We start from the raw sequence: 57,671 nt of genomic DNA, 5'->3' as shown, positions 1-57,671 counted from the left end.
TTTCTCTTTCATATCTCTGAAGTACTCTTTCACGAGTGATGTGGAGCGTTCGGTGAAGTTCTCTTTGAAGTTTTCCAGTGAAGAACCCTGTGCATGGAAAAATAGCAGTACCAACAATTTGCGATGCTTTTGTATCAATGTCATGTACTCTTCTATCACATATCTTAGGTATTCTGTGGAATACATTTCCATGATATCTGCTCCATAACGACCGTGATGTTCGTGCAGCATTCTTTCGAATGCACTGATTACAGGCCGTACCACCGTACAGAAAATATCATCCTTACTTTTGAAATAGTTATAGATATTGCTCAACCCTACCTGTGCTTCTTGCGCAATTTCGCGCATGGAAGCCTTCGGAAAGCCGTTTTCAAGGAATACCTTTTCGGCAGCTTTCAAAATTTCTTTTTGTATGTCATCTTTAGGGTATTGCATAAGTTTTATTTCTCGACTGCAAAGTAGGGAAGAATCCCCGTTTCCTGAAATACCCATTAATGATGGTTTTTTGTTAGATTTTTATAAAAATCACAATTATTGGGTATTGCTAAGGTCACTGAAAGCATGCAACTTTGCGCGTATTATCTAACTATAAACTACTATATGGTGAAACTGACGAATTATAAAAAGGCAATTGACAGACCTTTAAGTTGTAAGAGATGGGGAATAATAGCTATTATTATTCTTTTTGCAGGTAGCTTATCTTTTTTACTGTACTCTTACTTTTCGCATGATGCTGATAATCCTCAGTGTAACTGTTTGCTATGCATGCTTAATCATGTTCCTGAAGAAGGAGAATACATTTATAACCGCTATTTGATATTTATTAGTTTTATCTGGATTGCTGTGATCTTTGCAGCTGTCTTTTTAGTGAATTACTGCTTTGTAAAAAAGAACAAAAAGAAATAATGTTCATTTAAGTACCTATTTGTTCTTATTTTTAATAACACAATACTCATATTTGGGTATTGCCCGCCTTTTCAACTTCCTCTACCTTTGCGCCAATAAAATTTAAGATAAAAGATGAGAAAATTAACTTGCTTATTCGCCTTAGGTTTCTTGCTTTTTAACAATACTTTACGGGCTAATGAACCTGAAAAAGTAACCTCAACAGAAGAGGTATCTGAAACTGCGGCAAAGAAAGAGAGAATAAAACAGGTAACAAAAGATGACGACTACGAAAAGTTCCGTTTTGGTGGATACGGAGAAATGGTAGCAAAGTTTATGAACTACGGAACGAATCGTTTCTATGGTGGGGTCGATAACAGTGATCATCGCAATACCATTGCAATTCCTCGTTTTGTGTTGGCTTTTGACTACAAGTTTAATTCCAAGTGGATACTGGGTGCTGAAATAGAGTTTGAAGCAGGAGGTGTAGGTATTGAAACAGAACTTGAGAATTCAGAAAACGGTGAGTATGAAACAGAAATGGAAAAGGGGGGAGAAGTTGCTCTTGAGCAGTTTCACATTACCCGTCTGATACATTCGGCTTTCAATGTTCGTGCCGGTCATTTGATTGTACCTATGGGATTGACCAATGCGCACCATGAGCCTATCAACTTCTTTGGAACATCTCGTCCTGAGGGTGAAACCACAATTATTCCTTCTACCTGGCATGAGACAGGATTGGAATTCTTCGGCTCTTTGGGTAAAGGATATGCGCGCTTTGATTATCAGGCAATGATTGTTGCCGGCTTGAATGCTGATGGCTTCGGTCGCGATAATTGGGTTGCCGGTGGTAAGCAGGGACTCTTTGAACAAGATAACTTTACTTCGCCTGCTTATGTAGTACGTCTGGACTATAAAGGGGTACCGGGACTGCGTGTAGGTGCTGCTTTTTACTATTGTAATGACGTGACGGCCAATGCAGATAAGAATTATAAGTATAGTAGCGTAGGCCGCTCATCAGTGAAAATCTACTCTGCCGATGCACAGTATAAAAATAAATATGTTACCGCTCGTGGTAATATCATTTATGGTGATTTAGAGAATTCTTCCAAGATCAGCAAGGTTACTCTTTCCAATAACTCCAATTATTATCATGGTGCTATGCGTAATGTAGCTAAGAATGCCCTGTGCTATGGCTTGGAGGCTGGTCTCAACCTGAGTGCTTTCTTCTCGCAGAAGAAATGTCCGGTTATTTATCCTTATGCCCGTTATGAATACTACAACCCGCAGGAAAAGGCAGAAGGCTCAGCTACAATGGAGAAACGCTGTCAGGTAAGCAAATGGACGGCAGGAGTTAACTGGTTTGCATTGCCGAATCTGGTTGTGAAGGCCGATTATACTACCCGTCATATTGGTACGAACAAGGTATTTGGATCGACTAAATATAACAATGAAAATGAATTTGCTATCGGTATAGCTTATGTCGGTTGGTTTACCAAGAGATAGTTCAAATAGGTATTTATAATTAATTTAATGTTTAAGTAATATGAAAAAGTTTTTTTATTTGTCGGCTCTTTCATTGGGCATGATGTGTTCCATTACGGCTTGTAGTGATGATGACACTACGACTATAGACGCTAAAAATCTTGACTATACGGCAGAGAATGCAAGTAGTTGGGGAAATTACATGCGAGTAGTTGCACAATTGTTGGTGAATGATGCTACTGCTCTTTATGATGACTGGGCGGTTAAATACAATGAAGGTGGAAGCTATGCAGATTTCTTTAAGAATCAAGATGCTTTGACGAGTGTTGAGCAGTTGATTGACGGCTGTGTAGACATTGCCAATGAAGTAGGTACTGCCAAAATTGGTGACCCTTACGATCTTTTCATACATAATAATGAAGAAAAGGCTTTGTATGCTGTAGAGTCATGGTATAGCTGGCATTCTCGTGAAGACTATCGTAACAATATCTATTCTATTCGCAATGCTTATTACGGAACACGTACAGGGGCTATTAGCGAGTCATCCCTCTCAAAAGCAGTAGCTGCAGTAAATGCTAATCTTGATACTGAAGTGAAAAAGGCGATTGATGATGCTGCAGCAGCAATTTGGGCTATCCCGAGTCCTTTCCGCAACAATATCAATAGTCCGGAAGCAGTAAGTGCTATGGAAGCATGTGCCACTTTAGAGGGAGTACTCAAGGGAAGTTTGAAGAATTGTATCGAAAGTATTGATAAAACAGTGTTGGCTGAAGTCGTAAAAAATTATGTGGATGTAGTTGTATTACCTACTTACTCTGATTTGAAAGCGGGAAATCAGGCTCTTTTCGATGCTGTTGAGACATTCCGTACTTCTCCCAGCAATGCTAACTTCAAGGCTTGCGCCACAGCATGGCTTGCTGCTCGTACACCGTGGGAAACCAGTGAGGCATTCCTTTTTGGTCCGGTTGCCGACAAAGGTCTTGACCCCAATATGGATAGCTGGCCACTCGATCAGGATGGTATCGTACAGATCCTGACTTCCGGTAACTATTCAGACTTGAACTGGGATGGTGACTATGATGAAGAAGATGATAAAATTGCCGGTGCACAAGCTTTGCGTGGTTACCACACTTTGGAATATTTGATCTTCAAAGATGGCGAAGCCCGTACCATTCAGTAAGATTTTTACTTGTTAGAAATCAGATTTTGCGGAAACAGCGGGATAATGAATATTCTGTTGTTTCCGCAACATCTGCGTTAAAAAGATAAATGTTAGTTACGTATTTTGCAATAATAATTCAATAACGAATGAATGGTTTATTAAAATACTCATTTCCAATCTGTTTTTCGCTTCTGGCATTGTTTGCTTGCGAAAATGATGGAATTGATGTGGATAATATAGAAGTACCTGCCGGCTTTGCCCTCTCTGCCGGTACTGCTACCAACTTCCTGACTTCTTCTTATGCTTATGACAGGTCTGCTGACTGGATAACAGGGGCATACGATAAACGTTTCACCCGTGGTGACAAATTGTATGATGATATCCGCACCAGTAGTAATGGAATAGGTGGAGGACTGGGACCGGTTTATGCCGGTTATTCTTGTGGTAGCTGTCACCGAAATGCCGGACGTACGCAACCTACTTTGTGGAGCGAAGGTGGTTCCGGTAGCTCCGGCTTTTCGTCTATGTTGGTTTATATTAGTCGTAAGAATGGAGCTTTCTTTCAGGATTATGGACGTGTGCTTCATGATCAGGCTATTTATGGTGTGAAGCCCGAGGGAAAACTGAAAGTGGAATATACCTATGAGACTTTCCAGTTCCCTGATGGTGAGACGTATGAACTCTGCAAACCCAATTATTCTATTTATGAATGGTATGCGGACAGCATCAAACCCGAAGACCTGTTCTGTACGGTGCGTATTCCTCTGCGCCACGTAGGTATGGGACAAATGATGGCGCTCGATCCCACTGAAATTGAAGCTTTGGCTGCTAAAAGCAATTATCCGGAATATGGTATCAGTGGCCGTTGCAACTATATCTCTGAGAGAGGAGTGAGAAGTTTAGGCTTGTCCGGTAATAAAGCACAGCATGCCGACCTGACAGTGGAACTTGGTTTCTCCAGCGATATGGGAGTTACGAACAGCCGCTATCCCGAAGAAATCTGTGAAGGACAGGCACAAGTAAATCAAGGCAGTATGATGGGACTTTCTTATGCCCAGTTGGATGTATCTACGGAAGAAATGGAGAATGTAGATCTCTACATGCAGAGCCTTAGTGTTCCGGCACGTCGCAATGTGAATAATGAACAAGTGATCAAGGGTGAGCAGAATTTTTATAAGGCGAAGTGCCATCTCTGCCATGTAACCACCTTGCACACAAAACCACGTGGCTCTGTACTATTGAACGGAACCCGCCTTCCCTGGCTGGGTAGTCAGACAATTCATCCATATTCGGACTTCCTGCTTCATGACATGGGCTCTGAAATTATGGGCGTAGGACTGAATGATAACTATGTAAGCGGTTTGGCCCGCGGTAACGAATGGCGTACGACTCCGCTTTGGGGTATCGGATTGCAGGAAACTGTGAATGGCCATACTTACTTCCTGCACGATGGACGCGCCCGCAACTATGTTGAGGCTATCATGTGGCACGGTGGTGAAGGTGAAGCATCGAAGAATCTCTTCAAAAAGATGAGTAAAGAAGATCGTGATGCTTTGGTCGCATTCCTGAAATCATTATAAGACAAATAACGAACAATAAAACCAATAAGTATTATACAGGCAATTATGAAGAAATTAATTTTAATGGTTGTAATGGCTGCCCTTTCGTTGGCTGCTATGGCACAGCATGAAGAAGATACAGAAAACGGTGTAGTGTCACTTGCCGGAAGAGAGGGATTTACGATAGAAACCAAGAAGGGAGACTTTGTATTCAAGCCCTATCTGTTGGTACAGACTTGTGCAAATTTCAATTGGTATGATGATGAAGGCCTGGATAAGGCATACAATCAGGATAATGTAGCTAATTCCGGTTTCTCAATTCCCTATGCTGTATTGGGCTTCACTGGTAAAGCTTTTGGTAAAGTAGCCTTTAATCTTTCTATCAATGCGGCTGCCAGTGGGGGAGCATTGCTTCAACAAGCATGGTTCGATGTACAACTTAAAAAACAGTTTGCCGTGCGTGTCGGTAAATTCAAAACACCTTTCTCACATGCTTATCTGACGACGTTGGGCGAAACATTGTTGCCGCAGTTGCCAGTATCATTGACTTCCGCCGTCATTCTGCCTTATTCCTTGAATGCGGTAACGCCTAACATCGGTACCGGTTTTGACCTCGGTGTTGAAATTCACGGATTGTTAGCTGATAAATTTGGCTATGAAGTAGGTTTATTCAATGGTACCGGTTCTTCTGTAAATACAGCTACAAAAACTCTGAGTGATGATTGGCATATCCCTTCTTTACTGTATGCGGGGCGCTTTACTTATATGCCTAAAGGTGTGATGCCGTCCACTCAAGGTAATCCTAACCGTTTGAATGAAGATAAGATCATGTTCGGTGTATCGGCTTCAATCAATGTGGAAAGTGAGAATGAAAGTACCAATGATACCCGTGTGGGAGTGGAATTTGCCATGTTAAAGAATAAACTGTATCTGGGCGCCGAAGCATACTATATGAATGTGGGCTTCACCGATCGTCAGAAAATAAATGAGACATACAATTACCTGGGTGGTTATGTACAGGGCGGTTACTTTGTCGCTCCCCGTTTGCAGGCTGCCTTGCGTTATGACTTCTTTAACCGTAATGGTACCGGTGATGACGGATTTCTGAATATGCCGGCTGTGGGTGTGAATTATTTCTTTAAGGGTTGTAACCTAAAACTTCAGGCTATGTACCAGTATATTGCCCGTACGGGTCACGATACACAGCTCGACCGAGATAATGATAATTTAGGTCTGGCCACTCATTCTGCAACAGTAATGCTGCAATATACTTTCTAAAAAACAAAGAGAGTAGTTATGAAGAAATGTATATTATTCTTTGCTGCTATCTGGATGACACTCTGCTTCTGTTCATGTGATGATGGAAGAATCTATGAGAAGGAGATAGAGGTGCAGCGTGGCGGCCGCGTCCTAAAGTTGACAGGTCGTTTCAGTGGTATCAGCAATTGGACGGATGATTATAGTGTCGTTGTGGCAGGCTTCAATGATAAAAGTGAATACGCCGTTATAACGAAATCACTGCCAGTCAATGTAACCGACGGAACAGATATCGTTATGACACTGGGAGGTATCAGTGATGATGTGAAATCACTCAAATTGTGTGTGATCAGTCGTTTGCGCGAATGCATTGTCGAATTTAAGACGATGGAAGATGAAGAACTCGCAGCTATTACAGATACTATATTAATGGATGTGGGAACACTGGACGTGGGTATGTTCAGTTCCATCCAGTCACAGGTTTTCGATAAAAGATGTGTAGCGTGCCATGGGCAGACCGGTTCTGCATCGGGTAATTTATTTCTGACGGAGGGTAAGAGCTATCATGCGTTGGTCAACCAGCCGGCGCATAAGAATAGTGATATACTATTGGTGAAGCCCGGCAGTGCAGAAGAGAGTTTTCTACATTTGGTCTTGAACAGGGCTGGTGATACGAGTATGAACCATACCGATATGCTGTCAGAAGATGAGCAACCCTTATTGAAACTGATAGATAATTGGATAAACGAAGGTGTTTTTTTGAATAACGAGTAAACGATATTGGTAATGAACAACAAAAAACAACAAACCAACCAATCAGAGAATACATTAACCGAGATTTTTAAATATGAAGTAAAAGAAGGCGTTTCAGAGTTTCATGTAATGATTCACTCTACCCGGCCGGAAGATACTTATGAGGAACAGTTAAATGCGGTAGCCAATGCCTACAACGATTTGCTTGCAGGTGAATTGAAAGGTGCCATGGCTGTGTTTAAACGTTATTTCCTGAGTGATACCGCCAATCAGGCTGACCTCCTGCTGGCTATCACTACCGAAAGTTCCGACTGTGCTCTTTCCGTGGTAGAGCAGCCCCCTTTGGATGGGACGAAAATAGCTTTGTGGGCTTATTTACAGACCAATGTGCAGACACAAGTGCTGCACAACGGACTGTTTGAAGTAAAACACAATGCGTACCGCCATCTGTGGGGAGGCAGTGTTTTCAATCGTGCTGCAAATTCTGAATACCAGACCCGTTTGTTACTGAATGACTACGTGATGCAGCTTATGGAACAAGGATGTAAATTGGCGGATAACTGTATCCGTACCTGGTTCTTCGTACAGAATGTAGATGTGAATTATGCCGGTGTGGTAAAGGCACGTAATGAGGTGTTTGTTACTCAGAATCTGACGGAAAAGACACACTATATTGCCAGTACGGGTATCGGCGGACGTCATGCTGATCCTAAAGTATTGGTGCAAATGGATACCTATGCTGTGGTAGGCTTAAAGCCGGAACAGATACATTTTCTTTATGCTCCTACGCATCTGAATCCTACTTATGAGTATGGTGTCAGCTTTGAACGCGGAACGTATGTCGATTACGGTGACCGGCGTCAAGTGTTTATTTCGGGTACGGCAAGTATCAACAATAAAGGGGAAGTGGTATACCCCGGCGACATTCGCAGGCAGACGGAACGGATGTGGGAAAATGTAGAGGCCTTGCTGAAAGAGGCTGGGTGTACATTTGATGATTTGGGCCATATGATTGTTTATCTGCGTGATATTGCAGACTATGCAGTTGTGAAGAGTATGTATGACAAGCGTTTCCCGGATACTCCTAAAGTATTTGTACATGCGCCTGTATGCCGTCCCGGATGGTTGATCGAAATGGAATGTATGGGAGTTAAGGCTTTGAAGAATAAGGAATATGCACCTTTTTAATTTGAAGAAAAGTCTCGTCTTCTTATATATCTGTCTGGTGGCTTTGCTCGCTGTGGCGACCTTTGTGGAGCATGTACGCGGAACAGAGTTTGTAGAAAAGTATGTTTATCATACAGTTTGGTTTTGTTGTTTGTGGGGAGTACTTGCCGCATTGGCAGTTGTCGTGTTGATTGAGCGGCAGTTGTGGCGGCATCTCCCGGCATTGTTGTTGCATGGCTCCTTCCTCGTTATCTTGGTGGGAGCCATGATTACATTTTCATGCAGCAAAAAAGGATATATGCATCTCACTGTAGGCACTGAGGTGGGAACTTTCATAGACCAAGACAGTAAGCGGGTGATCGAATTACCGTTCACCCTATGTTTAGACAGTTTTCGGGTGGAGTATTATCCGGGGACGGAAGCTCCGGCAGATTATGTCAGCTATATCCGTGGTGCGGAACCTGTTTCCATGAATCGTATCCTCTCTCGTCAGGGGTATCGTTTTTACCAGTCTTCTTTTGATGATGATAAGGAGGGGAGCTGGTTGTCGGTGAATTATGATCCGTGGGGAATAGGAATTACGTATGCAGGATATATTTTGCTGGGTATTTCCATGTTGTGGATGCTTGTCAGTCATAGTGGGGAATTCCGTAGATTGCTCAGGCATCCGTTGCTTCGAAAAGGGGGAATGTTTGTGTGGTTGCTCATGGCTACGGGAATGGTGGTGCAAGCAGAAAACAGAAGTCTTCCGGCACTTGCACTCAGACAGGCGGATAGTCTGGCTTCCAAACAAGTGATTTATCATGATCGCGTAGTACCTTTTAATACACTTGCACGGGACTTTGTATTGAAACTGACCGGGAAACCTTCTTATGGTGGCATGACACCCGAACAGGTTGTCGGAGGTTGGTTACTCCGTCCGGAGGTTTGGCAGAATGAACCGATGATTTATATAAAGAGTGCGGAACTTCGTCATTTACTCCGATTACCTTCTTCCTATGCCCGTCTTACTGATTTGTTTGATGGACAAAACTATCGCTTGCAGGAGTTTTGGAAGGTCGGACAAAAGCCACACATGAAAATGACTTCGTTGGAAAAGGCTATTATGGAAACGGATGAAAAGGTAGGATTGATACTGATGCTACGGAGTGGAATGCTTATCCGTACTTTACCGGAAGATGGGAGTATAAAACCACTGTCTGACGTAAAGGTACAGGCTGAAATATTGTACAATCGCATTCCATTCAGCAAACTGTTGTTCATGTTCAATCTAACTGTAGGGATGCTGGCATTTTTTTATTTACTTTATTGCAGCATGCATCGTTCGGCAGGTAAGGCATGGAGAGTTTTTACAGTTGCACTTTATGCAGCATTTCTTTTTCAACTTTTTGGTTACTGTTTGCGGTGGTATATTGGCGGGCGTATTCCGCTGAGCAATGGATATGAAACCATGCAGTTTATGGCACTGTGTACACTTCTGCTTGCGTGCATATTCCGGCATCGCTTCTCTTTTACTTTACCTTTTGGGTTGATTATTTCGGGTTTTGCCTTGTTGGTAGCTTATCTTGGGCAGAACAATCCTCAGATCACTCCTCTGATGCCTGTGTTGCTGTCTCCTTGGTTAAGTATCCATGTTTCTCTGATTATGGTATCTTATGCATTGTTTGCCTTTATGATGCTAAATGGATTACTGGCATTCTGCATAGGAGGCTGGCGAAAAAAGGTAATCGATTCGGAGATTCAGGAACAGTGTAAGGTTCGTGTAGAGCAATTGATGCTTTTCAGTCGGTTGATGCTCTATCCGGCAGTATTTTGTCTGGGGGCGGGAATTTTTATTGGTGCTGTGTGGGCAAATGTTTCATGGGGGCGCTATTGGGCCTGGGACCCGAAAGAAGTCTGGGCTTTAATCACCTTTTTAATCTATGATGCGGCATTCCATGGGCAATCTCTTGCCGTCTTCCGGCAACCCCGGTTTTTCCATGCTTATATGGTGTTGGCTTTCCTTACGGTGCTGATGACTTACTTCGGAGTAAATTATCTACTGGGCGGTATGCATAGCTATGCCTGATTATCTTTCTATTTTCGGATGATATAATAAAAATGCCTACGGAATCCGCAGGCATTTTTTACAAAAACAACTAACTAAACACATGCAAAATTAATCAAGCGCATCGGACTTTTCTTTCACAGTACCGTTCGCATTGCGCACATATATCATAATCTAACATTGCCCCGAGTATAAAATCTTCTCTTTCAATTCTACCGGGTTAATGTCAGATATTGTCATAAGGCTATGGAATAAGAGAAAATTATGCCAAGTGATTTTTTATGTCGTTCACCCAAGCGTCGATACGTTCTTCCGTCTTATCACTTTCGTTGATGTCATCAAGAGCAAGTCCGACAAACATACCGTCGATAACAGCAATAGAGGAGGAGAAAGAATAATCTTCTGCAGATACTTTACCGATGATGGTGCAGCCGGAATCCTTGATGTCTTCGTATATGATACCCATGCCATCGCAGAATGTATCGCAATAAGATTCGGAATCACCACAACCGAACAGAGCAATTGTTTTTTCTTTCAAGTCTGATTCCTTCAACACTTTAACGCCATTATACCAGTCATCCTGCAGTTCACCGTCACCCCAGGTAGAAGTTCCTAAGAGAAGAGCTTCATATTCCTTTACTATGTCGGCATTCATTTTGCTGACATCGATTACATCGGATGCGGGGACACCTAGTTTAGAAGCAATTGTTTCGGCAATGCCTTGTGTAGTTCCGGTTGAGGAACCATAAAATATTCCTATTTTCTTCATGCTATAAAATGGTTTAATTTGTACGGTTGCAAAGTAACGGCATCAGAGGGGGTTATGAAATACCCACAAATAATGAAATGTTTCTTTGTGCCTAGCCACTTATAGGTATGATGGGTGGGAAGTTACTGAATGATTACCGGTTCTCCCAGAAACTTCGGATTTTTGCCGGTCCACAAGTCCAGAAAGAGCTTAACTCTGGCAAACTTCTCCCGGAGTTGTGTTTTGAAACCACTGTAGGCATTCACGTCTTCGGCATTGTATCCTACGACCTGTAATCCTTTGGCATGCGCAATGTAAATGGCACGCTGGTTATGAAATTTCTGCGATATGATTGTGAAGCTTTTCTGTCCGAAAATCTTTTCCATGCGAACTACGGAATCCAAAGTGCGGAATCCTGCATAATCCAGATAAATCTTATCTTCAGGAATACCGCGTAACATCAGCTCCGACTTCATATCTTCCGGTTCATTATAACCTTTTCGACTATTGTCACCACTGATTACAACCACTTCTATTTTACCGGCTTTATATAAGTCTACCGTTGCCTGTATTCTATTCTGGAAGTATTGGTTGGGAAGTCCGGAACGTAATAGTTTTGAGGTTCCAAGCAGAAGACCTGCTTTATTCTGGGGAATAGAATCGATATTCTGATATATAAACGCTTTTGCTGTATGGCGTACTGCGTAATTAGCGCAAACTATTACTGCAAAGATGAGGATTGTGCCGGTCAGGATAGACCATTTGATCCGTCTTGCCCATTTGGATGATTTTATAAGTTTCTTCATACTAATCAGGTATTTGCTTACGGTTTTTCTTCAGATCAGGCAAAAACCAGGTAACCAATCCGAGTAACGGCATATAAGCGCAGACATTATAAACAGCTTCGATGCCGAACTTATCCGCCATATTTCCCAATACAGCCGAAGCAATACCTGCCACTCCGAAAGCAAATCCGAAAAATAATCCGGAAATCAGTCCCAGTTTACTGGGTAATAGCTCCTGCGCATATAACAGGATGGCGGGGAAAGCAGATGAAAGAACCAGGCCGACACAGAAACTCATAATAATTGTGGCAAGCAAGCCAACATGAGGCATCAGCATACTGAAAGGTGCGGCACCGAGGATGGAACCCCAGATGACATACTTTCTTCCGATACGATCTCCGATAGGACCACCCATTAGTGTACCGATGGCTGTAGCCACAAGAAACACAAAGAGGTAAAGTTGGGAGTCCTGTACACTTACTCCGAATTTATCAATCAGATAGAAAGTGTAATAGCTGCTTAAGCTTGCCATATAAATATATTTGGAGAAGATAAGTATCAGCAGGATAGAAATGGAAAGAACCGTTTTTTCCATAGGCAAAGGCATCTGCATATGAGGTTGTAGGGCAATATGGTCACGTTTCATCCGGGTAATGTATCTTTTGTACCATTTGCCGACAGGTATCATTACCATGATTGCTATCACTGATAAAATTGCGAATAATGCGATGTTGTGTCTGCCATAAGGCGCTACAATTAAAGCTACCAGTAACGGACCCAATGATCCTCCCAGGTTGCCACCCACCTGAAACAGGGATTGTGCCAGGCCTCTTCTGCCTCCGGAGGCGAGCGAAGTGATGCGCGATGCTTCCGGGTGAAGTACGGAAGAACCTATATCTATGATGAACACTGAGAACAATACCCAATAAAGATTTGTGGAAAAGGCCAGATTCAACAATCCGGTCATAGTGAACAACATCCCCATCGGTAGTGTCCAGGCAAACGGGCGCTTATCAAAAAATAATCCGAATACGGGTTGGAACACCGATGCGGACATCTGATAAACCAGCGTAATCAATCCGATTTGTGCAAAACTCAACGTTAAGTCCTCTTTGAAAAGCGGATATGTGGCGGTTATGACGGATTGCAATAAGTCGTTCAGACAATGAGAAATACTTAATGCGATCAATATCGGATAAGCTATCGAACTTACCGGTCGTTGTGTATTCTGTTGCATGATGGTTGCGTCTCTAATATAAATCGGGCGCAAAGGTACAAAATAAAATGATTAATACGGATGAGTAAACCAAAAGCATGAACCTTCTCCTTCAGTTGATTCCACTCCGATTTTTCCTCCCATCTGAGATACTAAACTTTTGCAGATGGAAAGTCCAAGACCGGTGCCCTGTACAAAAGTATTGAGTTTCACAAACCGTTCGAATATGCTATCAATTTTCTCTTTGGGAATCCCGACACCTGTATCACGTACATAGAATTTTATTTCGTGGGGTGCCGTCTGTTCATATCCCAAAGCTATAGTGCCTTGCTTCGTAAACTTCAATGCATTGTTTATGAAATTGGTTATGACTTGCATGAATCGGTTTTTGTCTGTATAAATATGACAATCGGGCATATACTTCTCAAAGACCAGGTCTACAGTTTCCGGTACTTTCATCTCCAGCGACTTGATGATTTTCATGCAGCTTTCGTTTACATCCAGATCGGAGCGTACGAAATCGAATGTTCCGGACTCTATCTTCGAAAGATCGAGAATATCAGAAACCAGTTGCAGAAGCAATTCATTGTTTGTTTCTACTATTTTGATATATTCCTGGCGTTCTTCCCTGTCGTCTGTTTCTGCCAGCAGACTGGAAAAACCAACGATAGAGTTGAGCGGAGTACGTATTTCATGACTCATATTAGCAAGGAAAGCAGATTTCAAACGATCCAGTTCTTCGGCTTTGTCACGGGCAATGATCAGCTTCTGTTCTGTCTCTTTCAAGGGAGTGATATCATAGTTGATACACAGCATTTCAATAACTCCATCCTGAGGACGATAATCCCTAACCATTACGTTTATACTGGTCCACGAATATTTTCCGTTACCTCTGTTAACGCGTACTTCTTTACTTAAACTTGTGGCTTTCCCTTCTTTAACCTGATCTACAAATAGTTTCAGGACAGCGCAATCTTCCGGGTGCACATGTGAATATACTCCGATAACCTGGGGCATGGGAGTGTTTTCTTTTTCACCTAAATTCCGATACCATGTATCCTGGGCATACCCGTCTCTCGTCATTACATTAAAATGGGCAAAACCTACTTTGGCATAGTCACCTATTAAGAGGAACAGATGTTCAAACTCTTGTATTTTGGTGTATGCACTGGTGGTTTCTGTTGTATCTATATTGATAAACAGGTAATTGCTGAATTGATTTTGTGAATCGTAAAGCAGAGCCACCTTGGTTTGAAGATTGATAATATCTTTTCTTCGACTTGTGACGTATCGGTCGATCTTTGAGAAATCATAATTGATCGAGAAGTCCACATTTTCTCTGGCACGCAATTTTTCTTTCACGTCTTCGGGGATATTGGGATTCTCAAACAGTGATACCCCCAGTGCTTCCTTCATATCCGCCAAGCCGAATATTTCAAGTTCTTTATCATTCATATCTACCAGATACCCGTCTTTGTCGTAAAGCTCGATACCTACTGGCAGATTCTTATAAATATTGCGAAGAATTTTTTCACTGTGATCCAATGCGCGGCGATCCTCTTTAGCCTGAAGTTCCGCTTTACGTAATTGGAGGCAAATGCTGATGATGTTTCCTAAAGACGAAAACCATTGATGGTCGATGTTACTCCAGCTGCGGTGCGTTCTGACCATATCGATGCCCATATACCCCCATACCTTATCTTTCGATAGGAGAGGAACCACCATTACTGATTTAATATCTTGCACCTCCAAGGTATCACGGTAAACTTTTGCCTCAGGTGGCATATCGTCCAATGTATTCAGAATGATTGATTTCTTTTCTGAGATTTGGCGATCCCACCAGAGAGAATCATCCCAAGGTACATTCTGTAAGAAATCCAGTTCCTGGGATATTCCTTCGGCTGTTGCTTCATAAAGGCAACTTTGCACTTTATGTTCTCTGTTTATCTCAAATATATAGGTGCGGTCTCCTTTGGTCTGTTTGAGGAGATCTGCCAATATTTTATTGATAATCTGTGTAATATCATCCGATTGTAGAAAAGCGAGCAATGAATAGGAAATACTGTTTTGTTGATAAAGTAAACTATTTACCTGAAGGAAATCAATGTTCTCATTCATCTCTCCAGTACGGTTATCTATGCATTGCAGATATCCTATCATATTTCTATAACCTTCTTCATCCGGTTGTTTGAAACTTATTTTAGAATATACCCATATATCTCCATCTTTTGCCTGGATGGGGAACATTTGCTCATAGGTTTCTATGTTTGTGAGCGAAAAGTATTCATTTCTGAGCCGTTCCCGATGGTCTTCCCGTATTCTTCCGTGGAAATCTTCGAAACTGATCCGGTTGCTTTCAAGTCCGAGTAAGTCAATGATAAAGTCTGAACAAATATATTGGCGATTTTTCAGGTCCGATTCCCACCAACCCATTTTAGCCATTTGCGCAATCTGGCGATATTTCTCACAGTCAATATTTGGCTTCTCTTTCATATATCTTTTTGCTCCTGTTTTCTATTCCTCATTAAAATCTCAGTGGGCAAATATAGAGATAACTTTTATATTTTGAGTAATTTGTTGTCAAAAGAATGCTTATTGCTGCTTGAACCGGTAAGTTATGCCATTTATTTTTCTCTATATAGTGAATGAGGAATACTTTCATTAGTTTAACCCCTAAACCTTGATAGAATCAAACAATTTCTCTTTAAGCTTGTTCTTTACTCCTCGTAAAGTTATCTTTGCGGGGAATTTTTATGTCATGGAAGTGGCGGAATATGTAATAAAAGCACTATGTATACAAATAAAGTAAAGAAAATAGCAGCGGTTCATGACCTTTCAGGTATGGGACGCGTATCCCTTACAGTGGTAATTCCTATTTTGTCTTCGATGGGCTTTCAGGTTTGTCCTTTACCTACGGCTGTACTTTCCAGTCATACACAATATCCGGAGTTTTCCATTCTCGACTTGACGGATGAAATGCCCAGGATCATTGCTGAATGGAAAAAGCTGGATATACAGTTTGATGCTTTTTATACAGGTTATTTAGGCTCTCCCCGACAAATACAGATCGTTTCGGATTTTATAGATGATTTTCGCCAGCCGGACGGCTTGGTAGTGGTTGACCCGGTATTGGGAGATAACGGGCGGCTATATACTAATTTTGATGAATCGATGATCCGGGAGATGCGTCATCTGGCAGCAAAAGCCGATGTGATAACCCCGAATCTGACCGAACTTTTTTATTTGATGGATAAACCTTATAAAGCTGCTAATACGGATGAAGAACTGAAATCCTATCTTCGGCTTTTGTCCGATGCCGGACCTCAGGTAGTTATTATTACAAGCGTTCCTGTCCATGGAGAAAGCCATAAGACTTCGGTATATGCCTACAATCGGGTAGGAGATCGTTATTGGAAAATAACCTGTCCCTATCTGCCCGCCCACTATCCGGGAACGGGGGATACCTTTACGAGCGTCATCACCGGAGCCTTATTGCAAGGTGACAGCCTTCCTATTGCCCTGGACCGTGCCACGCAATTTATCCTTCAGGGTATCCGTGCTACTTTTGGCTATGAGTACGATAACCGGGAGGGAATTCTGCTTGAAAAGGTACTGCACAATCTGGATATGCCTATCCAGAGCGCCAGTTATGAGTTAATTTAAAATGGATAAGGGGCTGAATCTGGTTTCGGAGCAAGCCCTTATGTAGTTATGTTATTTGTTTGGAAGTGAATCATTTTAATGAGATGGGGACTTCTGTCGGTTCTTTTGCATGAAAAACGATCTTTAGACTATGAATATTCTTGTTTTTTTGTTAATTTTTCATATTAATATCATGTTCTGGTGCTTCTACGACTGCATTGGGAGATGAAAAGAACATGTTGGAAGGGTTGAAAATCGGCGCGGATGACTATAGGGCAAAATCTTTCAGTATCAATCTTCTGAGGGCGAGTATCAACTGGCTGATTGCCGCCCGGATATTGAAAGAAAGCGAGCATTCCATTACGGAAATTGCGGATATGACCGGGTTTTGCGATGCGAAATGTTTCAGGGAAGTATTCCGGAAACATTTCGGGGTCAGTCTGAGTGAATATAGAGGAAAAGGAATGGCGTAAAAAGAAAACTTCGATTAAGGTAAGAAAACGAATGCGAATGTGGCAAAACTGAATAAAAAAATAGGGTGTGAGTCTAAATTAAGATTAGAACACAAATTATACGAATTACACAAATATTTTTTTATGCTTCTGGTAATCAGAACTTATCTGATTTGTTATTTGCGTAATTCGTGTAATTTGCATTCTTTTATTCAGTTTTGACACTCTTTCTTAAGTAAGATTCTTTCAATCGGTCAAAAGGTGAGGAGCAGACCCTTTTTTTGGCTGAGGGCGTCTTCATAGAGGCTGCAAAGGTCGTCGTAGGCTTCCATCCATTCCTCCGGTTCAGCTTCATATAGCAGGTCTTCGGGTTCAGCACTTTCCGCTTCATCCCTGTTTTCCTTCAACCTTTCCAAAATCTCCGCCACCTCGTCGCCGTCTATAATGCCCAAGCCTTCCATGCCGGGGTCTACGATGACACTGTTGATTTCAACCTGGTAGCCTAGGACAGGAACCTCACCATATTCAAACACATCGAGACTTTTGATTACCTCGTTCACTGCATCCCACATTTCGCCCAGACCGCGATTGTCTTCCACATCGTAGCAGGTGGTAAGGAGAATGTCGAAATAGGTCTGAAGTGTAAGTTCGCCGAACTCCTCTTCCCAATCTTCACCCAACTCATCGCCCATGTAAGGTGATTGCAACTCGTCAAGATGTTCGCAAATATACCGGTGTGCCACCTCGGCATTCTTAATGCTGTCTTTCATGACAGGCTCTATCTCGGCGTGAAATTTCTCGGTGTCAAACACAAACGCCTTATGTTCCATACTCATAATTCTTCTTTCGTTATGTTAAAATGTTTTAGTGCTTTTCTTGTAGACTCTTCTGGCAATCCTTGCGTGTAATGTTTTTTATAACCTCGCTATGTGTTTATTCTGCTGCAATGTTTTGTTTAATTGTACTATGGAGTTTCTCTTTCAGGATATGCGCGTCGACCGGTTTGGGCACATAACCGTTAAATCCGTTCTCCATCACCTTTTCTTTGTCAGAGGAGAAGGAATATGCCGTAACGGCAATGATGGGTATTGTTTTTGAGAATTTTCGTATCTCCCTTGCCGCTTCGTATCCGTCCATTTTAGGCATATTGATATCCATGATGATGACGTGCGGCTGGAATTTCCGATATAACTCTATAGCTTCTTCACCATTCCAGGCATGCACCAGGTTGTAATCTTTGTTAAGAATGGAATTGAATAGCAAGTAGTTGCTCTCATTGTCTTCTGCCACTAGGATGATAGGCTTTTGCCTGGCTGCTTTGGGGGCAAGGCTGACAGGTTGCTGTTTCTTCTGTTCTACAACTGCTCCCGGCTGATACGGCACTGTGAACCAGAATGTGCTTCCTTTGCCTTTACCCTCGGATTCTACTCCGATCCTGCCTTTCATCTTTTCGATAATGTTTTTGCAGATGGAAAGGCCCAGTCCCGTTCCCTGAGTGAAAGTGTCCACTTTGGTGAAACGTTCGAATATTTTGTTCTGATCCTCTTGTGAGATGCCCATGCCGGTGTCCTTTACGTAAAAATATAGTTCTTTTCCACGTATTTCATAACCGAATGTGATGCTACCTGTTTGAGTAAATTTAGTTGCATTGACCAACAGGTTGATAAGTACCTGTGAGAGCCGGTTCTTTTCGGTTTGCACATGGCACTGGGCAGCTCCAGGAATGAATTCCAGAACAACGTTCGGTTTCAGCCTGCGGCGTACGGTACTTTCCACGTCTTTTGCCAGTCCGTTCAGGTCAACGTCTCGGTAATTGAACTCAAGCGTATTTGCCTCTATTTTCGACAAGTCCAGAATGTCGCTGACGAGTTGCAAGAGCAGCTGGTTATTGTTCTCTATGATACTGATGAATTCTTCCCGTTCCTGTTCATCCTCAGTGGCAGTCAGCAAGCTGGAGAAACCTACGATAGCATTCAATGGTGTGCGTATTTCGTGGCTCATGTTAGCCAGAAATGCAGACTTTAGCCGTTCGGATTCCAAAGCTTTTTCCCTGGCTGCTATCAGTGCCTTTTCTTGTCTCTTACGTTCTGTTATTAGTAGCAGTGAGCCTACCAGTGATATTGGACTGCCCTGCTCATCGTATTGATCTACTATTGCATTCGTTTCAAGCCAGTCTATAAATTTTCGTCCTTCCACTTCGGTAATGATGCGGAACTCTTCTTTGGCATGTTGTAATTTTCCGGATATAAGGTTTTTGTGTACCTGCTGCATACGTTCCAGATCTTCCGGGTGCATTTTCCGGAAATATTCGGAGGCTTTTATAATATGCGCCTGAGGAGTGGAACCTTCTTCTTTGGTAAAATTCATGTGGGCCAATATCTGTTCGGATTCGCAGGTAATCATATCGTTTTTCAGGTCCCAGCGCCAAGGAATGATTCGAGCTACACTCAAGGTCATTTCCAGTTTCTTGTTGATTTCCCGCAACGCATTTTCCGCTTCATTGCGTGCTGTAATATCAACTCCAAAAATATCGATAGTATACTTTTCGGATGACCGGCAGATAATGAATTCATAAAAAGAGTGGGTCTGCTTGAAAAAGTGTGTGAAGGTAATCGCCTGTTTTTCTCTGAATATCATTTTTATAAATCGGGGAAGACATTCAATCTGTGAAAGCGAATTCTTATTCGTATCATTATCCTCATTTGCCGTAAACAAACTGTTGAACAAACTGTTTCCGGCTTGGTATTTTATATTTGTTACCTCTCCTTTTTCATTAAGATCCACTATTGCCTGGGTATATGATATCGGCATGTTGCATACAAGTGTGTTGTGAGCACTGAACAGGGCTATTTTCTTTTGCTGGAACCAGTATATGATAAGTGCGATGACCACAAGTGAAAGTAATAGAATCGTTCCGCTAATGATCCACCATTTATATTTTTGCCAGAATGTGAGTGGTTTATTCAGGAATATTGTATTTGACGGACAAAGCTCTGCATCAAGTTCATCCAATTCCAGTTGTGCATAATTGACAAGCGGGTATGACTTTTTACTATATACGAATGGAATGTCACGCATCTCTTTCCCTTGGAGCATTTGTCCGATAATGTTGGTTAATGATTGCTCTAGTTCTGCTTGGTCATAGAAGTGTCCGCCGATGAATCCTGCCTTATTGATATACGCACCTCTCAGGGCAAATACCGGTTGAGGTGAAGATGCTACCAGCTGGAAGTCGCCGCTGATAAGTGTAGGCGATCCAAACAAGTTTTTACGTTCATAAAACCAAGTAGAAAATAAGATACTTGTAGTCGGATCATCTGCCAATAAGTATTCTTGTAGTCGTCTGCTGTTTTCTTCTTTGCCCACCAGGCGTTCGTATTCAATATTCGGATATTCTGATGTGATGTATGAGTGTATAAGCTGGTCCAACCGCTGGTTCTGATAAAGTTCGTCTGCCGCAAATACGAGCTTCTTCATTGGGGGTAACATCCGTACCATCATGTCAATGGTTTCTTTATACATATCCGGGGCTTCAATAAACGTGAAGTTATATTGTTCTCTGATGTCATTCAGAGGTGCGACTGTATTGTCCTCCATATTTTTAGAGCGTCCCGTGAAATAATATTCCCGGGGGGCATAAGTATCTTCATTGGCAATCAAAACCATTGGAATATCCCCCCATTCTTTCTGAATACGATCTCTCAAAGTAAAAGCTATACTCCCTATGAGCACTAGATAATCCGGCTTATTTCTTTCATAACGTTGGAAGATTCCTTCTTCCATTTGGTTGTACAATGAATCATTACGGATAAATGTTCCGTTTATATGCACTAAGTCGGCGTTGACATCCTCTATTGAAGAAGTTTGAAGCATAATAGGGGTTATCAGTGTTTGACTCCATGGGGCCCCTTCATTGTATGAGTTAATAATAAGTAGTCGATGCTGTTTGGGAACTACAGTTGCATGGGCAAGGGATGAACTTAAATATACTAAAACACAACAGAGGCTGATTATATGTTTCCAAGATAAAAAAAGTCTCATAACCAATTTTTTAAGTATTCTTTTATATTGAATTAATATTAGATATTGATGCAAAAATACAAAAGTGAGATTTCTTATAATTGCTTTTTTATATCATATTAACCAAAATTGGTAATTTACATTTCTGCTATTGGTGTGAATTATAGTTTCATCATACATTATTATGCTAAACCATTCTGAGTTTCTGATGTGCAAACTTTGTTTTATAGTAGATAAGGCTGTTTCAACTGAAGTGCATCCCCAAGGGTGTCTTTTTATAGGTATTTACTGGATGATTTTTCTGTGTATATAATCTGCGATCTGCTGTTTAATCATATGATTAGAGGTAACAAATTAGTAACCCTTTTGCTATTTCTTAATGTGGAGGATTTAATTTTTGATATTCAACAAAGCATTTTTGTAGTAGAAAGAAAGCCTGTATCTTGTAGATACTGATGTCGTTATTGACGTGTTAAGTGAGTCACTATCCAATGAAAAAGGAGAGGTTCAGAAGTAATAGGTCTTTATTTATATCATAGTAAAAGGGAGGGACAGAAATTTATTTATTCATAATCTGTTTCCTCCCTTTTTGCTTTTATTTACTATTTATATCTTTTTTACATCGGTAAATTGGCAATTATGTCTTTTGAACATATTGGTAATTTACCCTCTTGCCCCATGTTTACGAATACTGTGGCGCAGAGTACTGTCCATTGGTCGCCATAAGTCATGGTACTGCTATGGTTGTAACCTAAACAATGCCCGTATTCGTGGAACATAGCTTGTCGGGGATAGTTATGAGGATTGGATCCCAGTGGTGTTGCATCAAAATAGACTCCGGTATAACAGTAGTCCGCTAATCCGTAAGTGTTGCCGCCTCCCAGACCGCCGACGCCTGATACGCAACCCAATACGAGTCCTCCATGACTGCGGATTCTCTGGCGTAATGCATTCAGATTGATGGCATTTCCTCCGTTATCCTTCAGTTTGCCTTCATATTTGTTCATTTCTGTGTTAAACTCTTCGGAAGAGAACATGAAAGCCATATTGATAGCCAATGCTACCCCGTGACGACATAATAATGGATTCATGTGCCGCCAGTAAGCGTGTCCGTTGTCGGCTGAATAAGCAGAGAAACGTATGAACCACCGACTGTCTATCTGTTCTATCTTCTTCATATACGGATCTTCCGTTCGGATAATAAGTGTGACATCGTCACCGGAAAGTTCTGGTTGTGCAGGTATCACTATCTTTCTGCCGCTGCTGGTGGTGAATGTGCGGTCAGAACCTACAACTGGCAATGGGAAAGCGGCTTCCATGAAAGGATGGATCACATCGAAATGTGCCAATTCAAGGAACTCAGTACTGATATTATTGAATCGACATAAAATCGTCACATCATGGATAGTAACCGGTGAGAAGAATTTAACCAGTAATTGATGTTCATCCGAGATAGATACTTGTAACGGTGCGTTTGCATAAAAGGAACGGTGCTTGCTGTCATAGAAGATATCTCGTGGCTCGTTGGCTAAAAACATAGTGTCAGTCTGGAAGCGGGAGAAATCTTCTTCACGGATATAAAGCAATCCGTCCAGGCTTTCCGGATGCCGGTAATCAATGCTGATGTGGGATATACGGCCTGCCTCGATTTTGCAATTGCTGAAGCGGTATTTGTGTACAAACGATGTGCCGTCACTTCGGTCTGACTCGATCGTTACAACTCCAGAAAGTGCCTCTTTACTGGGCAATGAGTAAAATGAATAGCTCTCCGCGATGTCATAAGATTCAATACCTTCCGTACCGGAGTATTCGCCATTTGCACTGAGACTGGTATATACAGTATCATCAAATGTGATGTCAATTTTGCGGATAAAACGCCACATATAATCGGACGAGACATTCAAGTCTATATCAACTCTACCTACACATCGCTCCAATGTCACCGTCTGCGATTCCGCAGCTTGTTCCTTGCCGATGTGTAACTCTATTTTTTTATAAAAGTAGACATCGTCGAGAGGGGCTTTTGCCGACTTATTCAGCAGCCAGACGTCTGACAATCGCTTAGGTTCGTTGATCGTCGCATTTGATTCCGCGCTCGTGGTAGCTAGGAATACAACCGTATAGTCACCATATTCCAATCCTTCAATGGTCAGTTTGGAGAAGTCTGCTTCCAGCTTTTGATACAGCGGTTTGAGTATTTCTCCCCGGTCATTGGCAATGGCATACCACATGCGGGCAATCTGTTCCGGTTCACCGTTGCGTGTCCGTATGGCAGAAGTGTCATCTTCGTGCAATCCAAGAAGAAATGTTACCTGGCCGGAGGCAGGCGGTATGAGACCGTATTCCTGCTCAAGTTCGTTTGAGCAGCTTGCCAGCAACAATGCCAGAAATAATAGTATTATTTTTGTAATCTTCATAGAATTCCTCCTTTATTTTTTTACACAACGTAAGGATGCGAACGCTTCCATCTGCAATTGTCTTTCGGTGATGGCAGTGGTTTCCTTGCCTTCAAACGGCAACCAGTAAGCCCATGCATAACCACCCGGACAGCCGTTACGTTCGCTTGTCCATAATACGGCTCTTTTTCCGAAGGCAGGATTATTGGTGGTAGACTTGTCACCTTTTCCGCCTGCCAAGGGGATGATAAGGTAACGTCCGGTATCTTCTGAAGTAAATTTCACATAGTGTTGCGTTCCTGTTACACCGGTCGGGGTAGTCAAGGTTCCTTCGCCAACGTGGAGTGTAGCGGTTATTTTTTCTCCGTTTCCTGCTGTGTAAGTGCTGGGAATTTCCTGCCCTTTGGGGAGAAGAGAGTTCAGTTCGCTGCGGGTTGGCACACGGTAACCTTCCGGACAAGGCATATGGGTATCGTTTTGCCAGGGTGCGTCGGCAGTCTGGTTACCCAGATTGTTTGAGGGGCTATATCCTTGCCAGGGGATATACATATATTTTCGTCCATACTGGAACAAACCACCGATACTGCTGATCCAACCATTATGGTACATCTTCTCAACAGTAGCACCATCTAAAGGATATACCTGGTCTTCCAGATCCCGGCTGCGTGCATTGAACGCCATCCATATGCTACCGCCCATTTCAACTGTTTCAATCTGCTTGTCGCTCGGAGCCACACGAATTTCTACATAATCATAAGAGCCGGTCAGCAAAGCATTTTTTAAATGTACCAGAATTGTATAGCCCAGTCGGCCATTGCCTTGTGCGGCCACCGATACATTGAATGCCGACACTATGCCTTCTGTTTCTTCAGATACCGACATTTCACTGAGATTCACGCCACTGCCAGTACCTTCAGTAGCTGATATGTCAATCCGGGTGTCGGAAACAAATGCCAGTTTCATGTCACTGACTCCTGTGGCGGGTACCTCTACTATATTATTTTCATAATCTACTGTTACTCCTTCCGGTATTTTAGATTGGGAAGCATTAAGCAGGATACGATGCTCCGTATCAGGTTTCCCGATAATCGTTTCGCCTTTTTCCCAAGGCTTGATTTCGAAGATTCCTTCTACTGTGGCACCTACATTGAGTACTGACAGTTCGTAAACTTTATTGCGTTCTATATTTGGTAATTGCATCTTTAGCCTGATGGGGATTTTATCGTATGTACCCCGCAGGGTGATATTTACAGGACGCGCACTCTCGAAAATGCGGAATATTCCCTGTTGTTCTCCACCGAAAGCGGGATCAAATTTCTTTAAGTAACTTACTGTTTTATCTGATGCGGAAGTGTTTTCGATGAACGGATATGTTTCAGCCGGAGCATCCTCTACGATTACTTCTTTGATTAATGTTTTGCTGTCTGCTGTGGTATTCAGGTCTATACGGGCTACACCGCGTTTCATACCGACGTTGATTTCCTGACTACTGCGTGTTTGGGGACTACTTTCTAATTCAACAACTGCAGCCATAAAGTCAGGAGCTGAATTATTGTGCAGTCCTTCGCCGATGGTCATATTGCGGAATTCTTCTTCGGTAATGTTTCCTTCCTGAACCGGAACTGTCACTCCGGTGAGGAAGTATAGCCGTGCTCCGTTGAGTGCGGAAATGCTGGACTGGCCATTGGATTCGGGAGTCAATTGTTGCGTTTTGTACAGGTTACCATCGCTGAACTGGAAAACTGACACATCCCGTAGCTCCTCAGAAGAGTCTGAACCGGAAGTCGTAATACCTTTTACCACTAATGAATAAGTTTGCTGTTTGCCTTCTCCCTCAGACGGTGCATCGTCTGAGCAGGCGCCTAAAAACAACGTTCCGAGCAAGGCAGAAACGATGATCTTTTTGTAAGGGTGATTCATGTTTTTTGTAAAATGTTATATTGAATATTGATACTTCTTTCAGACCTTTTTCCGAAAGCGGGTGCAAAAATATATAATTTTTCAATATGAGGAATTCTCCCTCCTATAATCTTTATTACTTTCCTTTTGTAATCTCAACACTTTTTGTATCTTTGTTCTCAACCCCAAATCTATTACAAAATGAAAGTACTAACTATCCATGATCTGAAAATTATCAAGAAAAGGGCAGAAGGCACGCTTTTGCTACGCGAAGAAAGCAACGAGGCGGTTACGGAGCAATGCTGTGGGTTGGCATTGGGAACCGAGCATCTGCAAATCCTGATCTGTGGTGGCACAGGTTGCAAAGCATCCGACAGCCACATCATTGCTGAACGTCTTCAGCAAGCACTTGAGAGAAATAATATTGCCAACAAGGTGGACGTTATCACTACCGGTTGTTTCGGCTTTTGTGAAAAGGGACCTATCGTAAAGATTATCCCTGATAATACTTTCTATACCCAGGTGGTTCCTGATGATGCCGACGAGGTAGTCAGAGAGCATATTATTGGGGGACGGAAGATAAAACGGCTACTCTACATCGATCCGAAGACAGAGAAGACCGTTAGTGACTCCAAGCACATGGATTTCTATCGAAAGCAGATGCGCATTGCTTTGCGTAACTGTGGTTTCATCGATCCCGAAAACATTGAGGAATATATTGCTCTGGATGGCTATATGGCGTTGGCGGATAGTTTGCTCCATAAGAAGCCGGAGGAAGTGATTGACGTGATAAAACGTTCCGGACTTCGCGGACGCGGTGGTGGTGGTTTCCCTACAGGGAAGAAGTGGGAGTTTGCCCATAAGCAACAGGCTGATATGAAATATGTGGTGTGTAATGCCGATGAAGGAGACCCTGGTGCCTTTATGGACCGCTCCATTATGGAAGGTGATCCGCACTCCATTGTTGAGGCTATGGCAGTTTGCGGTTATTCCATTGGTTCTCCGAAAGGATTGGTATATATCCGGGCAGAATATCCGCTGGCCATACAAAGATTGAAAATAGCTATTGCCCAGGCACGTGAATACGGGCTGCTGGGAAAGAATATATTCGGTACGGATTTCAGTTTTGATATTGAGATACGTTACGGCGCGGGAGCATTCGTATGCGGTGAGGAAACTGCCCTGATCCACTCTATGGAAGGGAAGCGCGGTGAACCTACTTTGAAACCTCCTTTTCCTGCCGAAGCCGGTTATCTGGGCAAGCCGACCAATGTGAACAATGTGGAGACGCTTGCCAATATTCCTATCATTCTGACGAAAGGTGTGGAATGGTTCGCGTCTATCGGTACGGAACGTTCGAAAGGGACAAAAGTATTTGCCCTGGCCGGTAAGATTAATAATGTCGGCTTGATAGAAGTGCCGATGGGTACGACACTGCGTGAGGTGATTTATGAAATTGGCGGTGGCATTAAGGGAGGAAAGAAATTCAAGGCTGTGCAGACGGGTGGACCTTCGGGAGGATGCCTGACAGAAAAGCACCTGGACACACCGATTGACTTTGACAACTTGCTGGCGGAAGGCTCGATGATGGGCTCCGGTGGTATGATTGTAATGGATGAAGATGATTGTATGGTTTCTGTGTCACGCTTCTATCTTGATTTTACGGTGGAAGAATCATGCGGAAAATGTACGCCCTGCCGTATTGGTAACAAGCGTCTGCTGGAACTGCTGAACAAGATAACCGAAGGACGAGGCACGATGAAAGATCTGGATGCACTCTCTACATTGGGAAAGGTGATAAAAGATACTGCCTTGTGCGGGTTGGGACAGACTTCACCCAATCCGGTACTGTCTACGCTCAATAACTTTTATGATGAATACGTGGAGCATGTGAGGGATAAAACTTGCCGGGCGAAGCAGTGCAAATCATTACTGACTTATACCATTAATCCGGAATTGTGCATTGGTTGCCATCTTTGCTTTAAACATTGTCCGGCGGATGCCATTCTGGGTGATGTGCGCAAACCGCATGTCATCAATCCGGACAAGTGCATCAAGTGCGGCATGTGCATGGCACGCTGTAAATTCAAAGCAATCAATGTAGTTTAAGGGAACTAAACTGAAAGAAAATGGAAGAAAAACAAATAACCCTGCAAATAGACCGCCATTATATTACCGTGCCCGAAGGTTCGACTATCCTGGAAGCCGCACGGAAAATCGGTATAGATATACCTACCCTTTGTCATATTGATTTGAAGGGTACTTGCGTTAAGAATAATCCGGCTTCGTGCCGTATCTGTGTCGTGGAGGTGGAAGGACGTCGTAATCTGGCTCCCGCCTGTGCTACCCGTTGTACAGAAGGAATGGTGGTGCGCACCAGTACCCTGCGCGTGATGAATGCCCGCAAGGTAGTAGCTGAACTGATACTTTCGGATCATCCGAATGATTGCCTTACCTGTCCGAAGTGCGGTAACTGTGAGTTGCAGACTTTGGCGCTGCGTTTCAATATCCGGCGGATGCCTTATAATGGTGGGGAGCTTTCGCCTCGTAAGCGTGAAGTAACTTCGTCCATTGTGCGGAATATGGATAAGTGTATATTCTGCCGCCGTTGCGAGAGTGTATGCAATGAAGTACAGACAGTAGGTGCCTTGGGAGCTATTCGCCGTGGTTTCAATACTACGATTGCTCCGGCTTTCGATAAGATGATGAGTGACAGTGAATGTACTTATTGCGGACAATGTGTAGCTGTTTGTCCGGTAGGGGCATTGACGGAACGCGATCATACCAACCGCCTGTTGCTGGATTTGGAAAATCCGGATAAGGTAGTCATTGTACAGACAGCTCCGGCCGTTCGTGCGGCTCTGGGAGAAGAATTCGGGCTGCCTGCAGGGACATTGGTAACGGGAAAGATGGTGTACGCCCTTCGTGAATTGGGTTTTGATTATGTATTTGATACAGACTTTGCCGCCGACCTTACCATCATGGAAGAAGGTGCCGAGATATTGAATCGCCTGACGCGTTATATGAATGGAGATAAGTCTGTTCGCCTGCCTATCCTGACTTCCTGTTGTCCGGCATGGGTGAATTTCTTTGAACATCATTTCCCCGATATGCTTGATATACCTTCTACGGCACGTTCGCCACAGCAGATGTTCGGTAGCATTGCCAAGACATTCTGGGCGGAGAAGATGGGCATTCCGCGTGAAAAGCTGGTAGTGGTATCTATTATGCCTTGTCTGGCGAAGAAGTATGAGTGCGACCGTAATGAATTTAAGACAGATGGCAGTCCGGATGTGGATTATTCTATTTCCACTCGTGAGTTGGCACGACTTATCAGACGAGCTAACGTCGGTTTTACACTACTAACGGATAAGGAGTTTGATCATCCGATGGGAGCTTCAACAGGTGCCGGTGTCATCTTCGGAACGACCGGTGGTGTGATGGAAGCAGCATTGCGTTCGGTTTATGAGATTTATACCGGGCGGACATTGGAGAATGTGAACTTCGAACAGGTGCGTGGTCTGGCCGGTGTGCGCCGTGCGACGATTGATCTGGATGGTTTTGAACTGAAGGTGGGTATTGCTCATGGTCTGGGTAATGCGCGTCAATTGTTGGAAGATATTCGCCATGGGCGGAATGAGTATCATGTGATTGAGATTATGGCATGTCCGGGTGGCTGTATCGGTGGTGGCGGACAACCGTTGCATCATGGCAACTCGGAAGTGCTGTATGCACGTGCCAATGCACTGTATCGGGAAGATGCACAGAAGCCTTTGCGCAAGTCGCATGAGAATCCGTACATCAAGACGTTGTACGAGGAATATCTGGGCAAACCGCTGAGTGAGACTGCAGAACGGTTGCTGCATACGCATTATTTCAATAAGGCGATTGATTAACTTATTAAAACGGAGAAACTATGTCAGATATCAAATTAGCCTGTGACGTTGCCGAACAAGTGCGTGCTATTTGTGACAAGCATGGCAACCAGCCGGGCGAACTTATCAATATACTTCATGAAGCGCAGCATCTGCACGGCTATCTGCCGGAAGAGATGCAGCGCCTGATTGCTGCAAAGCTGAATGTTCCGGTGTCGCGTGTGTATGGTGTGGTAACATTCTATACTTTCTTTACGATGACTCCTAAAGGTAAACATCCTATTTCGGTGTGTATGGGAACGGCGTGCTACGTACGTGGTTCGGAGAAATTGCTTGAGGAATTCAAGCGTGTGCTGGGCATCGAAGTCGGAGAAACGACACCGGACGGGAAGTTTTCACTCGATTGTCTGCGTTGCGTAGGAGCGTGTGGACTGGCGCCCGTAGTGATGATTGGAGAGAAGGTGTACGGGAGGCTTCAGGCGGTGGATGTGAAGAAAGTGCTGGAGGAACTGGAGTAGAGTGGCTCATTATTTTTCTATTTTGTCTAGTATTCCACTGATGTAGGCAATTGCTACCCCATAATTTGTCATGGGAACTTTTTGCATCCGTGCCTGTTCAATGCGACTCAGTACATACTTTCTATTGAACATACAGGCGCCACAGTGGATAATCAAATTGTATGGGGATAAATCTTCTGGAAAATCATTTCCGGAGACAATATCTATCTGCAATCCTTCACCTGTTCGCTTACGCAGCAGGTGGGGGATTTTTACTCTGCCTATATCTTCTGTCAGTGGAGCATGGGTACAGGCCTCGGCTATCAATACGCGGGATTGTTCCGTTAGTCGGTCGATGGCGAATGCACTTTCTACACAATAGTGTATATCTCCCTTGTATCCGGCAAAGAGCACGGAGAAAGAAGTGAGCCGGCTTTCAGCCGGTTTTTGTTCGTATACGGTGTGGAATACTTGCGAATCTGTGATAATTAATTTGGGGGGATTAGCAAGTGCGCACAATGTGTCTTTCAGCTTATCTGTGGTACAACTCATGATCAGGCATTTCTTGTCCAGAAGTTCGCGGATTGTCTGTACTTGGGGAAGGATAAGTCGTCCTTTAGGTGCCTGAAGGTCCTGGGGCATGACTAACACTACTACATCACCTTCTGCTACGAGGTTCCCGGTGATGGTTTGTTCTCCGAAATCGGCAGGTAACTTTTCCAGAATGGCGCGGTGGATGGCTTCGATACCTGTGCCGTCTTTGGCACTGATGATGATGGGAGGCTGTCCGCAACTTGCTTTTATCTGTTCTGCCAGCTCTGTCGTATTGGGGCGTGCGTCAGCTTTGTTCAGAAGCAATATGACAGGGATGCCTCGTTCCTTCAATCGTTGAAGCCATTCCTGTTCCTGTGCGTCTCCGGTTTCACAAAGCAACAGGGCGATATCGGTTTTTCCGATTATTTTCAAGGTGCATTCTACGCGCATTTCTCCCAGCTCGCCTTCGTCATCGAAGCCCGGAGTGTCAATAAGCAGACACGGACCGAGTGGATGAATTTCCATTGCTTTTGTCACAGGATCAGTAGTAGTGCCGGGAGTGGGGGAGACTATAACGGTATCTTGCCCTGTCAAGGCATTGACAAGGCTGGATTTTCCACTGTTTCGCCGTCCGAAGAGGGCGATGTGCAGGCGGTTTGCATTAGGAGTCTGATTCATTAGTCTCAATATTAAGGGGTTAATAAATTATCATTTTCTTCTTAAAATCTGAAATCTCTTTTCCCTTCCTCTATCTCATGCAGGTTTCGCAGAGCTATTTCCCGGATTTTCGGATTCGGGATGCGTTCCATCTCTTCATGAATGAGGCGGATACCTTTCTCCCGGGTTTCGGGTGAAGCGTAATCTTCCAGATATTCTTTCAGAGTCATCAAGGCATTGGGCTGACAGCAATTTGCTATCTGTCCCCGCTTGACAAGAGACATGAAACGGTCACCCGTCCGACCTTCACGATAACAAGCCGTACAGAAACTGGGGATATGTCCCAGATCGAGCAGCCAGTTTACTACTTCATCCAGTGTGCGGCGGTCGCTGATATCGAATTGGGCCGAGTTCTCTTCTTTCGTTTCTGGTACGGCATATCCGCCTACGCTGGTGCGTGAACCGCCACTGATTTGTGAAATACCTAATTCCAATACCTTACGTCGTACAGCTTCCGATTCACGGGTGGAAATGATCATTCCGGTGTAAGGCACTGCAATGCGGATTACCGCAACGAGGCGGCAGAACATTTCATCAGAAATGGCATTGGGGAAATCTTTTGTTTCAATATCATCCGCTGGGCAGATACGGGGTACACTGATCGTATGCGGTCCGACACCGAATGCAGCTTCCAGATGTTCGGCATGCATCAATAATCCTACGAAATCGTATCGATAGGTATTCAACCCGAATAATACACCTATACCTACATCGTCGATACCACCTTCCATGGCACGGTCCATAGCTTCGGTGTGATAGGAATACTTGCTTTTAGGACCTGTGGGGTGCAGGGTCTCGTAATTCCCCTTGTGATAGGTTTCCTGGAAAAGAATGTAAGTACCGATACCTGCATCTCTCAGCCGACGATAGTTCTCTACCGTTGTAGCGGCAATATTCACGTTTACCCGCCGGATAGCACCATTCTTATGATGAATACCATAGATGGTCTGAATAGATTCCAGAATATAATCGATGGGGTTGCGTAGCGGGTCTTCGCCGGCTTCCAGTGCCAGACGTTTGTGTCCCATATCCTGCAAGGTAATCACTTCCCGGCGTATTTCTTCTTGTGATAATTTCTTGCGAGCGATAGTGCGGTTCTTTGCATGATAGGGGCAGTAAACGCATCCGTTCACACAATAATTGGAAAGGTATAACGGGGCGAACATTACGATGCGGTTGCCATATAGTTTTTGCTTAATTTCCCGTGCCAGATGGAAGATGCGTTCCGTCAGGTCGGGCTGGTTGCATTCTAACAGTAGAGCGGCTTCACGATGGGACAAACCTTTGCATGAGGCTGCCTTTTCGAGCAGACTCTCAATGAGGGCACGGTTGTCTTTATTGGTACGGGCATAGTCCAGCGTATCCAGTATCTCCGGGTGATCGATGAACTCTTCTGCCTGTTTTGAACTTACATTATACACGTTTTTTAGTGATTAGGGGTGAGTGATTAGTGATTAGTAGTCTCCTCTTTCTTTCGATATCCGGTATCCGATAACCGTCAGTTTCTCTTCTAATTGTTGTAAGCCTTCTGCGGCTTCGGCTCCCAAAGAGGCTTTGTTATCATAAAGTGAGTATTTGTTCCGTTGTTCCGGGGGAGAAAGGTTCGGCATTACTACGTTGGCTCCTGCCAGTATTCCGCGTTCCCGTCCATCCGGTGCAAGCGTTGCTAATGCTGTGGTAGAGGGTAATAATACCTTCGGATGCATTAACCGGAAGATGGAAAGAAGTTTCAGGGTCATCTCCATGCTTCCCGGCGGGCATGCTGCAAACGGGGTATCGTGGTGAGGAATAAAAGGACCGATTCCTATCATTTCAGGATGAAATCGCTCTATAAAAAGGAGGTCTTCCACCAGATGATCGGTGTTTTGTCCCGGACTCCCTACCATAATACCTGTTCCTGTCTGATATCCTATTTCTTTCAGCCATGCCAAACATTGCAGGCGTTGTCTGATAGACATCTTATCGGGGTGCAGATGATGGTAATGCTCTTCATTATGCGTTTCGTGGCGAAGCAAATATCGATTGGCACCCGCCCGGAAGAAATGCTCGTAAGTCTCATGGGACTTTTCGCCTAATGATAGTGTGATGGCGCAATCCGGAAACTCACGATGTATAGCAGTAACAGTTTCAAGGATAAAATCATCTTTTACGGAGGATGTTTCACCACCTTGCAAGACGAAAGTCCGGAAACCGAGGGTATACCCTTCACGACAACATTCCAGAATATCTTCCCGTGTCAACTCATAACGGAGAACAGATTGATTTCCTTTCCGTATACCGCAATAATAGCAATTGTTACGGCAATGGTTGGTAATCTCGATCAGCCCACGAATAAATACCCGATTGCCAAACTGCTCAAGTGACACCTCCCGTGCCTGCTCCTGCAGATACTTTAAAGTATCAGCGTCTTGGCAAAGGAGTAGTGCTTTATATTCTTCAGCACTTAGACTTCGTTCACTATGCAATCGGTCAATCAGATTCTTCATGTTGTTTTATTAATGGATACCCGGACGACACGGACTAAACGGACGAGCGCGGATTTTTATTTTTCGTCCGCAGATGACGCACGATAACGCGGATTTAGTTATCAATAAGCGTAGCCTTTTAAATCCGTGTTCGTCCGTTTAGTCCGCGTTGTCCGCGTACCTATTCATCAATTTTAATACGTCTTTTCCTGTTTAGCTAATTCTTGTACAAACTGACGTTTACCTGCGGCAATCTCATTGTGCGTACAAGGTCCGGTGATACAGCCACCTTCACATGCCATCACTTCTATAAATTGCCCCGGTGCTTTGCCTGATTTGGCATACGCCCGCAATGAACCGATGGTTTTCTTATCCAGATTAGCTACTTGGATGGCATTGATTTTGTCAGCTTCTTCTTTCAGATAGGCTTTTACTGCTCCCATTACGCCACCAGCCTGGGCAAATCCATGTGCCTCGCGCACGGATGCGAACGACATGGTATAAGGTTGCGATTGCTCTAACTGAATATCCAGTCCGTCCAATACAGACGCCACTTCTTCGAAAGTCATAACAAAATCTACAGCTTCATCACGCTGGGCCTCTTTACGTTTGGCTACACACGGGCCGATGAAAACGACTTTGGCATCCGGATATTTCTCCTTAGCAATTCGTGCGGCATAATACATGGGTGAACCTGTGCTTGAAACATAGGGCTTCATGCCCGGAATATGTTTATTTACGAGTTCTATGTAGGAAGGACAGCAGGAAGTAGTCATAAACTTCTGTCCTTCTTCCAACTTCTCTATCAATTCATGTGCTTCGTTGCTGACCGTATCCATAGCTCCCTGAGCCACTTCGATGACATCAGTGAATCCTACAGCTTTGAGTGCGCCATATACCTGCTCAATAGTAGTCTTGAATTGTCCCAGGATAGACGGTGCCACAATGGCCACTATTTTTTCTCCTTTGCGTATCTTGTGCAGGATATCGAATACCTGTGACACTTCGAAAATTGCTCCGAACGGACAAGCGTTGAGACACTTTCCGCAATAGATACATTTGCTTTCGTCGATGTGTTCGATACCTTTCTTATCCTTGCTGATAGCTTTCACCGGACAAGCCTCTTCGCAAGGTACTGGGATATAGACGATAGCATGATAGGGACAGCTCTTGTGGCAAATACCACAACTGATGCATTCATCATGGTCTATCCATGCCTGTCCGCTTTCCTTTACATGGACAGCTTTCTTCGGACAGTTGGTCTGGCAGCTACGGGCGGTACATCCGCGGCAAAGGTTGGTGATTTCGTAATTGATTTGTACGCAGGCGGAACATGCTTCGTCAATCACACACATGATGTTATCTTTCGGCGTTCCGTTTTCTGCACGGTCCAGTGCATGTACTGCATACTCTGATAATGGGGTTAATTCATCTTTTTCATCTTCCATATCCAGTCCCAGCAACGGCAGTGATTTGTATTTCCACACGGCGCGTTCTTTATGTACGCAGCAGCGTCCTGCATGTTTTGACCTTCTCGGACTCAATTCAATGGGAAGACGGTCTATTTTCTCTACAAGTTCGTTATCCCTCCACAGTTTTACCAGCTCTGTCAGCAATCTGTGGCGGACAATCATAATGTTGTTGGTAAATGCCATAATATTTATTATCGGATTAGTTAGTCGGTAATTACGGTGCAAAGATAATGAAAAGTTATAGTTTCTATGAACCTTTCTACCCTCAATATGCTTATCTTTGTATCAGAATAAAAAAACGAAATTGACGATGAAAGACTTTATTTACTATGCACCCACACAGGTTGTGTTTGGAGCATTATCGGAAGATAAAACAGGGAAATTGGTGAAGCAATATAGCGGCACTAAAGTCCTAGTACATTATGGCGGACAGAGTGCGGAGCGTTCCGGTTTGCTGGATAAAATATGCCGGGCATTGGAGGCGGAAGGCATTGCTTACGTAAAACTGGGCGGGGTGGTTCCTAATCCACGTTTGTCGAAAGTACACGAGGGTATTGAACTGTGTCGGAAAGAAAAGGTTGATTTCATTCTTGCCGTAGGTGGCGGTAGTGTGATTGATTCTGCGAAGGCGATTGCTTTCGGTGTACCTTATGAGGGTGAAGTCTGGGATTTTTATATGGGACGAGCCCATGCGGAAGCTTGTCTGCCGGTTGCTACCGTACTGACAATTCCTGCTGCGGGGAGTGAAATGAGTAACAGTACCGTGATAACCAATGAGGACGGTGATTTGAAAAAAGGTTATTCCAATAATCTGTGCCGTTGCAAATTTGCTGTGATGAATCCGGAACGGACTTATACATTGCCCAACTATCAGACAGCTTGCGGTGTAACGGACATTATGATGCATACCATGGAACGTTATTTCTCTCATGATGACGATATGACGGTGACTGATGCCATTGCTGAAAGTATTCTCCGTACGGTAAAAGATAGCGTTTTTGAAGTACTGAAAGAACCGGAGAATTATGTACATCGTGCCCAAATTATGTGGGCAGGTAGCTTGGCACACAATGATTTGACGGGATGTGGAACAACCGGTGACTGGGCAACACACCAGCTTGAACATGAACTGAGTGCACTATTCGATGTAGCACATGGTGCAGGTCTGGCAGCTCTTTGGGGAAGCTGGGCACGGTATGTTTACAAAGAAAATGTAACCCGTTTCGCTCAGTTTGCCGTGAATGTGATGGGTGTAACAAATGATTTTAAATCACCCGGACATACTGCTTTGGCAGGTATTGAAGCCATGGAAGATTTCTATCGCGCAATTGGAATGCCGGTTAGTATTTGCGAGCTGATAGGACGGCAGGCCACTGACGAAGAAATCAAACTCATGGCAGATAAATGCAGTTCCGGTGGTAGTACAACAACCGGAAAATTGAAGGTTTTACATCGCGATGATATGGAAAATATCTATCACATGGCGAATAGATAACGGATTTTTTATTGTTTTTCTGGCAAATTCTCGTTATCTTTAGGGGCATATATCAAATTGGGGGGTAGTAAAAAAGTCCTGACCCACAGGCAAAGAATATGAGAATACATTTTGAGATTAGAGAAAAACTACCTGAAATTATCGAAGAGATCCTGAATTGTGAGAGATGGACAACTTTAGTAAAAGAGGATATTTCAGGCAGAAAGTTGGTTGTCATTCGTGATCCGAATTACAATTCGGAGGCAACAGTAGAAATCTATGCCCGCGAGATTACCATCAAGACGGCATGGTCAAACTACACGTATCGCTTGTTTGTTTTGGGCGATAATGTTTGGTGTGAGTACAATGGTGCTTATCGCGGACTGCTGGAACAAAATCTATTGCCTACCATCACTCCCAGGGAAGGTTTGTTGGAGTCCGAGGTGTTGGATAGCTCTTTGTACGGAAGTGAAAAGAGGAAACTCAGAGAGTATGCTGAAGACAATTTGAAACTGAAAAAATTCCGACGCGAGAACTTTAATGAAGATCGTACAGGTGTGGCTCATTTTGACCACCCCAAGAGGGTATATGACGAATTCATTAAAGAAGATTACGTGGTTCCATCTTCCGACGAATAGCGAGGTAGGAAGATGATCATCAGTGCCAGTCGCAGGACGGATATACCTGCTTTTTATTCGGAGTGGTTTCTCAACCGGATAAAAGAAAGGTATGTTCTGGTACCTAATCCGTATAATCCTAATATGATCAGCAGGGTCAACCTGGACCCTGCTGTTATTGATTGCGTTGTCTTTTGGACGAAGAATCCTGCACCGATGATTGATAAACTGGACAGATTGCAGGACTATAAATACTATTTCCAGTTTACACTGAATCCGTACGGAACGGAACTTGAAAGTAAACTGCCACCACTTCAAAAGCGTATAGATACATTCAAACGCCTTTCTGATAAGATAGGAAGGGAGAAAGTGGTGTGGCGATATGATCCTATTCTTACGAATGAACAATACACAGTTGCTTTTCATCAAGACAAATTTGCTGAAATGGCATTTGCTTTGCATGATTATACTGAAAAGTGTATGCTGGGTTTTATTGATCATTATCCGCATGTGCGTGCCTCTCTCCGTGAGTTTCATATCAAGCCGTTGATAAAGGAAGATATCGATTCAATGGCCATTTCATTTAAGAAGGTTGCGGATGAATGTTCTATGGAGTTAGATACTTGTACAACAAAGGTCGACTTATCTCATTTGGGTATTTCGGGTGGAGTGTGCGTTGACAATAGGTTGATTGAACGAATTATCGGATATCCTATTACTGCCCGTAAAGACAAGAATCAGCGGGACATTTGCCGTTGTGTGGAAAGTATTGACATCGGCACTTATGAAAGTTGCCTTAATGGCTGCATTTATTGCTATGCTATTAAAGATAATTATAATACGGCAAAATTTAACCGGAGTAAACACGATAAGGATTCTCCGATGCTAATCGGAGAAGTAGATAAGGATGTGGTGATTAAAGAACGGGAAATGAAGAGTCTGCGTACCGATCAGCTTTCTATGTTTTATTAAAAAATCATTCTGACCGGAAACAATTATTGCTTGGATTGTTGTACCTGATAAATAACTTATAATTTAGTGTATCCTTAAAATAAAGAGCATGGAGAAAGAGACTGAACAAGAATTGATAAAAAGGATGATTGGCTTTCAGAAAGAGGAAATAACATCGAGTATTATATACCAGAAGTTAGCGGCAAAGGAAAAGAATCCCCATAACCGGGAGATATTGCAACGTATTGCAGAGGATGAACGTAGGCATTACGCCACACTGCGAGGCTATACTCATCAGGATGTCAGTCCTAATCGTTTTGAAATCTGCTTTTATGTATGGTTAGTGCGTCTACTGGGTGCTACGTTTGCCGTTCGTCGTCTGGAACTGGGAGAGAAAGAAACGAGTGGGGTATATTCCCAATACCCGAGTATGGAACACTTTGCCGAGATGGCGCGGGATGAGCAGCACCATGAAGAAAAGCTTATTGAAATGATAGATGAGGAGCGCTTGCAATATATGGGTTCGGTGGTCCTAGGGCTGAATGATGCCTTGGTGGAGTTTACCGGAGCATTGGCAGGTTTCACGCTGGCGCTGAATGATACGAAACTGATTGCGCTGACCGGCAGCATTACAGGGATTGCAGCGGCACTTTCTATGGCTTCTTCCGAATACCTTTCCACTAAATCAGAAAAGACTCATAATAAGCGTCCGGTTAAGGCAGCTATTTATACGGGGATAGCTTATATCATAACCGTAGTGGCTTTGGTAGGTCCGTTTATCTTATTGTCAAGTCCTGTTCTGGCTTTATGCATCATGCTGGTGATGGCGTTGCTGATTATTGCTTTTTTCAACTATTATTATGCCATTGCCCGTAATGAAAGCTTTAAACGACGTTTCACAGAGATGGCAGTGTTGAGCTTCTCCGTGGCCGGAATCAGTTTTCTGATAGGTTATTTGCTGAAGACAGTGACGGGAGTAGGGGGATAGGGATATCCGGATACTACACTCCCTTTAGATATCCTCAGTGTACAACTGACTACCCGAACGAAATTTACTTTTCATGAAACGTACCAGTGATACCGGATGATGGATACTCTTGAAGCCTATGAGGCTTACACCTATGAATGGGCTATGAATAATGCTGCAATAAGTAAACTGTTAATAGGAGAATGATTTAAAAAGCTCTGAAGTTTCGCACTTCAGGGCTTTTATATTTTGTCAATCGATGAAAAATCAACTGAATTATATTTTGGAACTATGCAGTTTTTTATAGAGTTCTACACGTTCGGCTATTTCAGCTTGAGATAGATTGGCCGGAAGTTCAATTGTTGTTCGTGGAGTAATTGCTACAAGAATAACTTCTCCAACTTTTTTCTTATGCTCTTTAAGAGCGTTTTCTGCTAACTGACTGGTCTCTGGTCGGACAATACTCTTTTTCATCATATTGAATTGTTTTTAAGTTTTCATTTTCGCTGGGGCTAATTGGCAGGTTGCTAAAAGAAACTCATTGTTCAATGTAGTTATCACTTCTTTTACACTGCGTATTTTTTCAGAGAGAAAAGCATTACTACCTGCAAATGCATATCCTCTTTTCATATTTCCTTTGGCCGCATTATACAGTGCTTTGATGATGCAGTAAGGACTCTTCTGATAGTCACACGTCTTGATGCAATGGAATGAGCAACATTTGGGCTTTTCCTGTCCTTTCTCTACATTACGGATAAATTCCCCATCAATGGCTCGTCCGGGCATTCCTACGGGACTTTCGATAATGAGAACGTCTTCGGGCTTAGAGTGGATATAAACCTCTTTGAAGGTTTGTGAAGCATCGCACTCTTGGGTTGTTACGAAAATGCTTCCCATTTGTACGGCTGAAGCTCCCAATTGCATGAATCGTGCAATATCTTCGCCTGTAGAGATTCCACCTGCGGCAATTACAGGAATATCTTTTCTTTCCTTATAGTTCATTGCAATTGCTACAACTTCGGGTATCAAGGATTCCAAAGCGTATTTCTCATCTTGTATCTGTTCTTTCTTAAAGCCCAAATGTCCTCCGGCTTTAGGGCCTTCTACTACTATGGCATCGGGTAAATAATCAAAGTTCTTCTGCCATTTGTCACATATAATCTTGGCCGCTCTTGAAGAAGATACAATGGGCACCAACTTCGTTTTGCTTTCCGGTGTCAGGTATAGGGGGAGGTCGAGCGGAAGTCCTGCACCGGCAAAGACTACGTCGATTTTTTCGCTTATGGCAGTGCGTACCATCTCTGCATAATTGGAAAGGGCCACCATGATATTCACTCCGATGATTCCTTTTGTTTTTTGGCGGGCTTTTCTGATTTCCTCTTTGAGTCCGCAAATGCACTTTTCGGTATAGTCGCCTTTGCCTTTAGGGTATAGCAGGCCTAAACCTGCACATGAAATAACACCAATGCCGCCTTCGTTGGCTACGGCTGATGCCAGGCCGGACAATGAAATTCCGACTCCCATTCCACCTTGTATGATAGGTGTTTTTATCTCTATATTTCCAATAAAAAATGGCTTCATAAAACTGATATTGTAATAAGACTGTAAGCGGATAAATATACTTCCGGGTATTCTATTCGTTTAGCGATGTTCTTTTCTTTGTATTGCTGTTTTAGTTGAAAAAAGCAAGAACAGAAGATCTGATCTCTTGTTCTTGTTGTAGGGTAGACATTAATAACGTCTGGAATTATAACCGTTGTTACGAGGTCTTTCTTCACGAGGACGTGCAACGCTTACTGAAATAGTTTTCTGATCGTATTCTGCTCCGTTAAGTTCATTAATTGCCTTTTGTCCATCTGTATCGCTTGTCATTTCGACGAAACCAAATCCTCTGGATCTTCCCGATTCTCTGTCCATAATAACTTTAGCTGAAGAGGTCTCTCCATACGCTGAGAATAATTCGTTCAAGTCAGCATCATTTATGCCATAGCTTAAACCTGAAATGTAAATGTTCATTTGAAATTTTAATTAAATAAATATTAAGTAAGAGTGAGGGGGATAATTAAAGGAGAGGTCTGCTTAATAAAATATAAAAAGGAGAACTATACGATAACGATTCGTAACTCAAACCGCGACAAAGGTAATACAATAGTTGGGAATGGCAACTTTTAATTCGTAATTTGTTAATAAAAAAGTAATAATTGTTTTTTATTAGCATTTAGAAAGACTATGGTATATTGCACTTTTCTTTAAAGGTGAAAATCCTTTCTTTTTCAGGGCTACACCCTTTCCCCCGGATGGCTACACCTTTTGGGGTAAAGGGTGTAGCCATCCGGGATAAAAGGTGTAGCCCTTTTTAATGTGCCTTACAGGTACTCGTGGACGGTATATTGACTATCTATTTATCAAGGAGATCTTATACAGTACATGTCTGCATAAAGGATGGTCGGGACTGACCAATGGATGATCAAACTCTTTGCTTTTTACCATACCTATTTTTTGCATCACGCGTTCCGAACGTTTGTTTGGGAGTGAGGTGAAAGAATATAATTCTTTCAGTCCCAATGTCTTTTTTGCATATTCCAGACAGGCTGAAGCCGCTTCGGTAGCATATCCCTGATTCCATACTTCGGGAATCAGGCGCCAACCTATCTCTACGGCCGGGGCAAAATCTACGTCGAACGTAATATCATGCAACCCTACATAACCTATAAACGCATGGTTTTCTTTCTTTTCTACTGCATACAACCCGTATCCTCTGGATGCGAATTCCTTCCGGATGCGATTATAGAAGTCGAATGTTTCCTGATAAGATAGCTGTTTGAGAAAGAATTTCATTACCTGATCGTTGCTATTTAATCCGGCAAAGACGGGGATGTCTTCTTCTTTCCAATCACGTAGGATCAGGCGTGGGGTTTCCATGTATGTATTCATCTTGTTCTTAATTTATTCGATTTGTTTTTCTCGTTTTTTACGGTTCATATATTCACGTAATAGGGTTGGGGTAGCACAGAAGATGAGTTGTGCCCGATTCCATTTATAGCATTTTTGAAAGACAACCATGGCGATGGTTATGAATAGGGCGGCTCCGATAGAAGCCTCCAAAGGTAACCAAGCCAGCCCCTCTTGGGGTAATAGCATAGGAATGAATGCCAATGCTCCGGAAGGGGCAAAGTATTTCCCTGTCCACTCGAAGATGAGGAACAGGATAGCTGCAATGGTTAAAGCAACGATACTTTCCGGTAGATGAAGATGGTGGTGACCGACAATTTGAAGTACAGTACCCAGAGTGGCTACGGTAGTCAGAAAGAGAAATACTTGTGTAGGGCGATTTCTGAATCCTGCTTTGGAGTTTACCATTTCTACAAAGGTCACCATGAGTGGGGGTAGGATGATTTGTACAAGCACTACTGACACTGACATTGAAAAGACTGCTATCGGATAAACGATACTTTCTGTATGAAGCAAAACGGGCAATACGCAAGCTGATATCAAAGGAATCAGTGTAGCGCGACTGATTAAAAGGGAAGCACCTGCAAAAGCAAATGCGGCGCATAGATTGACCACATAGGGCAGGGGTGAATAACGAACAATGCAGATACCGACTGCTGCTCCAAGAGTCATAAGTAGGATGATTTGCCAACGTTTTACATTCCATACCCGCTTATCGATAATTAACAGGCCGATGATCAGTGCTGTCATTTCTGGAAACAGAATCTCCTTTTCATCGGTCCATTCGGCTAAACCTACCATTATCAGGATCATTATCAGCGATATCAGATATCTTGTCAGTTTTCTGTGTTCCATTATATAATTTTGAATTTGGGGCACAAAGTTAAGGGAAACTGCCGTATTATGAAATTTCTTGGCTATCTTTGCGCGCTGAAAACCTTGAGTGGCTTTCTTTATAAAAGAGTTCTGTATGCAAAATTTGGTAAAGAAGGAGTATAAGATTCCTTTTATTCTGGTAACTTCCCTATTCTTCTTATGGGGATTTGCACATGCGATATTAGATGTGCTGAACAAACACTTTCAAGATGTGCTGGTTATTACACGTGCCCATTCGGCATGGGTACAGGTTATGTTTTACCTGGGTTATTTCGTGATGGCTATTCCTGCTGGACTGTTTATCAATAAATACGGTTACCGGAAAGGAGTGGTTTTCGGTCTGTTGCTTTATGGCATAGGCTCCCTGTTTTTCATTCCCGGGGAATATTGGATGTCTTTCAATTTTTTTCTGTTCTCCCTGTTTGTCATAGCCTGTGGCTTGGTTTTTCTGGAAACAGCGGCTAATCCTTACATGACGGAATTAGGCGACCGGGAAACGGCTGCCAGCCGCCTGAATCTGGCGCAGTCGTTCAATGGATTGGGATGTATTTGCGGTCCGCTTATCGGGGGATTGTTATTATTCTCGGAAGGGGGCGAAAGCAATATATCATTGCCTTACACACTGATGGGGATCATTGTATTGGGAGTTGCTCTGGTATTCTATAAGATACGCCTGCCGGAGATTGTTCATGAAGCTGATGAAGAAGAAGTCGGAGAAAACGGTGCACGCGGGCTTTGGTCGCACAAGCTGTTTATTTTTGGCATTATCAGTCTGTTTTGTTACGAGATAGCTGAAATCTCAATCAACAGTTTCTTTATCAATTATGTGGTGGATGACGGCTGGATGAATGCCCGCGATGCATCTGTAGTACTTTCGTTCGGTGGCTTGGGACTGTTTATGTGCGGACGTTTTGCCGGTAGCTGGATTATGCGGTATATCCGGGCAGAAAAAGTGCTGTTCGTTTGTGCAATAGGAACGGTGGTCAGTACGTCTTTGGTAGTTCTTAATCTGGGCATTTTGTCATTGATAGCCCTGTTCTTGGGATATGCGTTCGAAGCTATTATGTTCCCCACGATTTTCGCTCTCTCATTGAGGGGATTGGGTAACTATACGAAGCGTGCATCTTCTTATCTGATGATGTCCCCCATCGGGGGAGCGGTAGGACCGCTCATGATGGGGTATGTGGCTGATCAGACCAATATGTCTTTCTCGTTCATCATTCCGTTGCTTTCGTTTATCGTGGTGTTGCTTTATGCTTGGAAAGTAAAGCAACGTTCGTTTTGCTAATATCCGAACTTTTCCGCAGCCTTTTCCATCTGTTCGATGATGCCTACTCCAAAGGGACAGTTCGTTTCACATTGTCCGCACTGAATGCATTCCGAGGCATGATGCGAGAGCGTCTTGTAGTGTTCATGTACTGTCTCGGGTATTTCATTCTGGGCAATGGTTAGGTTATAGTACTTGTTTACACTCGCTATATCAATTCCTACCGAGCAAGGAGCGCAATGTCCGCAATACATGCAATGCCCCTGCCAGCTAAACTTTTCCATACCTGCCATAACCGAGGTGTAATCTTTTTCTTCTTTAGTAGCATTGCACCAGTTGATGGCAGCTTGCATCTCATCGCAACTTTTGCAACCGACCATTACGGAAGCAACAGCCGGACGGGTTAGCGCATACTCAATACACTGCACCGGTGTCATAGCTTTGCCAAAGGGAGAGTTCGTTTCACTCAGTAAGTCTCCGCCGCCATAGACTTTCATTACATCCAGACCTATACCTTTCTGCTCACAGAGTTCATAAAGCTTTTCACGTTCCGGATCTATATTTTCAAGGGAATGGGCATAACTTTCGTCAGCCCATAAATCATCTACATTTTCGCTGGGCGGTTGCAAATCGTAACAGGGATTGATGGAGAACATCAGTACTTCAATCAATCCACTTTCTACAGCCAACCTTGCCACAGTAGGGTTGTGGCTGCTTAGTCCGATATGGCGAATTTTACCTTCTTCTTTCAGACGCAGGGCCAGCCGAATGATAGGACCATTGAATACTTCATGGAAATCTTCTTCGCTATCTACATAGTGAATCATACCAATATCAAGGTAATCCGTATGAAGACGTGTCAACTGGTCTTCAAAAGAAGCAATTGTTTTTTCTACATCACGGGTGCGCAGATACTGATCATTTTCCCAAGTAGTACATAAATGCCCCTGAATGATAAACAGTTGCCGGCGTCCGGTCAATGCCTTGCCGATATTACTGCGCAGATCGGGATTTGAGGTATACATATCGATAAAGTTGATTCCTTTACTGATGGCGAAGTCCATTTCCGAATGTACCTGTTCTTCCGTTTTTCCCATAAAACCTTCACAACCCAGTGCGATGACACTAACGGATAGTCCTGTATTTCCTAATATTCTGTATTCCATGATATTTCAAATTCTTAGTATGTTTTTGCGAAGTTACTAATATTGAAGAAAACGTTCCCGTTTTAATCCGAATAAATTTGCACTGATTAAGAAAGTTATCCGAAGGCATGTTTCAGCTTCTTCAAACCTTTAGCCAACTGTTGCTGCGGACAGGCAATATTGATACGGATAAAATTGTCTCCGTCTTCTCCGTACATACAGCCCTCATTGACCCAGACCTTTTCTTTTTCCAGTAGAGCCGTCACGATTTCTTCCGATGACTTATTCAACACTGAACAGTCTACCCATACCAGATAAGTACCTTCTAATTTAAGTACGGGGAAATCCGGTAGATGTTCATTGAAATAGTTTCTCAGATACTGATAATTGGCAAACAGATAACTTTTTAGTTCTTCCAGCCATTCTTCCCCTTCATTATAGGCGGCTATCAATGCCTCCACACCGAATGGGTTCACATCACAAACCTCATTGATATTAATGGCTTTATCTATTTTTCTGCGTATGTCTGCATCAGCGGAAATGATGTTTGCAATCTGAAGTCCGGCCAGGTTAAAAGCTTTGCTGGGTGATGTGCAAGTGACGGAGTGCATCCGGAACTCTTCTGAAAGAGATGCAAAAGGTGTATAAGTATATCCCGGAAAGACCAGCTCACAATGTATTTCATCTGATACCACCCATACATCATTCCGGAGGCAAATCTCACCAATACGTATTAATTCCTGTTTGCTCCAGACTCTTCCGGCCGGATTATGCGGATTACACAATAACAGTAATTTTACTTTTGGGTCTGCCGCTTTCTTCTCCAGATCGTCAAAATCAATCCGATAGGTGCTATCCTCATAGATCAATGGATTGGAAATCATCTCGCAACCATTATTACGGATGGAAGAAAAGAAGCAATTATACACCGGAGTTTGCACCAGAACTCTATCACTAGGATTCGTCAGGGATTTTATTACTGCTGATAAAGCCGGTACTACTCCAGTTGTATAGATTATCCATTCTCTCTCTATTTTCCAATAATGACGTCTGCCGAACCAGTGGATTACCGTATGATAATAGCTGTCAGGCACGCGGACATAACCGAAGATACCATGTTCTACTCGCTTTTTCAGCGCTTCTGTCACGGCTGGGGCTGTACGGAAATCCATATCGGCTACCCACATTGGCAATATGTCGGCATCATTGGCAGAATCCCATTTATAAGAGTTCGTACCCCGACGTGGAATGATTTCATCAAAATTGTATTTCATACCTAATCAGTCAAAACAGGTTTGGTCGTCCCATAATTTCAATTCACAGTTGCCCGGTGCTTTTATATTCTCATCTAGGATTATAGCTCCGAAACTTTCGGCAGTGATACTTCCTGTATGTGGATTTTTTACACTGTGAACCGGACTATGGATAGTGGCCTGCACACTACTATATTCAAAAGCGAGGTCTGCATCTTCTGTCATCGTGCAGTTTTCCATAATCAGATCGTGGGCATAGCAAAGTGGCTGTGTACCTGAAATCTTGCAGTTCACCAGACGCAGATTTCTGGAATGCCAGCCTAAATATTCCCCATTCAATACAGAGTCGTAAACCGTCACGTTTTCCGTATTCCAGAAAGCATCTTTTGAATTGATTACCGCATTACGGATTTCTACGTTTTTGCAGTATTGGAAAGAGTAGTTACCATTCATCTCAAAGTCATCAATCCTGATATTTTCACCGTGTACAAACAGGTAATCACCTTTGTCTACTTTTACATTCTTCAACTCTACATTCCGGCAAAACCAGAGGGTTTCCAGTGCATAGGGCAGTTGTACGTTTTCCAGCCGGATACCATCCATTTCACGGAACATCTTTGGTGCTTCTACCAAAGTGTCTGTCATTTGCAGATTATTGGAATACCAGAGGGCGGCACGTGCTCCTTCCGTAAACAGGCAGTTTTTCACAACGAAACCATCGTTATGCCAGAAAGGATATTTTCCCTCAAAGCGGCAATTTACAGCTTCGATATTACTACATTCTTTCAGGGCAGATTCGCCGGTATGGATCGTTACGTTTTCCAGATGAAGATTGTGAGTGGCGAACAAAGGGCGTTCACCTTCGTAATGAGTGTCTTTAATTAGTTCCATTATTCAAGTTTTTTTGTTTGTTGTTTATTAAATGATTGATTACCTTTTTTCTATATTGCAAAAATACGGCGGAAATGGGATACTCCTTGTAGACAGATTACGGACATAATAACCCGGATTACAGATTCTGTTTATCGGGTACAAAAGAGGCTACATCGGAAGATAATTTCATGTTTCTCATTATCGTTCAGAACATGAAATTAACCCGGATGCAGCCTCGTACAATAACTGGCTTTATGAATTAATGAAACGATTTGCGGTAAATCTCCACGCAATCCTCATGCTTCAATTCGTAAGGGTTGGCAAGGAATAATTTGCCCATTGTTTCCTTGGCATTGGTGGCAAGGGTATCAAATTCATCGGGCGTAAATCCATAATCACTCATCTTCAGGTTTGCCACTCCACAAGCTTCCTGTAGTTTTACCAGCATGGTGATAAAGTCTTCCGGTTTATCAGCATCCGGCATACCCATTGCTTGTGCCATTTTGATGAATCGTTCATCACAGGCATGCTTCTCTATAAAGAATTCATAGAATGCTTTGGAGATCATAATCAATCCGGCACCATGTGGCAGCTCCTGATGATAAGCGCTCATTGCGTGTTCTAAAGAGTGTTCGGCAGTAGTGCTGCAAAAGGTCATTACCGCACCGGACAGATTATTGGCGAATGCGACTCTTTCACGAGCCTCCATATCAGCTCCGTTAGCAACTGCACGTGGTAGATATTTAGCTACATTTTCAATAGCGGTCAATGCGTACATATCGCTCATCAGACTGGCAGTTTTAGAGATATAACATTCTGTAGAGTGGAACAACGCATCAAATCCCTGATAGGCCGTGAACTTAGGCGGAACAGATTTCATCAACTCCGGATCGACAATAGACAGTACCGGGAAGAGTTCATCATAACCGCCAAAGCCTATTTTCTCATTGGTTTCATCATTGGTGATAACGCCCCATTGATCTGCTTCGGAACCTGTTCCAGCAGTGGTGGTAACGCAAACCAGGGGTAGGGGCTTGTTTACCATCGTTTGTCCTTTTCCGGTTCCATCACTGATGTAATCCCATACATCACCGGGATTCGTGGCCATGAATGCCATTGCTTTGGAGGCGTCCATTACGCTTCCACCACCCAAGGCAACTAAAAAGTCGCAATTGTTTTCCTTGGCAAAAGCGGCTCCTGCCATTACGGTCGATTTTAACGGATTGGCTTCTACCCGGTCAAATACGGCAGTTTCAACACCTGCTTGCTGGAGTTCGGCTTCTACTGTATTCAGATATCCGTTATCCTTGGTAGAGCGACCGTTTGAAATAACAATCATTGCTTTCTTTCCGGGTAATTGCTGATTGTGAAGTTCCTTCACCATACCGGCACCAAACAAGGTGCGGGTAGGAATGTAAATTCTAAAATGACTCATTATTCTTCTTTTTTAAATCCTATAAATTATTCTATTTCTTTTCCCATTTCATAAGCTTCCCGTAGGGCTGGTTTATCTTTTATTTCACCCACATGCCAAACTCCGGTTCCATACACAACTCCTTTGATGGTTGGATTTTCCAGGCAATTCAGAAATCCCTGGAAAGTGTCCACGGTACGTTCCATCAGTTTCCGATCATCTTCGGCAGCGGTGACAATGAAATAAAATTCCTTATTCTTCATCTTCGTATAGAGGCCACAGCAACGGTCTATCAACGTTTTCATCTGTGCACTCATCGTGTAGAAATAAACGGGTGTAGCCATAACTATTACATTGGTTGCCACCATCTTCTCTATAATCTCTGCCGCATCGTCTTTCTGCGGGCAAGGTTTTCCGTGCAGGCTACATGTGCTGCACCCTGTGCAATAATGGATTGTCTTGTCACGCAGGAAAACCTTTTCTGCTTCGTTACCACTTTCAATTGCTCCTCGCACAAATTCGTCGCAAAGGGTGTCGGAGTTTCCGCCACGACGAGGGCTGGATGATAAAATCAATACTTTCTTAGTCATAATCATTTTATATTATAAAGTTAAAACTACTTCTTATTTCTTATGCAGCCATTTCCATTCTGATTTGTCTTTCGGATTGTGTAGCACGTATTCTTAATACGACGAATACAATGCTTAAAACAAGAAATATCAAAGAGCCGATGACGGAATAACGCGTATTAAAGAAGGTGATAAACAATCCGCAGACGGCTGCACCTACTGTAGTACCGAGATTGGCAGACAATAAATACAGTCCGTTGGCAAAATCCGGTGCTTCGGGAGCGGCATGCGTTATCATGTATTGCATGGTGTTCTGTCCGTATCCCGCCAAAATCCCTAGGATCAGAATGATTACTGCCATTACCATCAGCCATTCCCCCAAAGCGAATACTCCTATATAAAAAGTCAGTAGTGCCAAAGGAATCATTATCATACTACGTACCGGATTGACCGCCAGTTGCTTTCCGGCTATTACATTTCCTATTATATTGGCCAGTCCATAAATCAGTAGCATTGTACTGATTACGGTATACGAAACCCCGGTGATTGTCTTCAAGTAATCAGACATATAGCTGAAGAATCCGAATAAGGCTCCGTTAATCAGCGTGATAGCAAGAATGGAGTACCAGACTACTTTCTTTTTTAATACACCGAGTTGTGTACCGTAGGACAGTTTCTCTTTGACCGGCATAGAAGGTACAAACAGGATGGTTGCAACCAGTACCAATGCATTTACAACGGTGAAGAATAACATGCCCATTGAATACGAAACTTCGCTTGCAATGTAACTCGTCACCGGTACCCCCAGCACCATACCTGCTGATACGCCGATGAATACTTTTGCTACCGCCTTTGGTGCCTTCTCCTTACTGAGAGATGCTGCTGCTACCGTGAAAGCCATAGATACATATACCGGATGAAGGAATGCCGGAAGTGCACGGGATATCAGCAACACCGTAAAATTAGTGGTCATCATGGAGATGATATTACTTAATGTAAATAATCCCAGTGCCAGTATCATCACCTTTTTCCGGTTGATACCCGAAAACAGTAAGGGGGTGATGGGAGCGGATATTGCTACTACCAGCGCAAATATGCTGACCGTCCAACCTGCTTCCGGAACAGTTACTTGAAAGTTCCCGGCTATCAGGGGCAAAATTCCAATCACACCCATTTCGGTATTGATTATTCCGAATACACCGGTTGTGAGGATGAATACAAGTAGGGTACTTGAATTGAGTTTGAATTTATTCTTCATATATTTCTTTTTTTGTACTGCAAAGGTCGGGGAAACGTAGCATTTCCTTTGTAGATAAATTACGGATATGATAACCCCAATTACAGATGCCTGATTTCTCAATTGAAATAATTTCTATCTTTGTTGCAGTTCAAATACTTATGAATATGGATAGAGTTATAAAATTAGATAATGTAGATCACTATAACAGTCTCTACGGATTGGAAACCCTGCATCCTCTGGTGAGTGTGGTGGATCTTACCAAAGCAACCAAATCAGTCAATCATATCCAAATGACTTATGGCTTTTATGCACTCTTTCTGAAAGGAGCTAAGAACTGTGATATCAAGTATGGTCGCCAGCATTATGACTATCAGGAAGGAACCATCGTTTGCTTTGCTCCCGGTCAGACTACCGGAGTAGAGATGCTGAATGATGTAGTGCAGCAAGAAGTGTATGGTGTCCTCTTTCATTCTGACCTGATTCGCGGAACCTCCCTCGGAAAGACAATAAAGGATTATACTTTCTTCTCTTATTCAGTAAGCGAGGCTTTGCACCTGTCCGATCAGGAAAAAGAAACTGTGATGGATTGCCTGAAAAAGATCAGTATCGAGCTGGAGCATCCTATCGATAAGCATAGTAAAGCATTGATTGCTATGAATATCGAGCTTCTGCTCAATTACTGTATGCGGTTCTATGAACGCCAGTTCATCACCCGGAGCGGCGCCAATAAAGACTCTCTTACCAAGTTTGAGCAACTTCTGGATGAATATTTCAGAAGTAATCTTCCTGTGCAGGATGGCTTGCCGTCCGTGAAATACTTTGCGGATAAAATCTATCTCTCGCCCAATTATTTCGGTGACATGATTAAGAAAGAAACTGGTATGACGCCTCAGGAGCATATTCAGATGAAAGTGATCGAACTGGCTAAAGAACATATCGTTGAAACGGACGAGACAATCAGTGAAATTGCTTACACCTTGGGATTTCAATATCCGCAACATCTCAGCCGCCTGTTCAAAAAACGTGTCGGCTGTACGCCCAATGAATATAGACTGCAAAATGTACAGTTTTGAAAAAGGATATATTGAACATAGAGACTGTACACCAGTGCAATTGCTGTTTGGGAAATAAGACCTTACACCCGTTAGTGAGCGCCATTGACTTATCTAAAGCTAATGTGATGCAGCGTACTATCAAGTTCGATTTCTACACCATCTTACTGTTGGAATGCGAAGGTGAAGATTTCATCTACGGGCGTAAGTATTACGACTATTCCAATGCAACAATGATTTTCCTGACTCCGGGACAATCCATCAATATCAACGAAGGAAAGGCATTTCCCCGAAAGGGCTGGTTGTTGGCTTTTCATCCCGACTTGCTTTGCAGCACTTCATTGGGGCGGAACATTAAGAATTACTCTTTCTTTTCTTATCATCTGAATGAAGCGTTGCACCTTTCCTTGCGCGAAAAGGATAAAGCAATTGAATGTATGTACAATATTGAGAAGGAACTGCAACATGCAATAGACTGTCATAGCAAGACCTTGATTTCAAGATATATAGAACTCCTGTTGGATTATTGTTCCCGTTTCTATGACCGTCAGTTTATCACTCGGAATGAAGTCAATAAGGCGATATTGAACAAGATGGATATTGCGTTGGATGACTATATCCAGTCCGGACGATTGAAAAATGGTGTATTACCCTCTACAAAATACTGCGCAGATATACTTCATTTATCTTCCCGTTATTTCAGTGATTTATTGAAGTTTGAAACGGGGAAGAATCTGGATGAATACTTCCAGTTGAAAAGGCTGGAAGTCGCTAAAGAGATGCTATTAGGTAAAGGTTATACGGTAAGTTCGGTTGCTGAAAAATTGGGCTATCCAAGCGTACAATATTTCAGCAACCTGTTTAGAAAACTGGTAGGGATATCTCCCAGCGAATATAGATTGTCACAAAACTAATCAACTCAAATCATTAAAGTTAGTACGGATTCTGTAACTTTGCGGCAACAGGTATCACATACCTGCGAGTAATATATAAAACCGACTTGTATGGATTTTGAAACTTGCATAGCCTCTCATTCTTCAGTTCTGATGGAAGGGGCATTGGGAGAACGATTGAAGCGTGAGTATGGCCTCACCATCAATGGCAGTGTAGCTATGGCTGATTTGATTTATAGTCAACAGGGGCGGGTGGCATTGGAAACTCTTTGGCGGGGCTACATGGGGATTGCTGGAAAATACAATCTACCGTTTTTAGCTACCACTCCGACCAGACGGGCCAATAAGCAGCAAGTTATTCAGGCCGGATATGATGAGGCTATTATTGAGGATAATGTCAGGTTCCTCCGTAAGATAAAGGAAACATCAAATATTGAAATGTATATTGGCGGTCTGATGGGGTGTAAAGGAGATGCTTATACAGGTGTCGGTGCTCTAAATATTGAGGAAGCTTACGACTTTCATCATTGGCAGTCGCAACTATTTAAACTTGCGAAAGCAGATTTCCTGTATACAGGAATTATGCCTGTGCTGACTGAAGCAGCGGGTATGGCGAGGGCCATGTCCGATACCGGAATCCCCTATATCATTAGTTTTACCATCCAAAAAGACGGGAAACTTATTGATGGGCATACCATCGACTATGCTATCCGGTTTATTGACGATAATGTATCTCGCAAACCGGCGTGCTATATGACAAACTGTGTACATCCCTGCATCGTCTATGAAGCTCTTGCACACAACTTCAACCAAACCGATACTGTCCGAACACGGTTCATCGGTATTCAGGCCAACACTTCCGCATTGTCTTATAGTGAACTGGACGGTTCCGCTGATCTGCAATCTTCTTCTCCTGCCGACTTGGCTGAAGGTATGATGAAATTGAAATCAGAATATGATTTTAGGATATTTGGCGGCTGTTGCGGAACGGATGATACACATATGGAAGAAATCGCTAAGTCTATATCTTGCGGAGCATTGTCCTGATGCTTTCGGTCTTTTCCGAAAAGAGTGAATTTGAATGAGTTAATTTTGACTATATCTTAAATTATATTATTATGCTTACTTGGTTCTTGAATTTACTTGGTTTAAAAAAAAATATTGGTAAAGGTATTTCTGAAGATTATGAGCCTATTACTCAAGAGTTGATAGATGCAACTCCTGAAGATGAGCTATATACTAAAATTATGTGGAGCTTGCTTAGCGATGAAGTTTGGTTTAGCGATTCACGAAAGGCTTTCTCTCTTATTTATGAATTGGATGGAGAAGTTTGTAACGGAGGATTTAATCAATACTATTTCAATCCGTCGGGTGAGGATCGGTATGAAGTTGAAAAGGCTTTGGAATTGATTGGAGCTATTGACTTCTCCAGTCTTATGAGACGAGCTAATGCTTGTTACGAGACAATAAAACCAGAATTAGAAAAGTTTGATGACGGTACATCGGAAAATTTTAGTAAAAGTTATGAGGATAATCCTCTGACAGAATTTGATAATGAATATTATGAGTTGAATAATGGAGGCCGTCTTTTTGTATTGATGTCACAATTTGTTAAGAAACATCCACAGGATTTTATTAGTAAGTAATTTAAAGCCTATCTAAAAGAGAATACTATAATACTTAAAAAATGAAAATTCATTCCTTTTTTGTATATTTGCCTCTTAACTTTTAAAATACCACAGTTATGAGAAAAGTACAACTATTGTTAGTTTGTTTAGTGCTTTCAGTGGCTGCTTCTGCTGCTGATAAGGTAGTTAAGTTACCAAAGCCCAATTTGAATCGTGCCGGTACGGTAATGAAAGCATTGTCTGAGCGTCAGTCTACACGTGAATATGCTTCGAAAGCATTGAGCCTTGCTGACTTGTCGGATTTATTGTGGGCTGCTAACGGAATCAATCGTCCGGAGTCTAGAAAGCGGACAGCTCCATCGGCTTTGAATAAGCAGGATGTAGATGTATACGTGATATTACCCGAAGGGAGCTATGTGTACGATGCGAAAAATCATCAGTTAAATCTGGTTTCTGAAGGAGATCACCGCGATGCTGTTGCAGGTGGTCAGACTTTTGTAAAAGCGGCTCCGGCATCTTTGGTACTGGTCAGTGATGTTTCCCTCTTTGGCGATGCTCAGAAACCACAAAATCAGGTGGTTGGAGCTATAGATGTTGGTATCGTTTCGCAGAATATCTCTTTATTCTGTGCTAATGCCAAATTGGCTACAGTGCCGCGAGGTTCGATGGATGCCACTCAGTTGAAGAAAGTATTGAAACTGAAAGATAGTCAGATTCCTATGTTGAATCATCCTGTAGGATACTTTAAATAATGGAATAAAAAAATGGCCTACCTATGCTTAAGCACAAGTAGGCCATTTTTAATTTTGTTTATTTGGCATCTTCAATAATAGAACAGATACTAACCCGGTTCCAATCCGGTTCTGTGAACATGTCACCCACTCCCTGACCTTCGGCAGTAATACGTGACGGGTTGATTTTATACTTATTCACCAAGATTGTCTTTACTGCTTCAGCACGCGCTTTAGCTATTCTTGCGTTGACTTCGGCACTACCTTCCGGTGAAGCGTATCCCTTAATCACTACTGTTGTATTTGCGTGTTTCTTCATGTAAGAAGCCACACGTTCCACATTTGGCAACTGAGAGGCATCGACTGTAGATTTACCTTGCCTGAAAGTAACAATGGATTCCGGAATACGGCTGGTTTCCACTATTGTTTCAACAGGAACTGCCCGGTTCTGTAAATTGTTGACTTCTTGTTGCAATGCGCTGATCTTCTGTGCGTCGACATTGATCTGACCGTTTTTCTCGTTCACTTGTGAGCGAAGATTATTGATAGAATTGTTCAGGTCGCTTATCTCGGCTGGATCATAGAGTTTAGCCAAAGTAAAGTGATGGCTTCCGTTGCTACCACCAAAGTGGTAAGCTACACCTGCTGTTAGTTCAAAGGCGGCATTGTTCACATTGAATCGGCTACGGTTGTAGTCGCCTTGCATATCATATACCAATGCCGGTTTGACTCCTATCGTCCAAGCTTTAGCTTCTCCGAGGTTGAAGTTGAAATTCATTCCGAAACGACTGGACCAGGAGTTCATATCTCCGGAACCATTCATATAGTAGTGCAGCCATCCTGCACCGGCTACGGCTTCTACTTCAAATATCCGGGGAGTACCTGTATAGCCTGCGAACAGGTTCATCAGGTTGACTTTACCCAATAAGCTAAGGTCTGAAGCATCAAAAGCTGTCTTACTGTTCGAGGTGTTTATATATCCCATGCCTTGAACTCCCAGTCCGAAAACGGGGGTCAGTTGCTTCGTAAACTCAATTCCCAAAGCCGGGCGGGCATTCTTGAAGAAAGCGCTGTGGCTTACAGGAGTTATAATACCGGTTTTTAGTTCTATAGACCAATTGTCTGTGAATTTGCTGCCTTGTACGGTAGTCTGGGCATTTGCAGTCAATGCTGCTAAAACAAATGCTGATAAAATAATTGATTTTTTCATAATTGAAATGCATTAATAGTTGATACAATAAAATATAATATGCCCTGAAGTAGTTTATTTGTTTGCTCTTTTCAGGAATAAAGCGGGAGGGTTAGGTTGCAGATTTCTTGTTTGCTTTGATCTTTGTTAAGTTTAAAGTTAGTTTAATCATATAATCTACTCTTTCTCGAATCCCGTTCATTAACATAACAGCGATTCTTTCTTTAAAAATTTAATTTTCTTCTTCATAATTCATTATTTTAAATTCATAATTAAGGTTGCTGTTCATTTATAACAACATAATCTTTGAAACATGGTTCGATGTATGAAAGGGTAATTAACAATAATTTAATGATTGCTCAGATTTCAATAAAAAGTTGGTTCAGGTTACTCTCACTACCCTCACTGTTAAAATATCTTATTGATAATTAGGGTATTAAGTGTGGGTGAGAGTAAAAATCCGGCGTGAGGGTAAACCGCTTACTCTCACGCCGGATTTTTACATTTTTACATCATAACTTCTTCTGTTATACCGTAATACCCCACATTTGGCGCATATATCGGTTGGTTCTGTAATCCGATGTTTTTTAGCTTTCCTTCCCCGCGTAAACGGCGGATATGCCCCATTGCAGTCGATTTCATCATGCCGCATACCCTTTGGAAATCACTTCTTGTCATCATGTGGTGCTGACTGAAGTAGACGGTCAGTCGGCGGTCTATTTCTTCGTCCGATAATTTGTTGGAGTGTCCATTGTGTTTTATATTCTTCAGTTTCACATTTCCGATTTCACTCCTCAGATCCTGATCCGCCCGGAATTTGATGCCTTTCAGCCTTACTTTCGTATTCTTCCGTTTTGTATCTTCTTTTATTTCTTCCGTGCAGGTGAGGGTAGGGTGGAAGTAACCGATACCATCCAGATGTACCTGCCTGCCCTCTGCCAGTTCTTCACCCATTGCATGAGACAGGGCGTCGAGCACGGCGGACACATCTGTTTCCGTCAGTGAACAACGTTCCTGGATTTTGCGTCGTAACCTGTCGGTTCCTGTTTTTCCATTCAGCGTGATGCGTGCATGAAGTTTCGTTTCTTCTTGTGGCTGGTTGGGAGCCACCGGGTTTTCGTACCATTCAAATAAGATTGCCATAGTTGCTTGTTTTAATTATAAGGTATTAATTTGTTTTACATTAGGGACTATTCTGTTTCCTCCTAAGGAACATCCCGTTTACTCTTAGGTATGATTGGATGTCAACCTTGGTTAACAGGTCTGTCAACGTTGGTTGATCGGCTTGTTAGCCAAGGTTGACAAGCCTGTTAACCAAGGTTAACACCCAATAGGACTTACTACAAAGATACAAAATAAGCAGGGAAAAGTCAAGTGATTCCCTGTTTATTTCTCAATTATTATTGAAGCTTTTGCTGTCAAATGGATGGGCTGAACTTTTTTGAAATAAATGCAGAATAATATGCTCAAATACTTGACTTTCGCTTTTAGGAACAGTATCTTTGTAACTCCTTAAAGGAATTATACTATATAAATAAAATTCATAA

Annotated in this window: 48 protein-coding genes and 2 pseudogenes (1 of these 50 only partly in view); 23 read left to right on the top strand and 27 right to left on the bottom strand. The window is 42.9% G+C overall.

The window, feature by feature from the left end; genetic code table 11:
- Positions 1 to 435, bottom strand: partial view of a TetR/AcrR family transcriptional regulator gene (locus BACINT_RS16585; RefSeq protein ID WP_044155328.1) — the 5' portion only. It extends 177 nt beyond the left edge of the window; only the first 435 of its 612 coding nucleotides appear in the window; the start codon lies at positions 433 to 435; its stop codon lies beyond the left edge, outside the window.
- 99 nt (positions 436 to 534) lie between these two features.
- Between BACINT_RS16585 and BACINT_RS16580 the strand changes: the two genes are divergently transcribed.
- From BACINT_RS16580 to ccsA, 8 genes are all read left to right on the top strand, one after another.
- Positions 535 to 906: a hypothetical protein gene (locus BACINT_RS16580; RefSeq protein ID WP_374937237.1), complete on the top strand. Its 372-nt coding sequence runs from the start codon at positions 535 to 537 to the stop codon at positions 904 to 906.
- 114 nt (positions 907 to 1,020) lie between these two features.
- On the top strand, positions 1,021 to 2,391 hold the full coding sequence (locus BACINT_RS16575) for a hypothetical protein (protein WP_007665111.1): 1,371 nt from the start codon (positions 1,021 to 1,023) through the stop codon (positions 2,389 to 2,391).
- Positions 2,392 to 2,431: 40 nt separating this feature from the next.
- A complete protein-coding gene (locus BACINT_RS16570; RefSeq protein WP_007212212.1) occupies positions 2,432 to 3,550 on the top strand; it encodes an imelysin family protein in 1,119 nt (372 codons plus the stop codon).
- A gap of 128 nt (positions 3,551 to 3,678) precedes the next feature.
- The gene (locus BACINT_RS16565; RefSeq protein ID WP_007665110.1) at positions 3,679 to 5,112 is read left to right on the top strand and encodes a di-heme oxidoredictase family protein; all 1,434 of its coding nucleotides are present in this window, start codon (positions 3,679 to 3,681) and stop codon (positions 5,110 to 5,112) included.
- Positions 5,113 to 5,157: 45 nt separating this feature from the next.
- Positions 5,158 to 6,369, top strand: a complete 1,212-nt coding sequence (locus tag BACINT_RS16560) for a porin (protein WP_007665109.1) — start codon at positions 5,158 to 5,160, stop codon at positions 6,367 to 6,369.
- Positions 6,370 to 6,387: 18 nt separating this feature from the next.
- Positions 6,388 to 7,122, top strand: coding sequence for a hypothetical protein (locus BACINT_RS16555; RefSeq protein ID WP_007665108.1), 735 nt, complete (start codon positions 6,388 to 6,390; stop codon positions 7,120 to 7,122).
- 12 nt (positions 7,123 to 7,134) lie between these two features.
- Positions 7,135 to 8,289 carry a Rid family hydrolase gene (locus BACINT_RS16550; protein ID WP_007665107.1) on the top strand — a complete coding sequence of 385 codons (1,155 nt, stop codon included), beginning with the start codon at positions 7,135 to 7,137 and terminating at the stop codon, positions 8,287 to 8,289.
- Entirely contained in the window at positions 8,276 to 10,336 is a 2,061-nt protein-coding gene (gene ccsA, locus BACINT_RS16545; protein WP_007665106.1) for a cytochrome c biogenesis protein CcsA, read from the top strand. The genes BACINT_RS16550 and ccsA overlap by 14 nt, the downstream gene beginning before the upstream one ends.
- A gap of 94 nt (positions 10,337 to 10,430) precedes the next feature.
- Here the strand turns inward: ccsA and BACINT_RS24040 are convergent.
- From BACINT_RS24040 to BACINT_RS16525, 5 genes and pseudogenes are all read right to left on the bottom strand, one after another.
- A pseudogene (locus tag BACINT_RS24040) lies at positions 10,431 to 10,517 on the bottom strand (DUF2023 family protein); the annotation flags it as partial.
- Positions 10,518 to 10,577: 60 nt separating this feature from the next.
- On the bottom strand, positions 10,578 to 11,084 hold the full coding sequence (fldA, locus tag BACINT_RS16540) for a flavodoxin (RefSeq protein ID WP_007665105.1): 507 nt from the start codon (positions 11,082 to 11,084) through the stop codon (positions 10,578 to 10,580).
- A gap of 122 nt (positions 11,085 to 11,206) precedes the next feature.
- Positions 11,207 to 11,869, bottom strand: a complete 663-nt coding sequence (locus BACINT_RS16535; RefSeq protein WP_007665104.1) for a SanA/YdcF family protein — start codon at positions 11,867 to 11,869, stop codon at positions 11,207 to 11,209.
- Between the two features lies 1 nt (position 11,870).
- Positions 11,871 to 13,085 (bottom strand): MFS transporter, encoded by a 1,215-nt coding sequence (locus BACINT_RS16530; protein WP_007665103.1) that lies wholly within the window; start codon positions 13,083 to 13,085, stop codon positions 11,871 to 11,873.
- A 51-nt stretch (positions 13,086 to 13,136) separates the two neighbouring features.
- Positions 13,137 to 15,557, bottom strand: coding sequence for a sensor histidine kinase (locus tag BACINT_RS16525; protein WP_007665102.1), 2,421 nt, complete (start codon positions 15,555 to 15,557; stop codon positions 13,137 to 13,139).
- Between the two features lie 297 nt (positions 15,558 to 15,854).
- On the opposite strand from BACINT_RS16525, the gene BACINT_RS16520 reads away from it, so the two are divergent.
- Complete coding sequence (locus BACINT_RS16520) at positions 15,855 to 16,727, top strand: pyridoxamine kinase (protein WP_007665099.1); 873 nt, start codon at positions 15,855 to 15,857, stop codon at positions 16,725 to 16,727.
- Between the two features lie 191 nt (positions 16,728 to 16,918).
- A pseudogene (locus tag BACINT_RS16515) lies at positions 16,919 to 17,179 on the top strand (helix-turn-helix domain-containing protein); the annotation flags it as partial.
- 233 nt (positions 17,180 to 17,412) lie between these two features.
- Here the strand turns inward: BACINT_RS16515 and BACINT_RS16510 are convergent.
- The 4 genes from BACINT_RS16510 to BACINT_RS16495 form a co-directional block, all read right to left on the bottom strand.
- A complete protein-coding gene (locus BACINT_RS16510; protein ID WP_007665095.1) occupies positions 17,413 to 17,994 on the bottom strand; it encodes a hypothetical protein in 582 nt (193 codons plus the stop codon).
- 97 nt (positions 17,995 to 18,091) lie between these two features.
- A complete protein-coding gene (locus tag BACINT_RS16505; protein ID WP_007665093.1) occupies positions 18,092 to 21,031 on the bottom strand; it encodes a hybrid sensor histidine kinase/response regulator in 2,940 nt (979 codons plus the stop codon).
- Between the two features lie 764 nt (positions 21,032 to 21,795).
- A complete protein-coding gene (locus tag BACINT_RS16500; protein WP_007665091.1) occupies positions 21,796 to 23,595 on the bottom strand; it encodes a hypothetical protein in 1,800 nt (599 codons plus the stop codon).
- Positions 23,596 to 23,607: 12 nt separating this feature from the next.
- The gene (locus tag BACINT_RS16495) at positions 23,608 to 25,494 is read right to left on the bottom strand and encodes an FISUMP domain-containing protein (protein ID WP_007665083.1); all 1,887 of its coding nucleotides are present in this window, start codon (positions 25,492 to 25,494) and stop codon (positions 23,608 to 23,610) included.
- Between the two features lie 180 nt (positions 25,495 to 25,674).
- Between BACINT_RS16495 and BACINT_RS16490 the strand changes: the two genes are divergently transcribed.
- Genes BACINT_RS16490 through nuoE form a run of 3 tightly spaced genes read left to right on the top strand, consistent with a single transcriptional unit; the run spans position 25,675 to position 29,866 of the window.
- Positions 25,675 to 27,582, top strand: coding sequence for an NADH-quinone oxidoreductase subunit NuoF (locus tag BACINT_RS16490; RefSeq protein WP_007665081.1), 1,908 nt, complete (start codon positions 25,675 to 25,677; stop codon positions 27,580 to 27,582).
- Between the two features lie 20 nt (positions 27,583 to 27,602).
- Complete coding sequence (locus BACINT_RS16485) at positions 27,603 to 29,369, top strand: NADH-dependent [FeFe] hydrogenase, group A6 (protein ID WP_007209909.1); 1,767 nt, start codon at positions 27,603 to 27,605, stop codon at positions 29,367 to 29,369.
- A gap of 20 nt (positions 29,370 to 29,389) precedes the next feature.
- A complete protein-coding gene (gene nuoE / locus BACINT_RS16480) occupies positions 29,390 to 29,866 on the top strand; it encodes an NADH-quinone oxidoreductase subunit NuoE (RefSeq protein WP_007665079.1) in 477 nt (158 codons plus the stop codon).
- Between the two features lie 9 nt (positions 29,867 to 29,875).
- Here the strand turns inward: nuoE and hydF are convergent, their stop codons facing one another.
- The 4 genes from hydF to BACINT_RS16460 all read right to left on the bottom strand — a co-directional run bounded on the left by hydF (position 29,876) and on the right by BACINT_RS16460 (position 35,216).
- Positions 29,876 to 31,057: a [FeFe] hydrogenase H-cluster maturation GTPase HydF gene (gene hydF / locus BACINT_RS16475; RefSeq protein WP_007665077.1), complete on the bottom strand. Its 1,182-nt coding sequence runs from the start codon at positions 31,055 to 31,057 to the stop codon at positions 29,876 to 29,878.
- Between the two features lie 41 nt (positions 31,058 to 31,098).
- A complete protein-coding gene (gene hydG, locus BACINT_RS16470; RefSeq protein WP_007665073.1) occupies positions 31,099 to 32,517 on the bottom strand; it encodes a [FeFe] hydrogenase H-cluster radical SAM maturase HydG in 1,419 nt (472 codons plus the stop codon).
- 33 nt (positions 32,518 to 32,550) lie between these two features.
- Positions 32,551 to 33,582: a [FeFe] hydrogenase H-cluster radical SAM maturase HydE gene (gene hydE, locus BACINT_RS16465; protein ID WP_007665070.1), complete on the bottom strand. Its 1,032-nt coding sequence runs from the start codon at positions 33,580 to 33,582 to the stop codon at positions 32,551 to 32,553.
- 173 nt (positions 33,583 to 33,755) lie between these two features.
- Positions 33,756 to 35,216, bottom strand: coding sequence for a monomeric [FeFe] hydrogenase (locus tag BACINT_RS16460; RefSeq protein ID WP_007665069.1), 1,461 nt, complete (start codon positions 35,214 to 35,216; stop codon positions 33,756 to 33,758).
- Positions 35,217 to 35,343: 127 nt separating this feature from the next.
- On the opposite strand from BACINT_RS16460, the gene BACINT_RS16455 reads away from it, so the two are divergent.
- The 4 genes from BACINT_RS16455 to BACINT_RS16440 all read left to right on the top strand — a co-directional run bounded on the left by BACINT_RS16455 (position 35,344) and on the right by BACINT_RS16440 (position 39,063).
- Positions 35,344 to 36,528 (top strand): iron-containing alcohol dehydrogenase, encoded by a 1,185-nt coding sequence (locus tag BACINT_RS16455; protein WP_007665068.1) that lies wholly within the window; start codon positions 35,344 to 35,346, stop codon positions 36,526 to 36,528.
- A gap of 98 nt (positions 36,529 to 36,626) precedes the next feature.
- On the top strand, positions 36,627 to 37,145 hold the full coding sequence (locus BACINT_RS16450; protein WP_007209901.1) for a hypothetical protein: 519 nt from the start codon (positions 36,627 to 36,629) through the stop codon (positions 37,143 to 37,145).
- 12 nt (positions 37,146 to 37,157) lie between these two features.
- Entirely contained in the window at positions 37,158 to 38,096 is a 939-nt protein-coding gene (locus BACINT_RS16445) for a DUF1848 domain-containing protein (RefSeq protein ID WP_007665067.1), read from the top strand.
- 88 nt (positions 38,097 to 38,184) lie between these two features.
- Positions 38,185 to 39,063, top strand: a complete 879-nt coding sequence (locus tag BACINT_RS16440) for a VIT1/CCC1 transporter family protein (RefSeq protein WP_007665066.1) — start codon at positions 38,185 to 38,187, stop codon at positions 39,061 to 39,063.
- 255 nt (positions 39,064 to 39,318) lie between these two features.
- On the opposite strand, the gene BACINT_RS16435 is transcribed toward BACINT_RS16440, so the two are convergent.
- The 5 genes from BACINT_RS16435 to BACINT_RS16415 all read right to left on the bottom strand — a co-directional run bounded on the left by BACINT_RS16435 (position 39,319) and on the right by BACINT_RS16415 (position 42,849).
- Positions 39,319 to 39,519, bottom strand: coding sequence for a hypothetical protein (locus BACINT_RS16435; RefSeq protein ID WP_007209895.1), 201 nt, complete (start codon positions 39,517 to 39,519; stop codon positions 39,319 to 39,321).
- 12 nt (positions 39,520 to 39,531) lie between these two features.
- Positions 39,532 to 40,623: an NAD(P)H-dependent flavin oxidoreductase gene (locus BACINT_RS16430; protein ID WP_007665065.1), complete on the bottom strand. Its 1,092-nt coding sequence runs from the start codon at positions 40,621 to 40,623 to the stop codon at positions 39,532 to 39,534.
- Between the two features lie 150 nt (positions 40,624 to 40,773).
- Positions 40,774 to 41,058, bottom strand: a complete 285-nt coding sequence (locus BACINT_RS16425) for an RNA recognition motif domain-containing protein (RefSeq protein WP_007209893.1) — start codon at positions 41,056 to 41,058, stop codon at positions 40,774 to 40,776.
- Between the two features lie 378 nt (positions 41,059 to 41,436).
- Positions 41,437 to 41,976, bottom strand: a complete 540-nt coding sequence (locus BACINT_RS16420; RefSeq protein WP_007665064.1) for a GNAT family N-acetyltransferase — start codon at positions 41,974 to 41,976, stop codon at positions 41,437 to 41,439.
- 12 nt (positions 41,977 to 41,988) lie between these two features.
- Positions 41,989 to 42,849: a hypothetical protein gene (locus BACINT_RS16415; RefSeq protein ID WP_007665063.1), complete on the bottom strand. Its 861-nt coding sequence runs from the start codon at positions 42,847 to 42,849 to the stop codon at positions 41,989 to 41,991.
- Between the two features lie 115 nt (positions 42,850 to 42,964).
- Here BACINT_RS16415 and BACINT_RS16410 point away from each other — a divergent pair, with 115 nt between their 5' ends.
- Entirely contained in the window at positions 42,965 to 44,158 is a 1,194-nt protein-coding gene (locus BACINT_RS16410) for a sugar MFS transporter (RefSeq protein ID WP_007665062.1), read from the top strand.
- Here the strand turns inward: BACINT_RS16410 and BACINT_RS16405 are convergent.
- The 6 genes from BACINT_RS16405 to BACINT_RS16380 all read right to left on the bottom strand — a co-directional run bounded on the left by BACINT_RS16405 (position 44,155) and on the right by BACINT_RS16380 (position 50,649).
- Complete coding sequence (locus BACINT_RS16405) at positions 44,155 to 45,303, bottom strand: aldo/keto reductase (RefSeq protein ID WP_007665061.1); 1,149 nt, start codon at positions 45,301 to 45,303, stop codon at positions 44,155 to 44,157. The two genes, BACINT_RS16410 and BACINT_RS16405, sit on opposite strands and share 4 nt — an antisense overlap.
- 95 nt (positions 45,304 to 45,398) lie before the next feature.
- The gene (locus BACINT_RS16400; RefSeq protein ID WP_007665060.1) at positions 45,399 to 46,556 is read right to left on the bottom strand and encodes a MalY/PatB family protein; all 1,158 of its coding nucleotides are present in this window, start codon (positions 46,554 to 46,556) and stop codon (positions 45,399 to 45,401) included.
- Between the two features lie 6 nt (positions 46,557 to 46,562).
- Positions 46,563 to 47,426 (bottom strand): DUF3737 family protein, encoded by an 864-nt coding sequence (locus tag BACINT_RS16395; protein ID WP_007665059.1) that lies wholly within the window; start codon positions 47,424 to 47,426, stop codon positions 46,563 to 46,565.
- A gap of 241 nt (positions 47,427 to 47,667) precedes the next feature.
- The gene (locus BACINT_RS16390) at positions 47,668 to 48,843 is read right to left on the bottom strand and encodes an iron-containing alcohol dehydrogenase (protein WP_007665057.1); all 1,176 of its coding nucleotides are present in this window, start codon (positions 48,841 to 48,843) and stop codon (positions 47,668 to 47,670) included.
- Between the two features lie 26 nt (positions 48,844 to 48,869).
- Positions 48,870 to 49,412, bottom strand: coding sequence for a flavodoxin family protein (locus BACINT_RS16385; RefSeq protein WP_021968317.1), 543 nt, complete (start codon positions 49,410 to 49,412; stop codon positions 48,870 to 48,872).
- Between the two features lie 40 nt (positions 49,413 to 49,452).
- The gene (locus tag BACINT_RS16380) at positions 49,453 to 50,649 is read right to left on the bottom strand and encodes an MFS transporter (RefSeq protein WP_021968316.1); all 1,197 of its coding nucleotides are present in this window, start codon (positions 50,647 to 50,649) and stop codon (positions 49,453 to 49,455) included.
- A 146-nt stretch (positions 50,650 to 50,795) separates the two neighbouring features.
- On the opposite strand from BACINT_RS16380, the gene BACINT_RS16375 reads away from it, so the two are divergent.
- From BACINT_RS16375 to BACINT_RS16355, 5 genes are all read left to right on the top strand, one after another.
- On the top strand, positions 50,796 to 51,704 hold the full coding sequence (locus tag BACINT_RS16375; protein WP_044155326.1) for a helix-turn-helix domain-containing protein: 909 nt from the start codon (positions 50,796 to 50,798) through the stop codon (positions 51,702 to 51,704).
- Positions 51,701 to 52,597 carry a helix-turn-helix domain-containing protein gene (locus BACINT_RS16370; protein ID WP_007665049.1) on the top strand — a complete coding sequence of 299 codons (897 nt, stop codon included), beginning with the start codon at positions 51,701 to 51,703 and terminating at the stop codon, positions 52,595 to 52,597. Before BACINT_RS16375 ends, BACINT_RS16370 begins: the two co-directional genes overlap by 4 nt.
- A gap of 90 nt (positions 52,598 to 52,687) precedes the next feature.
- Positions 52,688 to 53,623 (top strand): homocysteine S-methyltransferase family protein, encoded by a 936-nt coding sequence (locus BACINT_RS16365; protein WP_021968314.1) that lies wholly within the window; start codon positions 52,688 to 52,690, stop codon positions 53,621 to 53,623.
- Between the two features lie 71 nt (positions 53,624 to 53,694).
- Positions 53,695 to 54,222 carry a DMP19 family protein gene (locus BACINT_RS16360; protein WP_007665046.1) on the top strand — a complete coding sequence of 176 codons (528 nt, stop codon included), beginning with the start codon at positions 53,695 to 53,697 and terminating at the stop codon, positions 54,220 to 54,222.
- A 98-nt stretch (positions 54,223 to 54,320) separates the two neighbouring features.
- On the top strand, positions 54,321 to 54,956 hold the full coding sequence (locus tag BACINT_RS16355; protein ID WP_007665045.1) for a SagB/ThcOx family dehydrogenase: 636 nt from the start codon (positions 54,321 to 54,323) through the stop codon (positions 54,954 to 54,956).
- A gap of 58 nt (positions 54,957 to 55,014) precedes the next feature.
- Here the strand turns inward: BACINT_RS16355 and BACINT_RS16350 are convergent, their stop codons facing one another.
- Complete coding sequence (locus BACINT_RS16350; RefSeq protein ID WP_007665044.1) at positions 55,015 to 56,145, bottom strand: OmpA family protein; 1,131 nt, start codon at positions 56,143 to 56,145, stop codon at positions 55,015 to 55,017.
- 486 nt (positions 56,146 to 56,631) lie between these two features.
- Positions 56,632 to 57,267, bottom strand: coding sequence for an HU family DNA-binding protein (locus tag BACINT_RS16345; RefSeq protein WP_007665043.1), 636 nt, complete (start codon positions 57,265 to 57,267; stop codon positions 56,632 to 56,634).
- Positions 57,268 to 57,671 lie beyond the last annotated feature (404 nt).

Source organism: Bacteroides intestinalis DSM 17393, from assembly GCF_000172175.1.
Taxonomy (GTDB): domain Bacteria; phylum Bacteroidota; class Bacteroidia; order Bacteroidales; family Bacteroidaceae; genus Bacteroides; species Bacteroides intestinalis.
The sequence above is the reverse complement of the archived record's forward strand: the minus strand, read 5'-3'. Positions and strand labels throughout refer to the sequence as shown.

Excerpts from the sequence above, each read along its gene's own strand:
- BACINT_RS16565 (WP_007665110.1), top strand. The coding sequence starts at position 3,679 with ATGAATGGTTTATTAAAATACTCATTTCCAATCTGTTTTTCGCTTCTG.
- nuoE (WP_007665079.1), top strand. The coding sequence starts at position 29,390 with ATGTCAGATATCAAATTAGCCTGTGACGTTGCCGAACAAGTGCGTGCT.
- BACINT_RS16500 (WP_007665091.1), bottom strand. The coding sequence starts at position 23,595 with ATGAAGATTACAAAAATAATACTATTATTTCTGGCATTGTTGCTGGCA.
- BACINT_RS16505 (WP_007665093.1), bottom strand. The coding sequence starts at position 21,031 with ATGCTTCAAACTTCTTCAATAGAGGATGTCAACGCCGACTTAGTGCAT.
- fldA (WP_007665105.1), bottom strand. The coding sequence starts at position 11,084 with ATGAAGAAAATAGGAATATTTTATGGTTCCTCAACCGGAACTACACAA.
- hydE (WP_007665070.1), bottom strand. The coding sequence starts at position 33,582 with ATGAAGAATCTGATTGACCGATTGCATAGTGAACGAAGTCTAAGTGCT.
- BACINT_RS16375 (WP_044155326.1), top strand. The coding sequence starts at position 50,796 with ATGGATAGAGTTATAAAATTAGATAATGTAGATCACTATAACAGTCTC.
- BACINT_RS16430 (WP_007665065.1), bottom strand. The coding sequence starts at position 40,623 with ATGAAGCCATTTTTTATTGGAAATATAGAGATAAAAACACCTATCATA.
- BACINT_RS16520 (WP_007665099.1), top strand. The coding sequence starts at position 15,855 with ATGTATACAAATAAAGTAAAGAAAATAGCAGCGGTTCATGACCTTTCA.
- BACINT_RS16380 (WP_021968316.1), bottom strand. The coding sequence starts at position 50,649 with ATGAAGAATAAATTCAAACTCAATTCAAGTACCCTACTTGTATTCATC.
- BACINT_RS16360 (WP_007665046.1), top strand. The coding sequence starts at position 53,695 with ATGCTTACTTGGTTCTTGAATTTACTTGGTTTAAAAAAAAATATTGGT.
- BACINT_RS16525 (WP_007665102.1), bottom strand. The coding sequence starts at position 15,557 with ATGAAAGAGAAGCCAAATATTGACTGTGAGAAATATCGCCAGATTGCG.
- BACINT_RS16510 (WP_007665095.1), bottom strand. The coding sequence starts at position 17,994 with ATGAGTATGGAACATAAGGCGTTTGTGTTTGACACCGAGAAATTTCAC.
- BACINT_RS16445 (WP_007665067.1), top strand. The coding sequence starts at position 37,158 with ATGATCATCAGTGCCAGTCGCAGGACGGATATACCTGCTTTTTATTCG.
- BACINT_RS16575 (WP_007665111.1), top strand. The coding sequence starts at position 1,021 with ATGAGAAAATTAACTTGCTTATTCGCCTTAGGTTTCTTGCTTTTTAAC.
- hydF (WP_007665077.1), bottom strand. The coding sequence starts at position 31,057 with ATGAATCAGACTCCTAATGCAAACCGCCTGCACATCGCCCTCTTCGGA.
- BACINT_RS16420 (WP_007665064.1), bottom strand. The coding sequence starts at position 41,976 with ATGAATACATACATGGAAACCCCACGCCTGATCCTACGTGATTGGAAA.
- BACINT_RS16490 (WP_007665081.1), top strand. The coding sequence starts at position 25,675 with ATGAAAGTACTAACTATCCATGATCTGAAAATTATCAAGAAAAGGGCA.
- BACINT_RS16455 (WP_007665068.1), top strand. The coding sequence starts at position 35,344 with ATGAAAGACTTTATTTACTATGCACCCACACAGGTTGTGTTTGGAGCA.
- BACINT_RS16355 (WP_007665045.1), top strand. The coding sequence starts at position 54,321 with ATGAGAAAAGTACAACTATTGTTAGTTTGTTTAGTGCTTTCAGTGGCT.
- ccsA (WP_007665106.1), top strand. The coding sequence starts at position 8,276 with ATGCACCTTTTTAATTTGAAGAAAAGTCTCGTCTTCTTATATATCTGT.
- BACINT_RS16460 (WP_007665069.1), bottom strand. The coding sequence starts at position 35,216 with ATGGCATTTACCAACAACATTATGATTGTCCGCCACAGATTGCTGACA.
- BACINT_RS16450 (WP_007209901.1), top strand. The coding sequence starts at position 36,627 with ATGAGAATACATTTTGAGATTAGAGAAAAACTACCTGAAATTATCGAA.
- BACINT_RS16530 (WP_007665103.1), bottom strand. The coding sequence starts at position 13,085 with ATGCAACAGAATACACAACGACCGGTAAGTTCGATAGCTTATCCGATA.
- BACINT_RS16435 (WP_007209895.1), bottom strand. The coding sequence starts at position 39,519 with ATGATGAAAAAGAGTATTGTCCGACCAGAGACCAGTCAGTTAGCAGAA.
- BACINT_RS16560 (WP_007665109.1), top strand. The coding sequence starts at position 5,158 with ATGAAGAAATTAATTTTAATGGTTGTAATGGCTGCCCTTTCGTTGGCT.
- BACINT_RS16385 (WP_021968317.1), bottom strand. The coding sequence starts at position 49,412 with ATGACTAAGAAAGTATTGATTTTATCATCCAGCCCTCGTCGTGGCGGA.
- BACINT_RS16425 (WP_007209893.1), bottom strand. The coding sequence starts at position 41,058 with ATGAACATTTACATTTCAGGTTTAAGCTATGGCATAAATGATGCTGAC.
- BACINT_RS16555 (WP_007665108.1), top strand. The coding sequence starts at position 6,388 with ATGAAGAAATGTATATTATTCTTTGCTGCTATCTGGATGACACTCTGC.
- BACINT_RS16415 (WP_007665063.1), bottom strand. The coding sequence starts at position 42,849 with ATGGAACACAGAAAACTGACAAGATATCTGATATCGCTGATAATGATC.
- BACINT_RS16400 (WP_007665060.1), bottom strand. The coding sequence starts at position 46,556 with ATGAAATACAATTTTGATGAAATCATTCCACGTCGGGGTACGAACTCT.
- BACINT_RS16550 (WP_007665107.1), top strand. The coding sequence starts at position 7,135 with ATGAACAACAAAAAACAACAAACCAACCAATCAGAGAATACATTAACC.
- BACINT_RS16365 (WP_021968314.1), top strand. The coding sequence starts at position 52,688 with ATGGATTTTGAAACTTGCATAGCCTCTCATTCTTCAGTTCTGATGGAA.
- BACINT_RS16405 (WP_007665061.1), bottom strand. The coding sequence starts at position 45,303 with ATGGAATACAGAATATTAGGAAATACAGGACTATCCGTTAGTGTCATC.
- BACINT_RS16495 (WP_007665083.1), bottom strand. The coding sequence starts at position 25,494 with ATGAATCACCCTTACAAAAAGATCATCGTTTCTGCCTTGCTCGGAACG.
- BACINT_RS16395 (WP_007665059.1), bottom strand. The coding sequence starts at position 47,426 with ATGGAACTAATTAAAGACACTCATTACGAAGGTGAACGCCCTTTGTTC.
- BACINT_RS16535 (WP_007665104.1), bottom strand. The coding sequence starts at position 11,869 with ATGAAGAAACTTATAAAATCATCCAAATGGGCAAGACGGATCAAATGG.
- BACINT_RS16345 (WP_007665043.1), bottom strand. The coding sequence starts at position 57,267 with ATGGCAATCTTATTTGAATGGTACGAAAACCCGGTGGCTCCCAACCAG.
- BACINT_RS16440 (WP_007665066.1), top strand. The coding sequence starts at position 38,185 with ATGGAGAAAGAGACTGAACAAGAATTGATAAAAAGGATGATTGGCTTT.
- BACINT_RS16485 (WP_007209909.1), top strand. The coding sequence starts at position 27,603 with ATGGAAGAAAAACAAATAACCCTGCAAATAGACCGCCATTATATTACC.
- BACINT_RS16390 (WP_007665057.1), bottom strand. The coding sequence starts at position 48,843 with ATGAGTCATTTTAGAATTTACATTCCTACCCGCACCTTGTTTGGTGCC.
- BACINT_RS16410 (WP_007665062.1), top strand. The coding sequence starts at position 42,965 with ATGCAAAATTTGGTAAAGAAGGAGTATAAGATTCCTTTTATTCTGGTA.
- BACINT_RS16570 (WP_007212212.1), top strand. The coding sequence starts at position 2,432 with ATGAAAAAGTTTTTTTATTTGTCGGCTCTTTCATTGGGCATGATGTGT.
- BACINT_RS16350 (WP_007665044.1), bottom strand. The coding sequence starts at position 56,145 with ATGAAAAAATCAATTATTTTATCAGCATTTGTTTTAGCAGCATTGACT.